At 36.7% G+C, this 57,671-nt stretch carries 53 protein-coding genes and 8 pseudogenes (2 of these 61 cut by a window edge); 19 read left to right on the plus strand and 42 right to left on the minus strand.

All coding sequences use genetic code 11. The features are described 5' to 3' along the window. From ORL93_RS10290 to ORL93_RS10305, 4 genes are all read right to left on the minus strand, one after another. Positions 1 to 562, minus strand: the 5' portion of a protein-coding gene (locus ORL93_RS10290; RefSeq protein WP_098018104.1) for a MerR family transcriptional regulator. Its footprint begins 161 nt before the window's first position; 562 of the gene's 723 nt are visible here — the first part of the coding sequence; the start codon lies at positions 560 to 562; its stop codon lies beyond the left edge, outside the window. A gap of 34 nt (positions 563 to 596) precedes the next feature. Further along, positions 597 to 875 carry a hypothetical protein gene (locus ORL93_RS10295; protein WP_097795109.1) on the minus strand — a complete coding sequence of 93 codons (279 nt, stop codon included), beginning with the start codon at positions 873 to 875 and terminating at the stop codon, positions 597 to 599. A 3-nt stretch (positions 876 to 878) separates the two neighbouring features. After that, positions 879 to 1,217, minus strand: a complete 339-nt coding sequence (locus tag ORL93_RS10300; protein WP_097795110.1) for a magnetosome magnetite crystal formation protein family — start codon at positions 1,215 to 1,217, stop codon at positions 879 to 881. A gap of 551 nt (positions 1,218 to 1,768) precedes the next feature. After that, positions 1,769 to 1,993, minus strand: a complete 225-nt coding sequence (locus tag ORL93_RS10305) for a hypothetical protein (protein ID WP_142345134.1) — start codon at positions 1,991 to 1,993, stop codon at positions 1,769 to 1,771. A 174-nt stretch (positions 1,994 to 2,167) separates the two neighbouring features. On the opposite strand from ORL93_RS10305, the gene ORL93_RS10310 reads away from it, so the two are divergent. Then, on the plus strand, positions 2,168 to 3,514 hold the full coding sequence (locus ORL93_RS10310; RefSeq protein ID WP_265959016.1) for an MFS transporter: 1,347 nt from the start codon (positions 2,168 to 2,170) through the stop codon (positions 3,512 to 3,514). Positions 3,515 to 4,170: 656 nt separating this feature from the next. On the opposite strand, the gene ORL93_RS10315 is transcribed toward ORL93_RS10310, so the two are convergent. The 5 genes from ORL93_RS10315 to ORL93_RS10335 form a co-directional block, all read right to left on the minus strand. After that, positions 4,171 to 4,575 carry a hypothetical protein gene (locus ORL93_RS10315; RefSeq protein WP_255261536.1) on the minus strand — a complete coding sequence of 135 codons (405 nt, stop codon included), beginning with the start codon at positions 4,573 to 4,575 and terminating at the stop codon, positions 4,171 to 4,173. 100 nt (positions 4,576 to 4,675) lie between these two features. Next, the gene (locus ORL93_RS10320) at positions 4,676 to 5,167 is read right to left on the minus strand and encodes a hypothetical protein (RefSeq protein ID WP_033796872.1); all 492 of its coding nucleotides are present in this window, start codon (positions 5,165 to 5,167) and stop codon (positions 4,676 to 4,678) included. A gap of 427 nt (positions 5,168 to 5,594) precedes the next feature. Then, positions 5,595 to 6,926 carry a hypothetical protein gene (locus ORL93_RS10325; RefSeq protein WP_097795112.1) on the minus strand — a complete coding sequence of 444 codons (1,332 nt, stop codon included), beginning with the start codon at positions 6,924 to 6,926 and terminating at the stop codon, positions 5,595 to 5,597. A 4-nt stretch (positions 6,927 to 6,930) separates the two neighbouring features. Further along, a complete protein-coding gene (locus tag ORL93_RS10330; protein WP_098018100.1) occupies positions 6,931 to 7,680 on the minus strand; it encodes an IS1096 element passenger TnpR family protein in 750 nt (249 codons plus the stop codon). Positions 7,681 to 7,996: 316 nt separating this feature from the next. After that, the gene (locus tag ORL93_RS10335) at positions 7,997 to 9,001 is read right to left on the minus strand and encodes a proline racemase family protein (protein WP_265959018.1); all 1,005 of its coding nucleotides are present in this window, start codon (positions 8,999 to 9,001) and stop codon (positions 7,997 to 7,999) included. A 202-nt stretch (positions 9,002 to 9,203) separates the two neighbouring features. Here ORL93_RS10335 and ORL93_RS10340 point away from each other — a divergent pair, with 202 nt between their 5' ends. Then, complete coding sequence (locus ORL93_RS10340) at positions 9,204 to 10,601, plus strand: sigma-54 interaction domain-containing protein (protein WP_265959019.1); 1,398 nt, start codon at positions 9,204 to 9,206, stop codon at positions 10,599 to 10,601. A gap of 207 nt (positions 10,602 to 10,808) precedes the next feature. On the opposite strand, the pseudogene ORL93_RS10345 reads toward ORL93_RS10340, so the two are convergent. Together ORL93_RS10345 and ORL93_RS10350 are read right to left on the minus strand one after the other, a co-directional pair. Then, a pseudogene (locus ORL93_RS10345) lies at positions 10,809 to 10,949 on the minus strand (TerD family protein); the annotation flags it as partial. A 232-nt stretch (positions 10,950 to 11,181) separates the two neighbouring features. Next, entirely contained in the window at positions 11,182 to 11,967 is a 786-nt protein-coding gene (locus ORL93_RS10350; protein WP_265959021.1) for a GNAT family N-acetyltransferase, read from the minus strand. A 217-nt stretch (positions 11,968 to 12,184) separates the two neighbouring features. Here ORL93_RS10350 and ORL93_RS10355 point away from each other — a divergent pair, with 217 nt between their 5' ends. Next, positions 12,185 to 12,604 (plus strand): PH domain-containing protein, encoded by a 420-nt coding sequence (locus ORL93_RS10355; RefSeq protein ID WP_265959022.1) that lies wholly within the window; start codon positions 12,185 to 12,187, stop codon positions 12,602 to 12,604. Positions 12,605 to 12,639: 35 nt separating this feature from the next. Here the strand turns inward: ORL93_RS10355 and ORL93_RS10360 are convergent. Next, positions 12,640 to 12,762: pseudogene (locus ORL93_RS10360) on the minus strand (epimerase); the annotation flags it as partial. Here ORL93_RS10360 and ORL93_RS10365 point away from each other — a divergent pair. Further along, positions 12,756 to 12,893: pseudogene (locus ORL93_RS10365) on the plus strand (lactonase family protein); the annotation flags it as partial. The pseudogenes ORL93_RS10360 and ORL93_RS10365 overlap by 7 nt on opposite strands. A gap of 318 nt (positions 12,894 to 13,211) precedes the next feature. On the opposite strand, the gene ORL93_RS10370 reads toward ORL93_RS10365, so the two are convergent. Together ORL93_RS10370 and pgtP are read right to left on the minus strand one after the other, a co-directional pair. Then, complete coding sequence (locus ORL93_RS10370; protein WP_265959024.1) at positions 13,212 to 13,568, minus strand: hypothetical protein; 357 nt, start codon at positions 13,566 to 13,568, stop codon at positions 13,212 to 13,214. Positions 13,569 to 13,743: 175 nt separating this feature from the next. Then, positions 13,744 to 15,102 (minus strand): phosphoglycerate transporter PgtP, encoded by a 1,359-nt coding sequence (pgtP, locus tag ORL93_RS10375; RefSeq protein WP_003195572.1) that lies wholly within the window; start codon positions 15,100 to 15,102, stop codon positions 13,744 to 13,746. Positions 15,103 to 15,514: 412 nt separating this feature from the next. Here pgtP and ORL93_RS10380 point away from each other — a divergent pair, with 412 nt between their 5' ends. The 3 genes from ORL93_RS10380 to ORL93_RS10390 are packed head-to-tail and all read left to right on the plus strand — an operon-like array spanning position 15,515 to position 18,484. Further along, entirely contained in the window at positions 15,515 to 16,405 is an 891-nt protein-coding gene (locus tag ORL93_RS10380; protein WP_265959025.1) for a substrate-binding domain-containing protein, read from the plus strand. After that, on the plus strand, positions 16,402 to 17,865 hold the full coding sequence (locus tag ORL93_RS10385) for a HAMP domain-containing sensor histidine kinase (RefSeq protein ID WP_097795995.1): 1,464 nt from the start codon (positions 16,402 to 16,404) through the stop codon (positions 17,863 to 17,865). The genes ORL93_RS10380 and ORL93_RS10385 overlap by 4 nt, the downstream gene beginning before the upstream one ends. Further along, the gene (locus tag ORL93_RS10390) at positions 17,834 to 18,484 is read left to right on the plus strand and encodes a response regulator (RefSeq protein ID WP_097795996.1); all 651 of its coding nucleotides are present in this window, start codon (positions 17,834 to 17,836) and stop codon (positions 18,482 to 18,484) included. The genes ORL93_RS10385 and ORL93_RS10390 overlap by 32 nt, the downstream gene beginning before the upstream one ends. Positions 18,485 to 18,604: 120 nt before the next feature. Here ORL93_RS10390 and ORL93_RS10395 read toward each other — a convergent pair. Further along, a pseudogene (locus ORL93_RS10395) lies at positions 18,605 to 18,736 on the minus strand (IS6 family transposase); the annotation flags it as partial. On the opposite strand from ORL93_RS10395, the gene ORL93_RS31380 reads away from it, so the two are divergent. Beyond that, complete coding sequence (locus ORL93_RS31380; protein WP_123767163.1) at positions 18,721 to 18,873, plus strand: IS3 family transposase; 153 nt, start codon at positions 18,721 to 18,723, stop codon at positions 18,871 to 18,873. The pseudogene ORL93_RS10395 and the gene ORL93_RS31380 overlap by 16 nt on opposite strands. A gap of 1,175 nt (positions 18,874 to 20,048) precedes the next feature. On the opposite strand, the gene ORL93_RS10400 is transcribed toward ORL93_RS31380, so the two are convergent. From ORL93_RS10400 to ORL93_RS10440, 9 genes are all read right to left on the minus strand, one after another. Further along, positions 20,049 to 20,210 (minus strand): hypothetical protein, encoded by a 162-nt coding sequence (locus tag ORL93_RS10400; protein WP_176549044.1) that lies wholly within the window; start codon positions 20,208 to 20,210, stop codon positions 20,049 to 20,051. Positions 20,211 to 20,310: 100 nt separating this feature from the next. Next, positions 20,311 to 21,543 carry an L-2-hydroxyglutarate oxidase gene (lhgO, locus tag ORL93_RS10405; protein ID WP_265959026.1) on the minus strand — a complete coding sequence of 411 codons (1,233 nt, stop codon included), beginning with the start codon at positions 21,541 to 21,543 and terminating at the stop codon, positions 20,311 to 20,313. Positions 21,544 to 21,615: 72 nt separating this feature from the next. Next, a complete protein-coding gene (glaH, locus tag ORL93_RS10410) occupies positions 21,616 to 22,554 on the minus strand; it encodes a glutarate dioxygenase GlaH (RefSeq protein ID WP_097793718.1) in 939 nt (312 codons plus the stop codon). 289 nt (positions 22,555 to 22,843) lie between these two features. Next, the gene (locus tag ORL93_RS10415) at positions 22,844 to 23,101 is read right to left on the minus strand and encodes a hypothetical protein (RefSeq protein ID WP_006093699.1); all 258 of its coding nucleotides are present in this window, start codon (positions 23,099 to 23,101) and stop codon (positions 22,844 to 22,846) included. A 110-nt stretch (positions 23,102 to 23,211) separates the two neighbouring features. Then, a complete protein-coding gene (locus ORL93_RS10420; RefSeq protein ID WP_018782297.1) occupies positions 23,212 to 23,352 on the minus strand; it encodes a hypothetical protein in 141 nt (46 codons plus the stop codon). A gap of 130 nt (positions 23,353 to 23,482) precedes the next feature. After that, on the minus strand, positions 23,483 to 23,836 hold the full coding sequence (locus ORL93_RS10425) for a DUF3870 domain-containing protein (protein ID WP_097793717.1): 354 nt from the start codon (positions 23,834 to 23,836) through the stop codon (positions 23,483 to 23,485). A gap of 35 nt (positions 23,837 to 23,871) precedes the next feature. After that, positions 23,872 to 25,314 carry an aldehyde dehydrogenase family protein gene (locus ORL93_RS10430; RefSeq protein WP_265959028.1) on the minus strand — a complete coding sequence of 481 codons (1,443 nt, stop codon included), beginning with the start codon at positions 25,312 to 25,314 and terminating at the stop codon, positions 23,872 to 23,874. A gap of 23 nt (positions 25,315 to 25,337) precedes the next feature. Then, a complete protein-coding gene (gene gabT, locus ORL93_RS10435; protein ID WP_006093695.1) occupies positions 25,338 to 26,666 on the minus strand; it encodes a 4-aminobutyrate--2-oxoglutarate transaminase in 1,329 nt (442 codons plus the stop codon). 16 nt (positions 26,667 to 26,682) lie between these two features. Continuing rightward, positions 26,683 to 28,131: an amino acid permease gene (locus tag ORL93_RS10440; protein ID WP_033794534.1), complete on the minus strand. Its 1,449-nt coding sequence runs from the start codon at positions 28,129 to 28,131 to the stop codon at positions 26,683 to 26,685. A 388-nt stretch (positions 28,132 to 28,519) separates the two neighbouring features. Between ORL93_RS10440 and ORL93_RS10445 the strand changes: the two genes are divergently transcribed. Further along, positions 28,520 to 28,666: a YflJ family protein gene (locus ORL93_RS10445; RefSeq protein WP_006093693.1), complete on the plus strand. Its 147-nt coding sequence runs from the start codon at positions 28,520 to 28,522 to the stop codon at positions 28,664 to 28,666. Between the two features lie 87 nt (positions 28,667 to 28,753). Beyond that, positions 28,754 to 28,966 (plus strand): annotated as a pseudogene (locus ORL93_RS10450) (hypothetical protein); the annotation flags it as partial. A 160-nt stretch (positions 28,967 to 29,126) separates the two neighbouring features. Here the strand turns inward: ORL93_RS10450 and ORL93_RS10455 are convergent. After that, positions 29,127 to 30,080, minus strand: a complete 954-nt coding sequence (locus tag ORL93_RS10455) for a TRM11 family SAM-dependent methyltransferase (protein ID WP_029427461.1) — start codon at positions 30,078 to 30,080, stop codon at positions 29,127 to 29,129. 715 nt (positions 30,081 to 30,795) lie between these two features. Between ORL93_RS10455 and ORL93_RS10460 the strand changes: the two genes are divergently transcribed. From ORL93_RS10460 to ORL93_RS10470, 3 genes are read left to right on the plus strand one after another with little or no spacing between them, the layout of a single operon-like run. After that, positions 30,796 to 32,343: a spore germination protein gene (locus ORL93_RS10460; RefSeq protein ID WP_033798671.1), complete on the plus strand. Its 1,548-nt coding sequence runs from the start codon at positions 30,796 to 30,798 to the stop codon at positions 32,341 to 32,343. 4 nt (positions 32,344 to 32,347) lie between these two features. Further along, positions 32,348 to 33,451, plus strand: coding sequence for a GerAB/ArcD/ProY family transporter (locus tag ORL93_RS10465; protein ID WP_006093689.1), 1,104 nt, complete (start codon positions 32,348 to 32,350; stop codon positions 33,449 to 33,451). Beyond that, complete coding sequence (locus tag ORL93_RS10470; protein WP_265959030.1) at positions 33,448 to 34,551, plus strand: Ger(x)C family spore germination protein; 1,104 nt, start codon at positions 33,448 to 33,450, stop codon at positions 34,549 to 34,551. The genes ORL93_RS10465 and ORL93_RS10470 overlap by 4 nt, the downstream gene beginning before the upstream one ends. A gap of 264 nt (positions 34,552 to 34,815) precedes the next feature. Here the strand turns inward: ORL93_RS10470 and ORL93_RS10475 are convergent, their stop codons facing one another. After that, positions 34,816 to 35,865 (minus strand): M42 family metallopeptidase, encoded by a 1,050-nt coding sequence (locus ORL93_RS10475; protein ID WP_097793712.1) that lies wholly within the window; start codon positions 35,863 to 35,865, stop codon positions 34,816 to 34,818. A gap of 92 nt (positions 35,866 to 35,957) precedes the next feature. Further along, positions 35,958 to 36,011, minus strand: a pseudogene (locus ORL93_RS31385) (SEC-C metal-binding domain-containing protein); the annotation flags it as partial. Between the two features lie 583 nt (positions 36,012 to 36,594). Here ORL93_RS31385 and ORL93_RS10480 point away from each other — a divergent pair. Beyond that, positions 36,595 to 36,792, plus strand: a complete 198-nt coding sequence (locus tag ORL93_RS10480; protein ID WP_033798668.1) for a hypothetical protein — start codon at positions 36,595 to 36,597, stop codon at positions 36,790 to 36,792. A 302-nt stretch (positions 36,793 to 37,094) separates the two neighbouring features. Here ORL93_RS10480 and ORL93_RS10485 read toward each other — a convergent pair whose 3' ends face one another. The 3 genes and pseudogenes from ORL93_RS10485 to ORL93_RS10495 all read right to left on the minus strand — a co-directional run bounded on the left by ORL93_RS10485 (position 37,095) and on the right by ORL93_RS10495 (position 38,655). Next, positions 37,095 to 37,421, minus strand: a complete 327-nt coding sequence (locus tag ORL93_RS10485) for a nucleoside triphosphate pyrophosphohydrolase (RefSeq protein ID WP_003195533.1) — start codon at positions 37,419 to 37,421, stop codon at positions 37,095 to 37,097. A gap of 56 nt (positions 37,422 to 37,477) precedes the next feature. Beyond that, positions 37,478 to 37,805, minus strand: a pseudogene (locus ORL93_RS10490) (hypothetical protein). Positions 37,806 to 37,866: 61 nt separating this feature from the next. Then, positions 37,867 to 38,655: an enoyl-CoA hydratase gene (locus ORL93_RS10495; RefSeq protein ID WP_006093684.1), complete on the minus strand. Its 789-nt coding sequence runs from the start codon at positions 38,653 to 38,655 to the stop codon at positions 37,867 to 37,869. 275 nt (positions 38,656 to 38,930) lie between these two features. Between ORL93_RS10495 and ORL93_RS10500 the strand changes: the two genes are divergently transcribed. After that, positions 38,931 to 40,331 carry an O-antigen ligase family protein gene (locus ORL93_RS10500; RefSeq protein WP_018782307.1) on the plus strand — a complete coding sequence of 467 codons (1,401 nt, stop codon included), beginning with the start codon at positions 38,931 to 38,933 and terminating at the stop codon, positions 40,329 to 40,331. 56 nt (positions 40,332 to 40,387) lie between these two features. Here the strand turns inward: ORL93_RS10500 and ORL93_RS10505 are convergent, their stop codons facing one another. Continuing rightward, positions 40,388 to 41,866: a SulP family inorganic anion transporter gene (locus ORL93_RS10505; protein WP_265959031.1), complete on the minus strand. Its 1,479-nt coding sequence runs from the start codon at positions 41,864 to 41,866 to the stop codon at positions 40,388 to 40,390. Between the two features lie 345 nt (positions 41,867 to 42,211). Here ORL93_RS10505 and ORL93_RS10510 point away from each other — a divergent pair, with 345 nt between their 5' ends. Continuing rightward, positions 42,212 to 42,682 (plus strand): hypothetical protein, encoded by a 471-nt coding sequence (locus tag ORL93_RS10510; RefSeq protein ID WP_003195524.1) that lies wholly within the window; start codon positions 42,212 to 42,214, stop codon positions 42,680 to 42,682. Positions 42,683 to 42,717: 35 nt separating this feature from the next. Here the strand turns inward: ORL93_RS10510 and ORL93_RS10515 are convergent, their stop codons facing one another. The 5 genes and pseudogenes from ORL93_RS10515 to ORL93_RS10535 all read right to left on the minus strand — a co-directional run bounded on the left by ORL93_RS10515 (position 42,718) and on the right by ORL93_RS10535 (position 48,349). Next, positions 42,718 to 44,274, minus strand: a complete 1,557-nt coding sequence (locus ORL93_RS10515; RefSeq protein ID WP_265959032.1) for a fatty acid--CoA ligase — start codon at positions 44,272 to 44,274, stop codon at positions 42,718 to 42,720. Between the two features lie 572 nt (positions 44,275 to 44,846). Further along, positions 44,847 to 45,236 (minus strand): Imm50 family immunity protein, encoded by a 390-nt coding sequence (locus ORL93_RS10520; RefSeq protein ID WP_006093671.1) that lies wholly within the window; start codon positions 45,234 to 45,236, stop codon positions 44,847 to 44,849. Positions 45,237 to 45,253: 17 nt separating this feature from the next. Continuing rightward, a pseudogene (locus tag ORL93_RS10525) lies at positions 45,254 to 45,406 on the minus strand (HNH/endonuclease VII fold putative polymorphic toxin); the annotation flags it as partial. Between the two features lie 440 nt (positions 45,407 to 45,846). Continuing rightward, positions 45,847 to 47,337, minus strand: coding sequence for a coproporphyrinogen III oxidase (locus ORL93_RS10530; protein WP_003195520.1), 1,491 nt, complete (start codon positions 47,335 to 47,337; stop codon positions 45,847 to 45,849). Between the two features lie 139 nt (positions 47,338 to 47,476). Beyond that, entirely contained in the window at positions 47,477 to 48,349 is an 873-nt protein-coding gene (locus ORL93_RS10535) for a Cof-type HAD-IIB family hydrolase (RefSeq protein ID WP_097793709.1), read from the minus strand. A 134-nt stretch (positions 48,350 to 48,483) separates the two neighbouring features. On the opposite strand from ORL93_RS10535, the gene ORL93_RS10540 reads away from it, so the two are divergent. Then, the gene (locus ORL93_RS10540) at positions 48,484 to 49,098 is read left to right on the plus strand and encodes a DNA-3-methyladenine glycosylase (RefSeq protein ID WP_098641351.1); all 615 of its coding nucleotides are present in this window, start codon (positions 48,484 to 48,486) and stop codon (positions 49,096 to 49,098) included. 26 nt (positions 49,099 to 49,124) lie between these two features. Here ORL93_RS10540 and budA read toward each other — a convergent pair whose 3' ends face one another. The 4 genes from budA to ORL93_RS10560 form a co-directional block, all read right to left on the minus strand. Next, positions 49,125 to 49,883, minus strand: a complete 759-nt coding sequence (gene budA, locus ORL93_RS10545; RefSeq protein WP_040119177.1) for an acetolactate decarboxylase — start codon at positions 49,881 to 49,883, stop codon at positions 49,125 to 49,127. A 21-nt stretch (positions 49,884 to 49,904) separates the two neighbouring features. Further along, positions 49,905 to 51,593: an acetolactate synthase AlsS gene (gene alsS, locus ORL93_RS10550; protein ID WP_018782312.1), complete on the minus strand. Its 1,689-nt coding sequence runs from the start codon at positions 51,591 to 51,593 to the stop codon at positions 49,905 to 49,907. A 390-nt stretch (positions 51,594 to 51,983) separates the two neighbouring features. Then, the gene (locus tag ORL93_RS10555; RefSeq protein WP_006093678.1) at positions 51,984 to 52,337 is read right to left on the minus strand and encodes a YlbF/YmcA family competence regulator; all 354 of its coding nucleotides are present in this window, start codon (positions 52,335 to 52,337) and stop codon (positions 51,984 to 51,986) included. 383 nt (positions 52,338 to 52,720) lie between these two features. Beyond that, complete coding sequence (locus ORL93_RS10560; protein ID WP_265959061.1) at positions 52,721 to 53,878, minus strand: DUF445 domain-containing protein; 1,158 nt, start codon at positions 53,876 to 53,878, stop codon at positions 52,721 to 52,723. Between the two features lie 767 nt (positions 53,879 to 54,645). Here ORL93_RS10560 and ORL93_RS10565 point away from each other — a divergent pair. Further along, the gene (locus ORL93_RS10565; RefSeq protein ID WP_265959033.1) at positions 54,646 to 56,034 is read left to right on the plus strand and encodes a YheC/YheD family endospore coat-associated protein; all 1,389 of its coding nucleotides are present in this window, start codon (positions 54,646 to 54,648) and stop codon (positions 56,032 to 56,034) included. A gap of 18 nt (positions 56,035 to 56,052) precedes the next feature. On the opposite strand, the gene ORL93_RS10570 is transcribed toward ORL93_RS10565, so the two are convergent. Beyond that, positions 56,053 to 56,298, minus strand: coding sequence for a hypothetical protein (locus ORL93_RS10570; protein ID WP_018782315.1), 246 nt, complete (start codon positions 56,296 to 56,298; stop codon positions 56,053 to 56,055). Positions 56,299 to 56,717: 419 nt separating this feature from the next. On the opposite strand from ORL93_RS10570, the gene ORL93_RS10575 reads away from it, so the two are divergent. Further along, entirely contained in the window at positions 56,718 to 56,915 is a 198-nt protein-coding gene (locus ORL93_RS10575; RefSeq protein WP_003195499.1) for an alpha/beta-type small acid-soluble spore protein, read from the plus strand. Between the two features lie 48 nt (positions 56,916 to 56,963). Here the strand turns inward: ORL93_RS10575 and ORL93_RS10580 are convergent, their stop codons facing one another. Further along, positions 56,964 to 57,671, minus strand: partial view of an amino acid ABC transporter ATP-binding protein gene (locus ORL93_RS10580; RefSeq protein ID WP_018782316.1) — the 3' portion only. Its footprint extends 27 nt past the window's final position; only the last 708 of its 735 coding nucleotides appear in the window; its start codon lies off the right edge, out of view; the stop codon is at positions 56,964 to 56,966.

Below are 57,671 nucleotides of genomic sequence, written 5' to 3' on the forward strand. Positions count from 1 at the left end.
CTTTCACAACCGCTTGAACATCGGTATGTGCTGGATCCTTCTTCTCTTCCCTATATCTCTTTATCTGCTTGATTAAACTCATAAATTGCTGATTGAAATTCAATTTTAATTCTTTATTATGAATATCTTGTATCCCTCGTTCTTCTAACCACTCTCTATTTTCCTTTTCCCATATGAATGTTTGCAAAATAGAACAAAATAAAGGTACATCGATTCTTTCCTCTTTCTGTACTACCTCTACCATTTCATCCATATGTTTGAGCACCTTCGCAATTCGTTCTTGTTCTACCAAAAGTAACTCTCGTTGAAAATGGATCAGCTCCATAAAGTTCTCCTTAGGAATATCATTTTGAAAAATGATATTTTGAATCTCCCCTAGTGAAAAACCAAAATGCTTCAACGCTTGAATTTGTTGCAATATATATAAATCATCTTTCACATACAAACGATGCCCACCTTCTGTATAATCGCTTGGCTTTAATAGATTGATTTTGTCATAATAACGCAGCGTTCGTACTGTTACATCCCCTATACTGGCAAACTCGCTAATGTTCCAGGACATGGTTTCACCTGCTTTTCAATTTTGGATTTATAACTCAATATTTCGTTTTCCTAATTACATGCTGAATCATATTGGAAACATTTGTTGATACACTTGTACTGTCCTTCATTTGCATACCTAACTGGAACAGACATACTACAAGCAATAAAAAGATGTAATTTTTTCGAGTTGAATTTCCATAGCCATCATATTCCTCATCGCCATAATACAGATCATTTTGTTTTCTCTGTCTCACAACCAAATAGAAAGCAATAAGAAAGGCCAATATCGCAATAACAACTTTCTTTTTCTTTATTTCCACTTCTGTGTTCATCACTTATTCTCCTTCCATAGCATATTTGTCTTCTTTAAATAACGGAATGCGAATGAGATAGCGGTATGGCTCATTACGGATTACCTTCCACGCAACGATTACTACTTGAATTACTTCAAAAACAAACACAATCCAGAATAAAACTGTGCTTATACGTGAGCCAATATTAAATAGAAGGAATATCAACAAATGAAAATTGAATGCTTTTCGGCAGTGATATTTGCATATTTCATTTTTACGTGCCAGGGTGAAGTACATAAATAGTGGTGAGAAAATACCTACAACGGCTGAGAGTAGTAACATGATGATAGTATTTGTTTTTTCTTTTGTAGTGTTTTTCATGGACTCCCCCTTTCGTTTTGTCTTCTTTTTTATCGTAGAGGGTGACGTTGGGAGAGGTTCAAGGGGGATTTTAAAATTTCTTTTTGGATAAGTAGAAGTTGCCATTTTTGAAATACATACTGTCTACAGGCGAAAAAGGAATTACTGTCCATGTATTACGGAACAAAGGAATACTATGTAGAAGAACTCAAAATTGAGTATTCATTATTATGAGAAGCGGAAGTTGCAAAGTTATTGAGGGGGTTGATTTAAGAGAATGCTGTGAGAGCAATTAGGGGAGAAAAAACAAGACTCACACATTATCGAGATAGTAATCACTCGTTCGAAGCCAGTCAGAATCATAGCGTCCCCCTTGAAAGGCAAGTACTTTTCTTTATATAGAAAACCAATTTACGCTATATAAACTCGGCTGCTATACCATAAAACAATTAACATTGTTCAATAATTTTATCAGACCGACAATTATTTCAACAAAGAAAACCAGTGAGTTTTCACATTCTTAAATAATCAAAAACGCACGCGTTAGAATAGTGTTTACAGCATAGCATCTCTTAAACGTAATATAAACTTGAAATATAACTGTTATTCATCCAAAAACTTTGCTTTTGCCCCCATCGCCCATCTGGTAATTCCTCTAGATTAGAAAAAGACTCATCACCTATCCTTTCTCTATCTTCCAAAATATAAAATCTTTTCTCACTATGCGGTTTAACATGAATAACGGTATCTATCACAAACTGGATACCTAGAAAAACAAAGGTTAATCGTCTTTTCAAAAATAGAAATGTTCACATACATAAAGAACAAAAAGAACAAAATTTTAATTATATTGCGATTAATTTGACAGAATATTATAATTATTTTTATATTGAATCCGCTTTCGTTTTTTTAGTTCATGATGATGTTTTTCAAATGTAGAAAAGAAATTTGTTCAAAGGAGGGTTTTAATCATGTCTCAATCCACCAATCGCACAAATACAAGGCGCATTACAGGAAACATCTTCAAAGGTTCAGTTGGAAATCTGATTGAATGGTACGACTGGTACGTCTATTCTGCTTTCGCCGTGTATTTCTCGGCAGAGTTCTTTCCCAAGGGAGACTCGACCGGTCAACTGCTCAACACGGCAGCAATCTTCGCCGTAGGCTTCTTAATGCGACCACTAGGAAGCCTGCTGATGGGCCGTTATGCTGATCGTCATGGCCGACGCGCCGCATTAACGCTTTCCATCACCATTATGGCCGGTGGTTCTCTCATTATCGCCTGTACCCCAGGTTATAGCACCATTGGTATCATGGCCCCTATTATTCTAGTTCTCGCACGTCTGCTTCAAGGGTTGTCATTAGGCGGAGAATATGGAACTTCGGCTACTTACTTGTCCGAGATGGCAAGCAGCGGCCGACGTGGTTTCTACTCGAGCTTCCAGTATGTAACACTCGTTGCTGGACAGCTGGTAGCACTTGGTGTTCAGATCATCCTCCAGCAAATACTCAGCGAACCGGATATGAAATCTTGGGGCTGGCGTATTCCTTTCATTATCGGAGCAATGGGAGCCGTTGTTGTATTGTGGCTGCGTCGCACGATGGATGAATCGGAGCAGTTCTCAAAAATGGGTTCTGAAAGCCGCGAGAGCGCTGGAACTATTCGGACTCTGATGAAACATCCTAAGGCAGTATTAACAGTGGTCGGGCTAACACTCGGTGGAACTGTTGCCTTCTATACTTACACGACGTATTTACAAAAGTTTATGGTGAATACTGTAGGTCTTCCTAAAGAAGTCGTTAGCTGGATTAACTTTATCGCCCTATTGGTATTCGTCGTACTTCAACCACTCGCTGGTATGTTATCCGATCGGATTGGACGGCGTCCGCTATTGATTGGTTTCGGCATCCTCGGAACTTTGCTGACAGTGCCACTGTTCCTAATCATGGAGCAAACGAAGTACCCTATCGTTGCTTTCTTGCTTATGATGGTAGGTCTCATTATTGTCACCGGTTATACTTCCATCAATGCAATCGTGAAAGCTGAGCTCTTCCCGACTGAAATCCGTGCCCTTGGCGTAGGATTCCCTTACGCAATCACTGTTGCAGTGTTCGGCGGAACGGCGGAGTTCATCGCATTATGGCTGAAAAGTATTGGGCTCGAGTCGCTCTTCTACTTCTACGTAGCTGGCTGCATTGCCATAAGCTTCATCACTTATTGGCGTATGGCTGAGTCTTCGAAAACCTCTCACATCGAGGCCGAACTGACCGATGAAAATACGTTAGCTGCTCACAAGTCTGGTTCACGACACTCTTAAATGTCATAAATAGCTATTTTAAAACGATAATTCAGCTTAAAAATCCCTTGTTTATCAAGGGATTTTTAAGTTGAGAAATCTTTCTTGATTGTTTACATTTTCTAGCAGTAATGTAGAAGTAATAAACATCAGTATATTGAATAAAAAAACTCCAACTTTCGGCTGAAAAGTTGGAATTTCGCTTATCTTTCTATCATTAAGAGGTACTCTCTTCTCACTTCACAAAACACTCTAAACCCTACCTATAATAACTCATCTTCCAAAAAACTACGAATCCACTCTTTAAATTTTCCAAAATTAAAAAATCCTAAAAATCATAATGCTACAAAGGGATTGTAAAACAGAACAGACCACGAAATAAATAATCATGGCCTGTCTGGTTTTATGAAAACATCGTATATGAGGCCCTAATACAGTTAAAGGAATCTCCTTCTACTTGTTTCCTATTTCTATAGTAATGCTCCAATCTCCATCCATATGTACTCAAAAACTGTATGTGCCTGTGTTTTTGAATACTTGAAATATAGAACCTTCATAGCTTCCAATTTTATTTACTAATAAGTTTTGATCATTTACTTTAACAATGAAGTTTTTGGAGCTATTATTAGATAAAGATATAAGCAAAAGGGGCCTATTTCATACAGTTACAATATATTTTAAAACGCACCTTGATCCCTTTTTAAATAGTTACCATTATCATCATAACATTCAATAGCAGTACCTATAAAGCCTCTCAGGAGCAGTTTTAACATCTCTAAATCGTTTATAAAAACACTCATCCAAATAGAAAAATACCCTCTCGCTATCGCCGTTTCAACTATTTGTTCTCTAAAGTCTATAGAATCATTTCGTTTCAAACGATCTAGAGCTCTCTCTGCTACTTGCCATGCATCTCTTCTTTCTCTCCATCTTCTATCCTTTTGCTCTGCATTGACATTTGGATTATCCGACGGTTCTTTATCTAAACCTACTAACTTAATCATCTTTAATGCCATATGGCGATGGCCTTGTTCTAAATTCGGATTTACTTCTATTCTCCCTGCACGAAGCAAGGGCAACAAAATAGTTAGTTACACTCATTCTTGTAAAACTGCACACAAACCTACCCGTCGTATATAATGAATGGTACCAAAGAGCTATTGCCAGGCTTTCAACATATAATCATTCCATTTTTTTCAACAACTTAGCTAAATAAATTTCATGAGAAGTATCCCGTAAAAAGGAAAAAAACAAATCATCTAGCTCTTCTGCTAACTCTTCGTTTATTTCCTCACCTTCTTCATCAGACAATTCAAAGTTAGCATGCTTCCATTCATTATACTTTTCCTCAACTAAATCTCTAAAACTAATCCAATGTTTTCCGAAGTTTGATGTATAAGTGGCAGTCCAGCTATTAATATGAATTGTACCTAACAGCTCGTCCAATTTAGAATCAAAATTAACGGAAACATTATTTTCCCCCAATGTCTTTTCAATCTCTTTTAGATCCTCTTTTGTCATTTTCTTGACTTCCCCAGAATAATCATAGCTTACTCTTCCCGTATACGAATTGATAAACGGTTCTTTTATAGGTTCCCATTTAAAAGCGACATGCTCGTCTATAACATCCATAATCATATGAGAAAGAAGCAAATCGATTTCTTTTTCTCCCATTACAATCATCCTCTTTCATTTTTTGGAATTGTAAACATTATATTTTTGTTCCTTACTTATGATCGGGATTCAATCTACATGGAGGCATGTTCTATATGAAGTTATGGTAAACCTGGCTGTAATCATTTATGTTTGCGGAGTAGACGTATCATTTATGACTACGCCTACTCCAATTTTAATAGATTATATATTTTTCTTGCAGTAAGATTTTCTTCCCTATCATCTGTCTTCAATTGTACTACAGAGCGCCTCGAAAAGAACATATATTCGCATAACCATCATAATCAATAAAACGATATCGATCATTCCTTCAAATATATCAGCGCTTTTCCAAATATATCGACCATTTCTCACCATATATCGGCGATTTGACAAAATTCACGACTCTAAACACAAAAAAGAGCTATTTCAAACTGAAATAGCTCCTTCATTCAATTACCCTCAGCTCATCTAACAATGCTCGCTTCGTTTTATGCTGTATTTTTAGTGTTTCTAGACGTTTTTCCCATACATCTTGTTCTTGTAGTTTCGTTTCGTAAATATCTTTTACTTTTTTGAAGTGTTTTATAGCTTGCCTGTAGCGTTTACGATTGCCGTTTTGGATAAGAAGACAGCCTTTGATCCAATAGTATTCAATAATTTCCCTCGGGTACTTGTCTATGAGTTTATCTGCCAAGTCATCAAAGTTTGTATAGGGAGATTCAACCGCTATTCTTCTAGGATCTAAAATGACTTCTAATATCTCCTCATACATTTCACTTTCATAACAAATTTCCAAGTAATCCTTTGTACTTTCTTTTTGAACAATTCCTATCATCTCGTCTTGTACTTCTGTCCAATCTTCAGCTGCGAGGTGCTCTTTCATGAAATGAAAATCTTCATAATGGCTTTTATCGCGATAATCCGTGCGAAATGCTCGTATTAAAATGTTTTTTCCCTCTTCATAATCATTCTTCTGTTTAAAGTATATAAATGCGCGGTCACGTATTAGGTCAATATCTGATTGCTTCTGGAAAGCACGGTCTATTAAAGCTTGCAATTGATTCAGTTTCTCTTGCTCCGCATAGTAATCAAATAGAAATGCGAATAGTTCTGTTTGTCTACCTTGTCCGTTCTCTACTCCTGCTTCTGCTACCTCAACTGCTTGATTGATTTGACTTTGTGACAGGTAATATGTTACTAAATCCCAATAGTCCATCCCATATTTTAAAGATTGTAAGCGCAACTCTAAATACGCTTCTCCATCTTGTAATTGATCTTTATAAATGCGCATAATAAGCGTTCGATTCCAATCACTAGGGTGTTTTTGAAGTAACTGAACCACATGTCTCCAATCCGAATCAGACTCACATATTTCATAGATTTTGTCCATTAGCACATCATCAAATCCAGAATTACCGATCGCATATTGCATAAACACTCTATTAATGAGTAACTTTTTCTCTTCAGTAGAAATCGAATACTGAGATAATACGTCCGTCATTTTCTCCAAATATTCATAAACATCATATTCAAGATGTTCAGGTCCACCGCCGTAATCGTTAAAGTCACTAATAATTGCTTCTGCTCTGTCCCAATATTCCCAAAGCAGCTTATTTGATGCAGGTGCTTTCTTTTCAGTCCCCTTCTGTAATGCATACCATTCCATTACAGCCATATCAATATCCATATACTGATATGCCAAATGCTTCACTAATGCAATCAATTCTTCTTTCTCTAATTCCTTACATAAATCTTGTAATGAGACAGCTTGCGCCATACCCTCACTCTCCCTCATCATTTTCACCATATATAAATTTCCCAGCTGCATACATCTCCAAAACCCCATTAACAAACGCCAAATCAAATTCCTCTGGATCAAATTCTCCGAGCCATTCTTCCATTCCTTCGTCTAGCTCACCTTCACCTTTTAATGCGGTTTGGATTTCGTTATACATATAAACGCCTCCGCAATCTTCAGGTGGACACGCGCGCTTTCCTTTTTGACATGTAGGAACAGTAATCTTCTCACCCATTGGTAATATTTTTTCTAGTATTAGCTGATGATCCCAATCATCACCGAAGTCATATGTATATACACATTTTTGTTTTTCTTCTGTTATTAATTCTCCTACCTGTGTTTCTTGTGCATCGTATGTTTCAACAGAAGATGGGAAGAAATCAAATGAATCGTCTTGGATTTCAACATACGCATCTCCAGTGTCAAAACGATATAAATGAGAATTTTGCCATCCCATTACAATTTGAATAATGTCATGTAACTCTACAAATGTCATTTGATTATCGATCAGAAATCTTCTCCAAATCGGTGGACGAACCCCCTTTAATGTAACTTTAAATTGATAGATAGCAGGTTTCACAGGCTTTCGTTCTCTTATCTCTTCTACATCTTTCCCACCAACAAATTTTACAATTTCGGCCAAACGTTCCTTTTCTTGAGGGGGCATTACGTTCCAAAGATCAGTTTTTTTAATTTCTCCAATAAGATCTAATACGATTTTATTTATTAACATATTGAAACACCTTCTTTTTTTCATAGCTTATAAAAATCATTATAAACACTACACAAAATAGATAATCATTTCGAACCTTCACACGGTATCTTTTTTGTACACCTTTATAAGAATAATAGCACATTTCACTCTGTTTATTTTGTGTCATATACCACTCTACTTTTCCCTCTAAATAAATTTTTAGATTTAAATTTATATTCATATAGATAATACAATATCAACCGTCCCTTCAAATATATCGACCAGCCGACAAATTCCGCCCCCCAGCCCCAAATAAAAAAGAGGCCACCCCAACAGGCAACCTCTTCATCAAACATTAAGCCAACAAAAACCCCCACTTCAACGGATCTCTCGGATCCATTACAAATTGATGAAACCCTGTAATGAATGCCTGCCCAGTAACTTTTGGAATAATTGCCTCGTATTCATCTACTTTTGTCACTGACAATACTTCTCCGTTAAATTGTCCGTCAGTGATACATTCATGGATGAAACTTTCTCCCTTCTGCAAGGCACCCTTTTCAAAAAGAGTTGCAAGTCTTGCGGAAGTGCCTGTGCCGCACGGAGATCGATCTACTTGCCCGTCAGCAAAAATGGTTACATTTCGTAAAGTAGCATCTTTTTCATTTGGTTCATCTGAAAAGATAACGCCGTATATTCCCTTTAAAGCTTCTTCGAGAGGATGTTTTACATCCATTTGACTTTCAATGTAGTGTTTAATTTTTCCGCCCCACGTTTGAATAGCTGATAAATCTTTAAAATTCACTTTCAAACCAAATTCTTTACTGTCTACAACAGCATAGAAAGCTCCTCCAAAAGCAATATCTACTTGAAATTCATAGCTATCAATCTTTATCGGAATATCTTTCTTGTAAACAAAAGAAGGAACATTTTCAAATGACACGGATTCTACTTGGTTTCCACTATATGTTGCGTACGCAATAACCTCTCCTGCAGGGCTATCAATAATGAACTTTTGTTTTTCACCCGTCACTTCGAACATGCCCGTTTCAATTCCTACTGTGACGACAGCGACAATTCCATGACCGCACATTGTACTCCAGCCTTCATTATGCATAAACAATACTCCAAAATCAGCATGAGGACTTGCCGGCGGCGTAATGATACAACCATACATCCCATTATGCCCTCTCGGTTCATACATTAAAACTTCGCGAAGATGGTCCAAGTGCTCCATACAATAAGCTCTTCTTTCTAATTGCGTTTCCCCTTTTATCTCCGGCACTCCGCCTGTAATAATACGTAATGGTTCCCCCGCTACGTGTGCATCAATTGTTGTGTATATTTTACTAATCTTCATTTCTATCTCCTCCGTATTTGTATTTTAAAAGTGTCCTACTTTTTTATTAGCAAGTATCGTGCCAAATGAAAATTAACCTAATATTATTAATATTCAATCAATTCTGTTTACATTGTTTCAAAAAAGTTGTATCCTTTTAGCAACAAATCTGTCTACGAGTGTCTACTTTTGTATACGATTTAAAATCATTGGGGGATATTTTATGAAACAATCTGATACCTTTGCGATTCCTACATTGCATACACTTCTCTCTTCTGTAGAAGAAGCGATTTCTATTGTAAATACGAGAGGAATCATGCTTTATTGGAATGAAGCAGCAGAAAGAATGTATGACATAAAGAAGGAAAAGATTATCGGAAGGAATGTCCAAGAATTTTTCTTAAAAGAAGATATTATGAATTTAAAAGTTCTTGAGAATCAGCAACCAGTTCGGGATATTTATCACCTCCCGCGGCCAGATAAGCATGTATTGATTAGCACAACTCCCATTTATAATGAAAACAATGAACTAATTGGTTCTATGTCCGTAGAAAAAGATATTACCACGACTATTAAATTGAATGAAAAGTTATCCTCTACATCTGAAGAACTCCAGCAATTAAAACAACAAATGATTCAAAATAATAGAGACGATCCTTTCAGCAATATAAAAGGAAACAACTTAGCAATTCAGCACATCATTCATGACATGAAAAAAGTAGCGAAGACAGATGCGACGATTTTGATTACTGGGGAAAGCGGTGTTGGAAAAGAGCTTTTTGCGCAAGCAATCCACCAGGCAAGTTTAAGAAGTAAAAAAGCATTTATTCCTATTAATTGCGGTGCTATCCCAAATGCTTTATTTGAAAGTGAATTATTTGGTTATGAATCTGGTGCATATACCGGAGCTGCTAAGGGAGGAAAGCCTGGAAAAATAGAATTAGCAGACGGAGGTACTTTATTTCTAGATGAGGTAGGAGAGCTCCCACTTGATATGCAAGTGAAACTACTTAGAGCGTTACAAGAAAAAGAGATTTATCGAATCGGAGGACAAACACCGAAAAAAATTAACGTCAGAATTATCGCCGCAACGAATCGTATATTAGAAGATATGGTATCAAACGGAACCTTCCGATCTGATTTATTTTATCGGCTCAACGTATTTACTGCCTGCATCCCGCCACTTCGAGAACGAACGGACGATATTTCCTACTTAACTCATCATTTCTTCAGAGAATTTTCTTTCAAATATAACAAACCAACCCCTTTCGTTCATCAAAAGGCAACCGAACGATTAAATAAATATTCTTGGCCAGGTAACATCCGCGAGTTACGTAATATTATAGAAAGGTTGATTGTCCTTCACGAAGGCCACGAAATATACGAATCAGACATTCTCAAGCTACTGCCGCAAGCAAAATCTTTTTCACCACCTGTTAACCAAGCTATGCCCTCACTCACTGATGAAAGAGAAAGTCTAGAGAAAACACGCATTCTTCAAACTTTGCAAAAGACTTATGGGAATAAAAGCGTTGCGGCGAAAAAATTAGGAATGTCGCGAGCTAATTTGTATAAGAAAATCAAAAAATATGGGATTACTTTTGATAAAACGGATATTTAATACATCAAAACCCCGAATTATGGACTTTATTAAAGAGGCCATAATTCGGGGTCATTCAAGTTTCTATTTAATAAAAACCAGAATTTTTATAAATATTATTCAGCAACCTTCACCATCCATATAAGTAAACTTTCTATCTTGTTAGTAACAATGTGTTGTCTAAACTACTGCCTATAAATAGATTCAGCAATTACTTATCTCTTTGTATTATTTAAAATACTTCTCATAATCATCTTCATTCTTAAACTCAATCGGCCCAACATCCATGCGGAATTTCCCATCCTCATACAGTAATGGTGAAGCTTCTGAATGATCTCTAGAATAGCTTTCTACTTGGGGTATCGTCAGGAAAATACGGATTTAAAACGTTAAGGAAATTTCAATATTAAAAAGCCCACCGTTGTTCAATAAGATTAAAAAGAGATTTAGTTACCAGTTCTATTTATAACAACTTCAGGAGTGCTTTGTAAGTTTTTTACTTCCATAAACATTTTTAAGTTATATACAAAAACCATGCTTTGACATCGTCTAAAGCATGGTAATTATTTAAACTAATATAAAACTGCTAAATTGATTTTTTCTATCCCTCGTGAATTTCTTTAATACTTTTTCCTTCTAAAAACGCATGTCCCGTTTTAATTTTTTCTACTGTTTCAAATCCATACTTTTCATACACTTTTTCTACTGTTTCGTTAATTGGGATCACCCAAAGATTATCTAGTCCTCTATTCATTACTTCACTTTGAATAAAGTGAATGAGTTCACCTATTAATCCTTTACCTCTAAACTTTTCAATTGTAGCTACACTTTCCATTCGAGCCTGTTGTTCATGTTCAAAAATACAAGCGATGGAGCATGCTACTCCATTGTATCTAAGTAGATAGTGAGTGAATGCTGGATGTTGGAATTCATCTTGAAAAGCTTTTTTTCTAACTTCGCCTCCTAACTCTTTTATACTACATTCAATATCTAAAGCTTCTTCAAAATTTAATTCAGATACCTTTTCAATAGTAACTTTTTCATTTTTATCTTTTTTAGTTAATTTCTTATTCCATAATTGGATTGGACTTATTAATTCTTCAAACCCAAAGTTCTTTATTTGTAATTCAGAAATCAGTTTTTCTTGCATATCTAAGTTGTATATATAAAATCTAGGTACTATATTTTTAGTCTTATAGAAATGAACTACTTCATCTACTATCATTTGTGGATTCAAACTTACTACACTTACATGTGCATGATTTGCATCATAATAATATGGGTTATTTTCATTACAAAATATAGAACCCCATGATTTCTCTATTCGGCTAGTAAAGGTTTCAAGGTATGCAAAATCAAGCTCAAGAACATTTTTTAAACTAGTCATACGATATTCCCTCTTCTCTATTTATTTCTTCAATATCTTCTATACTTTATTATACATTTAAATATTTTAATTTTTAGTTTTTTAGTCGAAATATATTTCATACCCTTCAAAAAATATTTTCAAGAAAAAATGAGTGTAAATCAATTAATAATTATATATAAAGTTATAGATATAATAGTCGTTTTTCCCTATACTTACTATAAAGAGGTGAACATGAATGAAATTTAAGATTAAACAAAATCCTATTCATATGATTATATTTCTATTAACTATTTTCATTTTTATTGCTATGCTGTTCATACAAGGTACTAATAATATTTACCTAAGTTGTATGATTCTGTTAAACATAATCAATTTTTTATTTATTTACAGATCCACTTATAAAATTACTGACAAATCATTAATTATCAAATATTATTTTACAAATACTGAAATACCTTTTGAAGATATCCAGCATATCAAATACCATGGAAAGTCATTGAATTCACAAGACTGGTCAAGACAACGATTAGAAATTATGTATGGATTATTTAATACTTTGACAGTTTGTGTACCAAAAAAAGAAGAAGAATTCATTAATTTATTAAAAAATAAATGTCCTAACATACAAATAATAGACAAGCCCATTAAACAATGAGAACAATGGGCTTATTTTTATTTAAAATCTAGAAAACTACCAATGAAAATAGAGATTTTATTTCCTGCTAGTCTAGTCAATGTTGGTTGTAAATACGAGTTCTGCGAAGTTATACCATAGTAGTCCGGTAACCTAACAATTAATGCTTTTGCATTTTCACACCCTTAACGGAAATCAGGGTACAGTCTCAGTATTTAATATCCAAGATGATGGTAGTCTGGTTAGATTGCAGGTTGCTGCTTCGACTAACTTTCCTTATTATGGATCACAAGGGTTAGCTGTTCTTTGATTCTATTTGGTCCATCACATTTGCTGGAGTATAAAAGTCTCTCTTAATGTATGAGTCATCTTCAACTAACGAGGACTTGAGTTGAAGATAAAAATAAAAAACGAATCATCAAATAACTTCCAACAAAACTAATTATCAATAGCAAAGTAGAGGTCTCGCCACATGCCCATCAAGCTAATATTTTGAAGTACCCCCAAAACAAAAATTCCATCTCACTTTTTTGTTTTATAGATTATTAATTTCTTTTAACACATGAAGATTTCGTTCAAACTCAAATAAAAATAGAGTCTCAAGATTCTTTTCTTGAGACTCTATTTTTTATTTCAAAAAGGAAATCATGATTTTCTCTAATTCAGCCTTATTTAAAATATCATCAATGATTACAATTTGATAGGAACTGTCCTTTCCTTTTTCCATAATCGCTGATTGATAAATCGTATAACTGAACTCCCCTTTTTTATATCTTGAATTAATAATTGGTTCTGATTTTCTAAGTGTAATATCTGTATCAACTTTTTCCTTCTTTAGCTCATAGCCTTTTGCTGTATAAGTTGGTTTTTTAATTGGAAAACCAACCAATTTCTGCGCTTCCTTAACTGTATATCTGAAATGTGAATAGATTTTTTCCCAATAATAGGCCAAGAGCGTTGCCAATTTCCTCTGATTTTTTTTCATCTTCTGGTTCTAAATGCTCAAGGCTACCTAGGGCTATTGTCTTTTTATCTATGATATACGCCTCTGTTTGCAATTTGACCACCTTTATATCTGCATCGACACCAAATTGGTTACGTTGAGCAGCACACTGACTTTGAGTATTGTATAATGGAAATATCCTCAGAATATAGTTGTTTCAGGATTGAAGTACCTGTTTTTTGTTGAATTCTTTTGCTCCTCGATGGGTCAATATGCAGCATATGATGCAACATACAGTTGCCGCTAGTAATACATAGAAACCACCATTCCATCCTACCTTGTCAACCATTACACCAAAGAGTGTAGTACCTAAAGATGCACCTAGAATGTAACTCATAAAACCTCTCAAACCAACCGCCGAACCAACGGCGAAAGGTGGAACCACCTCCATAGTTTGTACTGAAGCCAGAAACTGCGGAATGTAAATCAAGCATCCAATAATAGCAGCGAAAATAGTGACCCAATGTAACGATGTACTTTGCCAGTAACCAATGATACAGATGAATATCAATGTCATAGCAATGATTGCTGGCGGCATGCGGTGCCCTTTGAATAACTTGTCTGATAGATAACCGGCCAGAAGAGTAGAAGGAATGGCTGCCCATTCAAAGAATAAAAAGGCAACACTCATCTCTTCTTTAGTGAAATGTTTTACATTCAACAAATAAATGGGCAACCAGCTTATAATGCCGAAACGAACCATGTAAACAAAAACATCTACCAAGGAAACGAACCATGCATTTTTGTTAAATAAAACATAATTCCTAAAAATCTGCCAAGCATTCATGTCTACTGGCGGTTTGGAATCAGCCCTTTGTTGCATTTTCGAATCGGGTTCATCCTTGATGATTTCGCTTAACGGAGGCAAGCCCTCGCTTACCGGTGAGCCTTTAATAAGGGTTAGTATCACCATTGCCATAACAATAGCTATTGCAGCCGGAACCTGGTAGTTTGCCGCTTGCCAGTGATTGGAGCCTAACATAGCAAAACTGACACCAACGATAGGCGCTACGATGCCTCCACCTATATTGTGCGAAATATTCCATATGGCACCGACAGTTCCTCTTTCCTTACGCGGGAACCAGTTTGCAATAGTAATAAAGCTAGGTCCAACTCCCATTCCCTGAAAAAATCCATTGAGAACAACGAGAACTGCAAACATCCAGAATGCGGTGCTGAAGCCCATCATAATATTGACCATAGCGCACAGAAGCAAACCAAGCGCCATATACCTTTTAGGATTAGCTTTGTCTGCTATACTACTCATTAAACCCTTACTAATTCCATAAGCGATAAGCATGGAACTGCTTAATAATCCTACTTCTGTAGCACTAAGATTGAGTTGTTCCTTCAGATAAGGAGTAGATAAGGCAAAATTATTACGTACTATATAGTAAGCTATATAACCGAAGAACACGCCTAATAAAGATTGTAGCCGGAAAAGCCTATAGGTTTTTTGAACCTGGTCTGATGCTATTTTTGTAGTAGCGATTTTAGGTTTCAAAAATGAGAACATACTATCTACCTCGATTTCTTTACTTTGATTTACGAAAAAAACTTAGATTGGCATGAAATTTAGTATTTCAATAGAGGCCAACTTGTCGGAAACGTTTTCAAAAATACTTGTGTTATATCATCCCTCCTTTGTTAAATTATCTTATATGTCAAGTCGTTAAACTATCAGCAAATATCTGATTTTATGTAAGATAATATCCTACATAAAACCATTTATGGCTATTTGCTGTCACACCTTCGACATAAATAGTAGTTTTGTATACAATCTTCCATAGATTTCGTGGATCGTTCTGAAGTAATATATAAATATAAATTTTGAAAACCCTGAATCGAGTAGGATTCGGTAAATCGGATTCAATTAGGGTATTTTCACATATTACATAAATCCCTCGCCTGCAAGAATGGAGGAAAGTATGATAAATTGGTTGAGGCTTTTTTTTATATTGCTTATTACTTTACTTTCAATAGGATGTCAGCATGAGCGTTCAAGCCCTCAAATTATTTTCTCCGAATCTGACACCATGCCTGTTGGTTCACAAGGTGACAAGCCCTCTCCTGTACGGATCGCAATTTCAAGTGTGTTATCACCGACTGATACAATTATGTACTATAGGAAAATAGCTAACTATATTGGAGAGAAGCTTCATAGACCTGCAATTCTAATTCAGCGCAAGAGTTATAATGAAATTAGTATGTTGATGATGAATGGAGGTGCTGATATAGCCATACTTTCAACAGGAGCATATATTACCTACAGACATGTTGAAGGACTTGAAGCAATTGCCATGCAAGAGCGAATGGGAGTTCCATATTATTATGGTTATGTCGTCGTAAACCGCAAAAATGAACTATCCAGTATACATGATTTAAGAGGGAAAAACGTCGCTTTTAGCGATCCAACCAGTTATTCCGGATATATTTTTGTGAGGGGAAAATTAGCTGAATTAAGTGAAACGCCCGAGCATTTCTTTGGTCGTTATGTTTTCACATATAATCATGAAAGCTCCCTAAGCGCTGTGATAAATGGTGTTGTTGACGCTGCAGCTGTTGATAGCTTAGTCTTTGAGCGTACCAAACTTAAAAATCCAGAACTGATTAAGAATTTGAAAATTATTACAAAAACGGAACCGATTGGTACCGGTCCTGTTGTCATCAGCAGTAATTTACCTGATGAAGAGAAGCGAATTATCAAGGAAAGTTTCATTTCTATGCACGAACAAAAAATAATAAAACCAGCGTTTCAGGGACTGTTCATTGATCGTTTTGTTCCATTTGAACCCCAATTATATGAGGGTCACCTATGAAATGGATGAATAAATTACAAATAAACCAAAAGATATTTGGAGCTATATTCGTTTCGCTACTCTTCCTCGCTCTAGTATTGGGATGTATCATTTGGGAATCACTCACAAAAATCATGACAGAGGACCTTAAAAAACGTGGTGTAAATATTGCTGAAAATATTGCGGCATTGTCTTCGGATTACATTCTGACTGATGACTACTATTCGATTCATCTTCTCATTACCCGGGCACAGGAAGCTAACAAAGACGTTCGTTATATACTGGTCATTAACAATAATAATGTTCTTGTCGGAAATACATTCTCCAAACACTTACCGAAAGGAATATTAAACGCACATAAGCCTGATGATATCAATAATGGAAATTACGCTATACTAACTTCAGATGAAGGAAATATCCATGACATACTGGTTCCAATCGAAGAGGGAGATGTAGGATTTGTTAGAGTTGGAATGGCAGAAAAACAGGCGAAAAGCTATATTTTTACTAAAATAATAGAATTGGTTGTTGCTACATTTTTGGTCTGTATGGGGGCTGCAGGTATAGCTTATTATGTGACTCGTATCATTACTCGACCAATCAATAGTTTAGTTGATACAGCAACAGGCATATCAGCCGGTAATTTATCCTTAAGGGCTAAAGCAGAGAGTGACGATGAAGTTGGAAAATTAGCACGGGCTTTTAATGAAATGGCTGACAACCTAATTAGTTCCAGCACTGCAGTAGAAAAATTATTGAAGGAACTTCAAGAAAAAGATGCCCTTCGAGATACGTTGATTTTGAAACTATTATCCGCTCATGAGGAGGAGAGAAAAAGAATTTCTCGTGAACTTCATGATGAAACAAGCCAAGCCCTTACTTTTCTAATGGTTACAATGCGGATTTTAGCTAATGAAGTTAAAGATATCGAGCAACAGGAGCTACTTAATGTAAGCCGAGAAACTGCGGCAAGTATTTTGCGAGAAATTAGAGATTTAGCGGTAGAATTAAGACCACCCATCCTTGATGATATAGGTTTAATTCCGGCATTAAGGAAACATGCAAGAAAGTTTGAAGAAAAATTCGCTCTTACTGTAATTCTACACGCTCCCGATGATGACATCGCTGCCATAGATAGTCATACTGCTGTAGCACTCTACCGAATTGTTCAAGAAAGTCTTACCAATGTAGTGAAACATACAGTAGCAACTGAGATTGTGATTAACATGGAAATCAAGGATTGTTCTATCGAGTTGAGCATCCATGATAACGGTCACGGTATACGTGAGACCGATTTTGAAAAAGCTCGCCAGCAAAATCGGATCGGAATATATGGAATGAAGGAAAGAGCCGAATTACTGGATGGTTCATTTTTTATCAAAACTCACAATATCGGTGGGACCGAAGTTAGGGTGTCTATCCCATTAAAACAGAGAGAAGGGTGTCATGATGAAAAAGACAATCAACATAATGCTAGTTGATGACCATGCCTTGATGAGATCAGGTTTAAAACTACTATTGCAAAAAAGACCGTCCTTAAAAGTTGTAGGTGAAGCCTCTGATGGACTTGAAGCACTCCGGCTTTACGACATTTTAAGGCCCGATATTCTGATATTGGATATATCTTTGCCGCGCTTAGATGGAATCCAAGTTCTCACAGAGATTAAATTACGTTATGAACAAGCGAAAGTCATAGTGCTCACCATGCACGAGGACGAAGACTATGTAACATTAATCATGAACGCGGGAGCTTCAGGTTACGTCCCTAAAGCAGCCGTAGATGAAGAATTATACACTGCTATTGATTCCGTTATGGATGGATACCTATACCTTCGCCCAAAGGAAATTTCAACGATGCTAAAAAGATTGCAAAACGAAACAGAGTCCCGAAATCCTTATGTAATTCTAAGCCCACGTGAACGAGAGGTATTGCAGTTTCTTGTTAAAGGATTTTCATTGTCTGAAATTGCTCAAGAATTAACTATCAGTATAAAAACGGTTGATACTCATAAGACGAGAATGTTGAACAAACTTAATCTTTCTAAAAAAAGTGAACTTGTTCAATATGCCATAAAGTATAATTTAATAAACATGATATAACGGGGTAATGTATGTTATAAAAGATCTTATCTCTTCCGACATCCTTATCATATAGCTTTTTTAGGTTCTGTTGCAAAGTTTCCGAAGACATAAAGAGATGGGGAATATTGCGGACTAGTTTTATGAAACTATTAATAATTCATGTAATGTGTTATACGTCGAAAAAACGAAGTTCGGTTGAAGACTTCGCTTTTGTTTGTATATGGCATGAACAGTTTCTATACCTTTAATAGTACGTGAGGCATGGCGAAGCTTATCAAGAAGTAGCTATATATATTGAGTTTTACAACAACCGAAGGATTCATTCTAGTATTTTAGATTTATCACCAAATGAATTTTATCGACGAATACAAACAGAACCGTTACAAATCAAAGAAGTTAGAGTATGAGGCGAGATTTTTTTCTTGTCTCACATAAAAAGAAGTAATTTTATGAAATAAAGAGCAATTCTATGAAACAATGAGTTAAGGATAGTATGTGTCCAAAATTAGGGAGTTAATCCGCTTTGTTATAATATTAAATTCTTTATATATATTACATTATTTTCAAATAAAACCTTTCATTTCAATTATCATGAATATATATCTTATGCTAGTGAGGTTTACATAATCTATCATTATCTGTAGCAAAAATGTTAATGCCGTAATTACATAAAGAAAAAGAATCCCTTATGATTTCTGGGATTCTTTTTCTTGTTTAAAGTTTGCTCACACAAATGATCTGCACATCAATCCATTCTTGATATACAGATCATTTGTATGATGTTTTTACATATAATTGCAATTGCGGAATAATGAACTTACATTACTGCTTTTAAAAGCTCTCCTACTAATGGGATGATTCCACCTACAAATTTTAAAACTGCCATTGCGATTGCCATATTATTTCCTCCTCTTATTTTGTATAGTAAGGTAATGAACTTACATTACTGCTTTTAAAAGCTCTCCTACTAATGGGATGATTCCACCTAAGAATGATAAAACTGCCATTGCGATTGCCATATTATTTCCTCCTTTTATTTTTTATAGTAAGGTAATGAACTTACATTACTGCTTTTAAAAGCTCTCCTACTAATGGGATGATTCCACCTACAAATTTTAAAACTGCCATTGCGATTGCCATTTTATTTCCTCCTTTTATTTTTTATAGTAATGTAATGAACCTACATTACTGCTTTTAAAAGTTCTGCTACGAATGGGATGATTCCACCTACAAATTTTAAAACTGCCATTGCGATTGCCATATTATTTCCTCCTCTTATTTTGTATAGTAAGGTAATGAACTTACATTACTGCTTTTAAAAGTTCTGCTACGAATGGGATGATTCCACCTACAAATTTTAAAACTGCCATTGCGATTGCCATATTATTTCCTCCTCTTATTTTGTATAGTAAGGTAATGAACTTACATTACTGCTTTTAAAAGTTCTGCTACGAATGGGATGATTCCACCTACAAATTTTAAAACTGCCATTGCGATTGCCATATTATTTCCTCCTCTTATTTTGTATAGTAAGATGTTGTAAATCTTTATACTCTTATTATAGTAAGCGCTTACATATATATCAATACATTTTAATATGCAATATTACATAAGCTATTTGGCTGCCCTCACCATTTAAATAACTTTTTACAACTTGTATCTTTAATTCATCTGAATAAGTTTGAAATTTATCCCCTTTTTTAACCATAATAAAATCCCCTCCAAGTAAAAGTGTAACATCCATGTTTATTCATGGTCTTTTTACACTGTCTACCTTAAGGGGATAATATCACCCTCACCTCAAACAAAAAAAGAGACCACCCCAAAAGGCAGCCTCCCCCTATCTAAGCCTTCACTCGAAACACCCCATCCGTACTCACCCGATCCACAACCACATCCGGCACCTTCCCCACAATCTCCTCCCCAATTTTCAAGCTAGCTGTTGCCGCCGGAGACGGGGCATTACAAATATGCATAGAGTTTATACCCGGGATAATACAGAAGTCATCTACCATATTCCCATTAGATAGAATCGCCTGTGCCCTTACACCAGCGTGGGTCGGAACGATATCTTTCTCTGTGAGCTCTGGTATTAAGCGCTGCAAGCTTTTGAGAAAGGATTGTTTACTGAAAGAACGAATCATTTCCTTCATGCCTTCTTTCATGTTTGGCATTGCCATTTTCCAAAAGCCGGCGTATGTCATTGTTTCCATGAAGTCTTTTATGTTAAAGTCTTTTTTTGTGTAGCCTTCGCGCTTGAAACTTAGTACTGCATTTGGCCCTGCATGTACGTCCCCATTTATCATTCTTGTAAAGTGAACACCTAAGAATGGGAAGTCTGGGTTTGGAACAGGATAAATTAAGTGTTTTACAAGGTGGCGCTTTTCTGGAACGAATTCATAATATTCGCCTCGGAACGGGACGATTTTCATGTCTGTTAGTATGCCTGTTTTTTTGGCGATTCGGTCGCTATGTAGTCCAGCGCAATTAATGAGAAATTTTGTTTCGAATGTGCCTTTGTTTGTTTCGATTGTAACGAAATCTTTGTGTTCAAAAATTTGTTCTGCTTTTGTGCCTAAATGCACTTCTCCCCCATTTTCCTCTATGAACCGTGCAAATGTATGACTGACTCCTTTATAATCGGCGATGCCGCAGGAAGGAACGCGAATAGCTCCTAATCCTTTTACGTAAGGCTCGATTTCCGCTAATTCTCCTTTGTCGATTTTCGAAATATGTAACCCATTTTGCAGGCCTCTTTCATACAGGTTATGTAAAAGAGGAAGTTCTTCTTGTTCTGTTGCGACAATCACCTTTCCGCACATGTCATAGGCAATGCCATTTTCTTTGCAGAACTCCACCATCGCTGCGTTTCCTTCTTTCGCAAATTTCGCTTTATAGCTGCCTGGTTTATAATAAATACCGGAATGAATGACACCGCTATTATGTCCTGTTTGATGATGCGCAAGTTCGTCCTCTTTTTCGATGACTGCGATTTTGGCATGAGGAAATTTTTTCGTTAAGGCCATTCCAGTTGAAAGACCGACAATTCCTCCGCCGATAATTAGAAAATCATACATTTAACTTCCCCCTTATGTCTGTATCCCCTATATTAGGAAAGGCAGGCCTTGTTGAAAGGCCCGCCAAATCTATTATTTAGAAAAACAACCGCGCTGGCGCATGAGCTCTCGATATAAATCTTTGTTTTTCTCAAAAGGAGCGCGCCCATGCATCCAAAAGAGATTGTTTAATAGAACGAGATCTCCAACTGGTAATTTTAATGCGTGCGTTGCTGGAGAGTTCTCCACAGAGTGTGATAATTCCTTCAAATATGTTGCCTGTTCAATATTATCTGGATAAGCGAATTGATCAATAAAGCAAATACACGGTGCGTTGTTTACATCAAAAAATGTTTCACGGTATACGATTTCTTGTGCGTTTTTACTTGGAGGTGCTTTGTACGTAACTTTTACCGATGCGAGTGGATGCTTGCGAAATTTATCAAGCTCTTCCCAATCATCTAAATGAAGTAAACGTGATTCGCCCCCTACCGCATTCTTTTCCTCAAATTTCATCATAAGGAGCCAATCTGTCGGTTCGTCAACAAATGTCCCGTCTGTATGAAGCGTAAATAATCGATATGCTTGGCGAAGGTAAGAATCACTGCCATCTGTATCTTTCACATTAAATCTCGCGTAGTACGTTCCTGTCATTGCATCAAAGTTAGGTGTACCAATTAAATGTGTTAATGCCGTTGCAAATTTCACATAGTCTCCTGCATCTATCGTTTCGCCTTGTACACCAATTGTAAACCCGCCCGTTTCCCGGTCGTGAATAATACCGCGAACATTTTCCATAAACGACTCACCAAAGAATTTTTTCATTTGATCAGCAAGGATAAAGCGAGAATACGGAATATATTGTAAGGATTGCTCCGAATGTTCTTTTACCTCTGCGAAAAATTGCTGAAGCAATTGCTGATCTAACACAATATGATACAAACGTTTATGTTCTGGATGAGGAACAATTTCATACCCCTCATATTTCTTTGCAAACTTCATCTTCACTACTTGCTCTGTAATCACTGACATGTTATTTCCTCCTTTAGTTTAAATAAAACGAAAAAGCCAGTCATACGCATCTACAATACAAATCGTAGAAAACGTACAACTGGCTTTAAATTACGAGTGTTCTTTAATCTCTTAAAGTACAGTAATAATAGACAGTTTTTTTATGAAAATATGTGCAAAACAGAAAATGAAGATCGGATATAGAGAAGGCTAATTTCTCATATGGATCTTATCACTTTATAATTAAATGATAATTCAAAATATTTACACTGTCAATATGTTTTTATTATTTATTTCCATGCAGTTAGAGTTAGCCATAATACTTAATTTCAGCATTTTCTTTTTTTGCTCGAATCGTAATTCTTCCAGTGAATTGTGGTGGATTTTCATAATTTTTTTCAACTTCATCGAACATAGCTTTTAACATGGATTCTAATTCGCCTAATGTAGTATCTTTTGATAAACCGTTTACTCTTGCAATTTCAATACTTTTAAAAGCGTCATCAACATTTAATACTTTTTCTTCACCGAATCCTTTCACTTCGAATTCTACTTTCATTTTCTCCATATCATTCCCTCCTTCTAAAAACTGCTCTTTAGTAGAAGAGCAATCCTACTTTTATTGTATATGAAGCGGCAAGAGCTGACACTATATTTATCTATTATAATTTCTGAATTTCAAAGAACTTTCTTATCCTTTGACATGTACTTTTCATTTTCCTTCTTCCGCCCACATACTTTACACATATTACAAGTTTTCACTGCATCATTTTTCGCGCACCCTCTTTTTTGTTTTACATCTTCGTTTGATTTTGACATATTCTTTCCTCCTCATTAGATAAAAATAAAAAAGCCAGTTATATTTCGCTCATCAAATAAGCTGAAATATAACTGGCTCTTGTTTATGAATGCTCTTTAGAAAGTAAAGCGTAATAAACTAGGCAGTTTGTTATAGATTTGTTTCTTCATATTCTTCTTGTGGCTTTTCGCCGTTTACATAGCTTATATATTGGCGATACAAATCTTTTACCGCACTAATAATCGCATTTTGCGCTTTTCCTTGATAGTGATAAGAGATTTCTTGAATGATATCTTCAATGCCATCTTGTAAACTATGCCCTCTTAATATTTGAGCAATAAAGTCTCTCCCATGTTCAGTAGCAAGGGTACATGACGCTTCAATAATAACGTGATATTTGTGATCTGCCTCTATTGTAATTGTTAATGTTTCATAGACACTGCGCACAGCCATCCCTTTCGGAAGTCTTGAGTGTCCTGCCATGAAAAAAGTACCTTTACGCATGTTCATCCCCCATTATTATGTGTTTATTCTATAACTCATACTTGATCGATATATACCGTTTTTACTCTTGTATAAAATTCTGCAGCTGTTTTTCCTTGTTCACGCGGTCCTGCACTCGAATTTTTCATACCACCAAACGGAACTTGCGGCTCTGCTCCTGCCGTTTCTGAGTTGACATGGACCATCCCAACCTCCATATCATCAATAAACTGCTGGGCTAGGCTGAGATTATTTGTACAAACAGATGCACTCAGTCCGTATTCTGTATCGTTCGCTACATGAATCGCTTCTTGATAATTGTTCACCTTAAACAAACAGATAACAGGACCGAAGATTTCTTCTTTCGCAATTCGTGCATCTTGCGGTACGTCTTCAAAAATAGTCGGCAGGACATAATATCCTTGTTTTAACTCATCTTCTTCTGGTGCGCTACCTCCGCAAAGTAAAGAAGCTTCTTTCTTTCCTACTTCAATCATCGCTAAAACAGATTGCTGTTGATTTTCAGATACACATGGACCCATAAATGTATCCTGTTTTAATGGATTTCCAACTTTTAGAGCCTTTGTACGTAACAGGAGCTCATTTCGAAATTCCTCATAAATGTCATCTTCAATAATCACTCTGCTTGTCGCTGTGCATTTTTGTCCTGTTGACATGAATGCACCTCTTATCGCAATATCGACTGCCTTCTGGGTATCAGCATCCTTTAATACGACTAATGGGTTTTTTCCTCCCATTTCTAGTTGCACCTTTTTCCCGCTTGCAATCGCCGTTTGCTGAATGGTCTTTCCGACGCTATTCGAACCAGTAAAGGATATCGCTTTTATATCAGGATTTTCTGTTAATTCTGCTCCAACGACTGAACCTTTCCCAAATACACAATTGATAACCCCAGCAGGAATTCCCGCCTCGTGAAAAGCATTCACAAGATGATACACGGATTTTGGTGTAATTTCAGCAGGCTTTATCACAACTGTATTCCCATAAATAAGCGCTGGCGCCATTTTCCATGCTGGAATCGCAATTGGGAAATTCCATGGTGTAATGAGTCCGACTGGTCCAACTGCGACGCGCTTATTATAGAGCATTGTTTTCGGATTTGCAGAAGGGATCATTTCTCCTACCGGCTGATTTGCTTCCCCCGCATAGTATTCCAAAATACTGATTGCCCGCTTCGTCTCACCGATTCCTTCAGCGAGCGTCTTTCCTTCTTCACTCGTTAAATCTTGACCGATTTCCGTCACTCGTTCTTTTAAAATTGCGGCTGCTTTCCATAAATAACTTGCCCGTTCTTGAAACGATAGCCCTTGCCAATTTTGAAAAGCTTCTTTTGCGGATGCGATGGCTGCCCCAGTATCATCTGCCGAACTTAGTGGAAATTCACCTAATACTTCTCCATTATGCGGATTGTAATTTTTCGAATATTGATTGGTAGATGGCTCTTTCCACTGGCCGTTTATATAATTTAAAAACCTCATTTCTCTGCCTCCATCACCGTTTCCTATTTTGATAGTTTCGCAATTGCCGTTTCAAGAATATGAAGACCTTCCTCCAGCTGTTCATCTGTAATAACAAGCGGCGGTAAGAAACGAAGGACATTTCCATAAATTCCAGCGCTTATTGTAATTACACCTTTGTTATGTGTTTCTTGCATAATCGCTTTTACTTCTTCTGTTGCTGGCTCTTTCGTATTTCGGTCCTTTACAAGCTCGATCGCCGTCATAGCTCCAAGGCCTCTCACATCTCCAATTAATTCGTATTTCTCCTTCCAGCTATGGAATACTTCCATCATACGGCTACCGATTACCTCGGCACGTTTTACTAACTGCTCTTCTTCTATTACATCTAAAACAGCGAGTGCAGCTGCGCAAGCAACCGGGCTTCCCGAAAAAGTGCCACCAAGTTGTCCTGGTCCAGGTGCATCCATCAATTCCGCTCTTCCTGTCACTGCGCTAAGCGGCATCCCTGCAGCAATGGATTTTGAAAATGTCATTAAATCAGGAGCTACTCCAAAATGATCCATTGCGAACAAACTTCCAGTACGAGCAAAGCCCGTTTGAATTTCATCAGCAATCATGATAATTCCATATTTATCACAAAGGTTTCTTACTCCTTGTATAAACGTTGCACTTGGAACAATAAATCCCCCTTCACCTTGAAGTGGTTCCAAAATAATGGCAGCGATATTATCACTCGCCACTTCCTCTAACATAAAGCGTTCGAAATACGCTAAAATTTGCCCATCTACTTCTTCTTTCGTCATGCCGTCTTCCGCGCGGTAATAATACGGATAAGGCAGCTTGTATACATCTGATGCAAATGGACCAAATCCATGCTTATAAGGTTTTACCTTACTCGTAAGAGACATTGTCAGAAGTGTCCGCCCATGATATGCACGCTCAAATGAGACGATGGCACTGCGCCCAGTCGCTTTCCTAGCGATTTTCACAGCGTTCTCTACCGCTTCAGCCCCGCTATTTGCAAACATTGTTTTTTTCTTAAAATCTCCTGGCGTTAATTTATTCAATCTCTCAGCCAACTCAATATAGCTTTCATACGGCGCTACATGAAAACAACTATGAATAGAAGATTCCACTTGGCTTTGAATGGCTTGTACTACTTTCGGATGACAATGCCCGACATTTTGCATACCAATCCCGCCTGCAAAATCTATTAATTCGTTACCATCTACATCCGTAATGATTGCCCCTTTTGCCGACCCGACATATAACTGCGTAATATTATAAGGACCCCCAGGCACCGCATTGTTTCTTCTCTCATGTAGACTATTTGATTTTGACGTTACAATATTTTGTTTTTCTTTTAGCATGGAACATACCCCTTTCTTACTCCTTCTCTAAACTAACTTTCGAATCTTGTATAATCGTAAAATCTTCTTTTATTGGCACTCGCTTATTTCTATCTCTTAGGAAATAGATTGCGATTACTACGGCAGTTGCTAACATCGTCATATAAAATTGCATACGCATATCCGCTATAAACGCTTGTGCAACAAATATCGTAATGATCATCGCAAGCGTTGCATATGTGAGATAAGGGAATAACCACATTTTCACCTTTAGTTTCCCTGGGTCTTCTCTTTCAGCTTTTCTTCTCAACCTGATATGAGAAACGGCAACGAACATATACATCAGCATCGTAACACCGCCTGAGCTATTCGCTAAAAAAGCAAATAGTTTATCAGGAGATATAAACTTTAGCATGGCGCAAATGAATGCGAAGATGATACTTGCATATATCGCCCAAACTGGTGTCCCTCTACTGTTTAACTTTGAAAAAATAAAAGGAGCGTCTCCCTTTTTCGCAAGTGAAAATAACATACGAGAACTCGTGTATATTCCGGAATTCATAACCGAAAGGAGCGACAGAAATACAACCCCATTCATGATTTCCGCAGCCGCAGGGATTCCTGCCATCTGAAATAAACTTGCATAAGGCAATTTCAATAATTCTGCATTGTTCCACGGCATAAAAATGACCAAAATCGATACAGACCCTACAAAGAAAATCATAAGACGCCATACAACACTGTTAATCGCTCTTATTACATTCTTCTCTGGATTATCAGACTCTCCGGCCGCAATCGCCGCTACTTCACTCCCCGATAAAGAGAAAGAAATAAACACAACGCTAAGTAATACTGGCATAATTCCTTTTGGAAAAAAGCCCCCGTTTTCAGAGATCATTGAAAGATCCGGTCTATCTACATTAGGCACAAGTCCAAAAATCATAGAAACTCCTAAAACTAAAAATGCTAGAATCGCTACAACTTTAATAAACGCTAACCAATATTCAAACTCCCCATATAACTTCACTGAATAAACATTTGTCATTGTCATCATGATAATCACGAACAAACTCGCTATCCATGTTGGTATAGAAGGAAACCAATTATTGATCATCACTCCTAACAATACCGCTTCGATCGCGATAATGATGAGCCAATTGAACCAGTATAACCAACCGATTGTGTACCCTGCCCAAGGTCCAATTGCCTTATGTGCATATGTTGAGAATGAACCACTATCAGGGTTTACCGCAGCCATCTCCCCGAGCATCCGCATCACAAGTACAACCATTAAAGCACCAATGATATAGGACAAAATGGCAGCTGGACCGGTTGATTGAATAATTGTCCCACTTCCTACAAATAATCCGCCCCCGATTACCCCACCAATTGAAATCATCGTGATATGTCTGGTTTTTAAGTCTTTTTGCAATTCTTGTTTTTCTTTCGCCAAAAAGATCACCAACCTATAAGTATTTATTTTCATAAACCCTTCGAGCTAGCATATATAAGATTGAAATATCACTATTATTGATAACGCTTTCTTAAAATCCTCCTATAAATAGGAACAATAAAAAGAGCCAGAAAAACAATGTACAAAGTTACATTGGATTTTACTGTCTCTATCCTTATGGCTCGTCTTCCTGCTAAGGAAGTTCAAGTGGAAAGAAGCCAATCATCCTCGATTAAATTGAACGAAATCATATCCGGGCATGCAGAGAGGCTAATCACTGTCATCCGATGATAAACTAATAATAATACAAATAGACTGAATATTCAACATTTATTTTAAATTCAGTTATATAGTATTAAAAACGAAATTTATCAATTCTAAAACATATACTGTTTAAAAGCAAAAAAAGGAAGTGATCTCCATGTATTTTGGAACAAAAGGATGGTACGTAGCTGAACTGAAAAAATTAGGAGTTCGTTATTTTGAAGGACGGAAGTTAGAGAGCTATCGTGGGCATGTTTTACGCAATTTATTAGCTGCAAAGCAAGAAGAACTCAAAGAAAAGTAACCTATTATGATTCATCGATAAAACGATATCGACTGTTCTTTCGAATATATCGGCGATTTTTCAAATATATCGACCGTTTCTCACCATATTCGGAATGCGTTTGTCCCGTTTGGCAACAATCAAGCAGAGCGTGACTTGCGAATGGCCAAGGTAAAGGCAAATATCTCTGGTACCTTTCGAAACGAACAGGATGGCGTTGTATTTTGTCGCATTCGCAGTGTAGTTTCTACAATTAAAAAAACAGAAACAATCCGTACAAGGCAACAAAAGAAGGCATGCCTCCTTTTGTTGCCTTCCTAGTAAACTATCTAACACTAGGCTAAGCAGTTACTACAAAGCTTAACAAGTAAATACCCTTAATCCTAGAATAGAAGATTAAACAATTCCTTTAAGTGATAAAGAAAAAAGTGATTGGCATATATACCAATCACTTTCCTTTTTTCATTACAAAAGACTTCCCCTATTCACAAACAAGAATTTCCCTAGAAAATGTCCCTTTTTTAGCTATACAGCGGTCTGTAATTTCAAATCCAGCTTCTTTAATCATGTGATCCATTGTCTCAATGGTTACAACAATTACTTTTTTCGCAAAACGACGCGCATGTGTAAGAATTGAGAATTGATCTTCTGGTGTCGCATGTGTAAATAAATTGTACGGCATATCGATAATTGCTACATCGTAATTAGTTGTGACATCCGCAATCGGCCCTACCGTTACGTCTCCTTCAAATCCAAAATGCGCAATATTCTCTCTAGATCCAATTACAACAAGAGGATTTATATCCCGGCCCACGATGTCAATTCCCATGGACAGTGCCTCTACCAGTACCGTTCCTATACCACAACACGGGTCAATCGCTTTGACTCCATCAGGATTTGGCACAGCGATATTCGCAACAGCTCTCGCAACACGTGTGCTAAGTGACGTAGAATAGCTGCGTGGTTTTTTCACGTGATGATACCAAACAGCTTCACTTTCAATATATTCTCCAAAATACCAACGACCACCAAGAGGAACAATTCCAAATACACGCTCTGGATGATGCACGTCCGCTTCCCCTTCAATCTGCATGCCGATTTCTCTCTCAATTACACGCCTCTGTCCGTATTCTATCTTGTTTGCTTCATTGAGATCGTTAATTTTAACAAAAATAACTTTAAATGTAGCTCCTGCCAAATCAATTTGTTCTACTTGTTCTAAAATATTTGCCAAGTCGTCTCCTTCATACATCACTTCGATTCGTTCTTTCATAAACGGACTTCGGCTCGGCTCAATTTTAACATTACTTTTCAAAATGTTAACATGAGACTCAACTCCAAAAAGAGAGCGCATCTCCATATAACATAAAGATCGTTCATCCTCGCGGAATGCATACGTATATATAAATGCCGGTGTTGTGCTGTGATTATTCAATCTGTTCGCATCCTTTATCATTTTAAATTGTTCTTCCCTATCATTCTCAGTAGCACCATATAACATGAAATATATGAAAAAGGAAGGAATAAGCCGAGGCAAGTTTGTCTCTTTTTATTAGTCCTTTTCATCGGATTCTTTACTTATTAAAGAACATTTTATTTCTAGGAATTAGCTCGTATTCCTAACTCCTTACACTCGCTCACATACTCTTTTAATGAAATTAAATGATATCATATGATTCAAACAAAGTGAAACTTTAATCACACTCACCTATCCTCTTTGCTTTTGCTGAATTTCGAAGCGGGAGTCTTACTGCCCGCGAATAGCGGAATAAAAAAAGTGATTGGTATACAACTACCAATCACTCCTTCAGAAAAGCATTCCTCTTCTATTCTTCTATTAAATCCGATAACACGTAAGCAAGCACAAGCGCCTCTGTATGCACAATTAAAACAGACAAACTAGAAAATGCTACACACGTCATGTGCGGGACAGGTGGCAGTATGGTTCCTAAAGAAATTATAGAAGATTATTATAAAAAGCATTTCTTTCTACTAGTCATACAGAAGGAAATGCTTTTTTATTTTAGAAATTTGGTTAATGGCCATCTATAGTAATAATTCTGGCGTTGCCTCTCTAGTTATTAGGATATTTTTTCTTAATATATACATACTAAACATACTATAGAAGGCACGTAGAAAGTGAGGGAGTCATGGCTAAATTTCTGAAACGGTTAAAATATAGAGGTAATCCTAAGTCATTTTCAATACAAGACAATACTCATTTTCGGAAAAAAAATATAGAGGACTCCCTCTTAGACGCTGATTTATCAAAAAACATAGCTGATATTCAGAATATATTTCGTCAAGCACCTGATTTAGTGATTCGTCGGTTTCAAATGAAAGTAGATGGATTAGAAGCAGCTTTAGTGTATTTGTCTGGATTAACAGATAAACAATTGATTCAAAATCACGTTCTAAATCCTTTGATGAATAGTGTTTTTGATACGAATACGGAACTTCCAATTACATTAGGACATATTAAAATTATTAATACGTGGAGTCAGATTGAAGATGCTATTTTCCGAGGAGATAGTGTTTTATTAATCTACGGCCGAACAACAGCGCATCAATTGGATACAAAAGGATGGCCACAAAGAAATATCGAAGATGCTCATAACGAAATAGCTCTAAAAGGTGCGCATCAAGCATTTGTGGAAACTGGAAGCCAAAATATCGCAATGATTCGAAGATATATTCCTCATCGCGAATTAATGATAAAAGAAATAATAATTGGTATACGAAGCAACACGAGGATTTCTATTTTATATTTGAAAGATGTAGCTTCTGAAGATGTGCTGAAGGAATTAGAAACACGGATTCAAAATATTACGGTCGACGCTGTTGCTAGTACTGGTGAACTTATCGAATTCATTGAAGATAACCCGTACTCACCGTTTCCACAATTTATGTTAACTGAAAGACCCGATGTGGCTGTATCTCATATTCTTCAGGGAAGATTTGTGGTTGTTGTGGATCATTCCCCAAGTGTATTAATTGCTCCAACAAATTTTATCTCCTTTTTTCAAGGAATTGATGATTACGGGACACGTTGGTTAGTTGCCTCGTCTATTCGTATACTTCGTTTCGTCGCTTTTATGATTGCTCTATTTTTACCTGCGAGTTATGTTGCGTTTATTTCCTTTAATTTTGAAGTCATTCCTGTAGAGCTTTATTTATCTATTGCGGAATCAAGAACGCGCGTACCATTTTCTCCAGTTATGGAAGCACTGCTTATGGAAATGACATTGGAAATGATGAGGGAAGGGGCTTTGCGGCTGCCTACTCCGATCGGTCAGACGATTGGAATTGTAGGCGGAATTATTATTGGACAAGCGGCTGTTCAGGCAGGAATTGTAAGCAACATTATGATTATTGTTGTTGCTATTACAGCCATCGCTTCTTTTATTATCCCTAATTATGATATGGGGGCGGCAGTCAGACTTTTACGCTTTCCGATGATGCTATCAGCTGCCTTATTTGGAATTGTCGGACTTGTTATCGGATGGATGACATTAATTGCGCATCTTATCAGTCTTGAATCGCTAGGAACTCCTTATGGAACTCCGTTAGCACCGTTTCGCTTTGCAGATATGAAGGATGCTTTTGTACGCTTTCCTCTATGGGCCATGAGAAGTCGTTCTAAAGGTACGGGAGCCATTCAATCTATTCGACAAGGAAAGAACCATAATAAAAGGTGAAACTATGAAAAAATATGCCTATAATGACATTACTCTTCTGCAGTATATTTTTTTAATTAATGGAATGCAGGTAGGAACTGGAGTTTTATCTCTCCCACGATTGCTTGCAGAAAAAGCTGGAACAGATGGATGGATAGCTATACTTATCGGCTGGGTATTCTCCACAATATCAGGTGTTTTCATCGTGAAAACAGCTGCAAGATATCCCGAGGATACGCTTTACGACATTCTTATACGATTATTTGGAAAAATAGTAGGGAAAGCACTCGTTGTTATTTACATGATATATTTTGCCTTTTATTCCGGTACTATTCTTGTGAACGCTATGCTTTATCTTAAGGGATGGCTTCTTCCGAAAACGCCTGACTATATCATTATCTTTTTGTTTTCGATTCCTACCTTTCTTGTTGTACGCAACGGCCTTCGTATTATAGGGCGGTACTGTGAACTTAATTTTTATATGATGCTTTGGATTCCGCTGTTTTTTTTGATACCGCTAAAAGAGGGCGGGAGTTGGCTGCCTTTCTTTCCGCTCTTAAAAGAAGGGTGGAAACCGGTATTAACGGCTGTACCGACCACTATTTTTGCTTATTTAGGGTTTGATATTGCGTTCTTTTTATATCCCTTTTTACAAAAAAAACAGTATGCAGTCCATGGAATCGTTATTGCAAACACTTTAACGATGTTATTTTATTTATTTGCTACTATTGTTTGCTTTGCCTATTTTAGCCCTGATAGCATTACACAATTTAACCAGCCGGTACTAAATTTACTTAAAGTAATTGAATTTCGTTTTTTAGAACGTTTTGACATGATTTTATTAGCTGTTTACTTAACCGTTGTTTCCACAGCCTGGATTCCTTGCATATACTGCGCTGTATTTTGTTCTAGCCAATTACTTGGGAAACAAGATCACACCTCTCATGTTCTTGTTCTATTATTACTCATTATCGGCTTCATATTTTGGACTCATCCTAGTTGGAATCAAGCCGAAACTTGGCAACAGGTAGTATCGAATGCTGGATTAGGATTAACTTATATATCACCTATCATTTTATGGATGTATAGCTGGGTATATGAGAAGTCTCGCCAGGGGGGGATACATTGAAAAGAAAGGTGCTATGTTGTATTTTGTTATCAGTGTTCATGATGACTGGATGCTTTGATCAAACAAATGTTGAAGATGTTTCCCTTACTCTTGTCCTTGGTATCGATTTAGATCGTAATAATAATTTATTGGTGTACATGTCAAGTCCTGTTTTTAATAAAGAAGCAAAGGTAAAAGAAGAAACTACTGGTGTGAAATCTGTTACGACTCGAAATTCTAGAGACAAATTTGACGCTACGGTTATGGCGCTTACCTCGGGAAGTAAAACACAGGTTATTTTAGTTGGAAAACGGCTAATGAAACAAAAAAACTGGGAAAATTACCTCGACCCATTTTACCGAGACCCCAAAAACACAGTTACCACACGAGTTGTTGCTGTAGATGGACCTGTTTCGGACGTCATCTTTTATCACCCAAAAGATAAACCGCGGCTTCCTTTATATTTAACAAAACTAGTTGATACCGCCTATTTAAGAAATATCGCAGTAAAAACAACTCTTCAAAAATTACATGAACAAGTAGCAGACAAAGGGATAACAGCAAGTATTACTGAGATGAAAAAAAAGAATAGAATATGGGTGACAGGTACGGCTTTGTTGGATGAAAAAGGAAGGTATAAATTAGCGCTAAAATCCGATGAAAACAAACTATTACGCATTTTGCAGCAAGAAACGAAAGGTGAGTTTCCATTTACAATTGCACTTAAACTAAAGTCAGATAGCCAGGATAAAGATTGGATAAGCTTTAGTGCCCAAAATATTAAAGTAAAGACAAAGGTAAAGTATGATAATCATTTTATATTTAATATAGATGTAAAGATGAGAATCAGTATTACAGAACGGCTTTTTTCGTTCAATACAAGAAAGGACGCAGCAAAATTACAAAAAGCTATTGAAACTAAGCTGGAAGCTGATTTCAAGCAATTAATAAAGAAAATACAAGCTGCCAAAATCGACCCTATTGGGCTTGGGGTATATGCAAGAACTTACACATATCCAGAATGGAAAAAAGTCCAAAATAAATGGAATAAGGCATTAGCAAAGGGCGATGTAAACGTCAAGGTAAATGTAGAAATTGGTGGGATGGGAACGATTAAGTAACATGAGTTCAACTGAGATTCATACTAAAATTACAAGCTCCTTCAGTTTTAGGAAAGTTAATTTCTTTAATAGCTGTTTTTTCATAAAAAAATCTTCACATGTAGTATGTAAGGAGATTACAGATTTTGCGATACGAGAAAGCACCTGTACGAGTTTACTCCGCCTTTGGTAGCAAGAATTTCACTGGCTTTAGCCGTGGGAGTGTCAATCCGACAACATTCGCCATACAAAGGAGGTTACCCAGTGCCAGGTAACCTCTTTTCGCTATTCTCCAATCAACTCTGACATCACATAAGCAAACACAAGCGCCTCCGTATGTACAATCGAACTCTCATGTGTACGCTCAAATGCATGAGAAGAATCAATTCCTGCTCCAATTAGCGCGTGTTTCACATCAAATCCTGCGTGGATTGCTGCGGATGCATCTGATCCGTAGTATGGGTAAATATCTACTTTATATTCAATGTTGTTTGCTTTCGCAAGTTCCACTAAATGTTTACGTAAACCGTAGTGGTATGGACCGCTAGAGTCTTTCGCACAGATGGATACTGTGTATTCATCTGATGCTTGACCATCCCCTAATGCTCCCATGTCGACAGCTAAGTATTCTACTGTTTCTTCTGGGATGTTGGAATTACCACCATACCCGATTTCTTCATTATTAGAGATTAAAAAATGTGTTGTGTATGGCAATGTAATGTTTTCATCTTGTAATCTTTTAATTAATTTTAGTAGAATTGCCACGCTTACTTTGTCGTCTAGGTGACGTGATTTTATGTAGCCGCTCTCTGTAATTTGGACACGTGGGTCGAATGAGACAAAGTCCCCTACTTCGATTCCTAGTTCACGAACTTCATCTGCTGAAGATACGCGCTCATCGATACGAACTTCAATATTTTTTTCATCACGTTTTGCTTCACCTGCGTCTTTGTATACATGGACAGATGTTTGGTGCATTAAAATTGTACCCGTATATGTTTTTCCGCTCGCTGTTTCGATTTCGCAATATTCTCCTTCAACAGAGTTCCAGCGAAACCCGCCAATCATCGATAAGCGAAGGCGACCGTCAGATTTAATTTCTTTTACCATTGCACCTAAAGTATCAACGTGAGCAGTTAGTAAACGATGCTGATCATCGTTTTTCCCTTTTAACGTCAAAATAAGCGCACCTTTATTGTTACGCTTCGTTTCTACATTCCACTCTTTTACGTAGTTTTCAATAAAGTTAATGATTTTGCCTGTATTTCCAGATGGACTTGGAATAGAAACAAGCTGTTTAATTAATTCCATTGTTTCTTTTGCATGATGTGCCAATGTTGGTCCCTCCACTTCATTTTTCTAATATTCAGTATACAGTAATCATTAGAAAACCACCACTTATAGATGGCGTTTCTCCTATATAGCCTTTATTTTAAACAACATTTTTTATATTTCTTTCCACTTCCGCATATACATGGATCCTCTCTCCCACAAAAAAAAGAAAGGGTTTATATCGATTTTTCACTATATATTGATTTCCCAATATCTCAGTCACTGCTATGAAAACAAAAAGAGACCTCCTCTCATTCTCTCCCTTTGTTTTAAACCCGGCATGGGGCAGAAAAAGGCACTGACCGCCTCTACGCATGGACGGACTCTCTCCACCCTAAAATAAGAAAAAATAATAAAATTGTTTTAATATACATAAATTGATGTAATTACCAATTAAGTTTACCTTTCTTCTTATATATAATGTATAGTTATTATATACAAGAGACGTTTTTGAAGAGGATTCAGGAGAATAACAGTAGATGTTTTTCAGAAGCCCCTCGTTATTTACTTATATAGGGAGGGAATTCAATCATTCTTTATTAAAAACAATGCTCCCCCAAAAATGGCTCTGTTAAGAGCAAAAACTTTTGGTGCAATCCCACACCTCTCATTCAGATACAAAATTAAAGGCCTTTAAATTTAGATAGGCGATTTACATATAATTTAAATATTTTAATTTTATAATAAAACCTATATAATAGTTAAAATCCACAGAAAATAGGAGGTCATTTTATGAATAAAAAGTTTGAAATATTAATGAAAGTTACGCCTTTCCTAAGTGTACTTTTTATCTTAATTGGCTTAATTATGGGAGTATTAGGTGCATTGGACCATAATGTAAAAACATTGACTGCATCACTATTTCTAATAGTACAATCCGTACTTGGAATAACATATGCTATGTCGTTTAAAAAAATATGGGGAAAATAAGTCTCATTTTAACATGATAATTTACTTGCGTTTTCTTATGCGAATTGGCTTGCTAGAATGCCAAAAATACTTATATATCAATAAGCTAAATGGGTTACGAAATCATTTACGATTTCGTAACCCATTTAGCTTATTGTTTGTTGTTTTGTACGTCAAAAGAGAACGTTTTACTCTCATTCTCTCCCTTTGTTTCAAACCCAGAACGGGGCAGAAAAAAGCCGAGTCCGCTTCTACGCATGGACGAATCCTCTCTCCCACCCAAAAACAGAAAGGTTTTATATCTCTATATAATTCACAGTTAACTACTCCTCCGAAACATCCAGCAAGTAAATCCCTCTTTGGAACCCACCGCGTTCTTCTTCTTTTTGCTTACGAAGACGCTCAATATCTTCAAATGTTGCGCCTTCTGCACGCGCTAGTGAGATGATGACTTCTAGTGCATCAGCCAGTGAATCTAATGCGTGTTCACGTTCTTTCATTGAGGCGAATTCACGAATTTCCTCTGTTCCGATTTTCGCTAATGCTTGTATGTATGCTTGACCAGTTAATTTTTTTGAAGTATATGTTTTTCCAGACATTAAAATCTTTTCTGGAACGAGATCTCTAACTAGTTTATTATAAGTTGACATAGTTCTACCTCCACCAAAATATCATACTTATACTATAGCATATCTTCTTTCCATATTTAGTAGCATCCTAGCTCTGCTTTATAGAAAAACCATTTCTTTTTCACACACGCACTCATCATATCAATCCCTGTTCCATGAGCTTGTACATGCGGAAAGAAGTAATGATCTGGTTCATTATTTTCTGTTCCATACAATGTTTGATAAGCTGCAGGAAGTGCTTCTTTCTCTATATTTCTTTCCTTCGTAATTTCTCCCCCTGTAGCAACCTTAGTTAGGATGGCCCTCAAAAAATAACGCCGTGCGAACAGCAAGCGTTGGTGTGCTATGTAGAGCAAAATAGATTAGCATAAATAAACCGATAATAACTATAACTTTTCTTTTCATCTTTTCCCTCATTACTTAAAAAAGTGCTAACACTTAGGATGTGTTAACACTTTTTCTTTTTTTATTCCCCTTTAAACGCAGGCGGACGTTTTTCTAAAAATGCAGTAATTCCTTCTTTATGGTCAGCTGTTCTTCTCATTTCGTATTGTCCGCGCTTTTCAAGCTGAAGCGTTTGTTCTAAGCTTGAGCGATTGACTTCGCATAAAATTTGTTTCGTTTGAATCATAGATTTAATTGGTTTTTGAAGCCATTCATTTATTTTTTGTTTTACAGCACCTTGGAAGTTTTCTCCGATAACTTCGTCAATTAATCCAAGCTCTAACGCTTCTGTTGCTGGTAACTTTTTACCTTCCCAAATGATTTGTTTTGCCATATTTTCACCGAGACGTTTTTGTAAGAAGAAATGCCCCCCGCCGTCTGGTATTAAAGCGATTCCAATAAAATTCATCGCAATGATAGATGAAACGTCTGCCAATACATAATCAGCTGTTAACGCAATACTTAAACCAAGCCCCGCAGTTGGGCCATGAATTGCACTGATCACAAGTTTTGGCATTGTATATAACGTTACAACAATTTCTGAAATGGTATTCATGATACTTTCAAATTTGCTTTCATCATTACTAGAAAGCATAGATTTAATGTCTCCACCCGCAGAAAAACCACGTCCATTCCCGCATAATACGACAATATGAACGGAACTTTCAGCTACTTCTTTCAGCTTTGCTAACAATTCTTTGAGCGTAGGTTCATCTAATGCATTTAATACTTCTGGGCGATTCATCATAATCGTTGCTACTCGTCCTTCATATTTCACAACTACAGACTCGGCTTTACTTTTTACTTCCATTATATATCCCTCTTTCTTCCTTAAAGATTATACTTATATAATTAAAGAAAAGAGGTGTAAAATCCTTCTTTTTTCGTAATTTTCTGTCTAATATACTCGAAAATTTACATATTCCCTATTATGAATGAAAGAAAATAACCTCTTTTCAAGAGATTTGCCACATATCCTCGTCTATTTACCATTATAATAAAATGGTGTATTCTTATGTTGATGTATCAAATGGACATAGAAATTCGTTCATCCAATCATGCGAAAATGAAGAAATGGAGGAAAACATGGTTAACAAGTTGAAACAAACGAATAACTACTTCCCACATTTCCTGTTACTATTTATCGTGTTGCAACCAATTTTAGATTTATTAACATCTTTCTCTATCTACACATTACACATGAGTGCGACAGTCGGAATTGTAGTAAGATTTGCCTTTATGACTCTCGCTTTAGGATATCTACTTTTCAATTGGAAACAACCTGGTAATAAGAAATATATTTTCTATCTAGTCTTGCTTGGTATCGTACTTGCTGCTGGACTTGTAAACAATATGATCGTCAAGCACCCCGTTTCTTTTGGCGAGGAAATTAAATTCATTTTGAAAAGTACATATCCAATCGTTTTATTGTTTGGATATATTCTTGTATTTAAAGAACTAAAAGATAAACAGTATGCTTCTGATAAACTCATTACATATTTCTTATATGCATCGTTAATTGTAAGTATGGTTATGATTGTATCTATAGCATCCGGAACAGATTTCTCAAGTTATTCATACGAAAAAACCGGCTCTAGAGGATGGTTCTTCGCGGGAAATGAATTGAGTTCTATTTTAGCAATCACGTTCCCAATGATTGTACTCTACTCTGTACAGAAAACAACTTCTTTTTCTAAAGTATACTACTGGATTCCAACAATTTTAGCGATGTATGCCAGTATTATGGTCGGAACAAAAGTGGGCTATGGAGCAATTATCCTTACACTAGGCGTTGCACTTCTCTTTTCTATTATTGAATATATGATGCAACGTAAAAAAGTAGGTAAAGGAATTACACATCTTGTTAATACCTTTGTTGCTCTTGTTGTACTAGGTGGTTTATTGGCAGTCACACCACTTACTCCTATTGCAAAAAATATGGGCATTCATTTACAAATATATGAAGATAAAAAATTAGCAAGCGAAGAACAAGCAAGAAAAGAAGGGAAAGTAATTACAGAGGATCCTGAAGAAGCAAAAAGACGTGCAGAAGGAAAATTAACAAGTGGAGAAATGAATAGTTTAATTTATAGTGACCGTGATAAATTCTTACAAGTGTATAAACAATACTATAAAGAAGCCCCTACATCACAAAAGTTATTCGGTATGGGATACGCAGGAAACTATAAAGATAAAGATGCAGTTAAACTAATTGAAATGGACTTTCATGATTTATTCTTTTCATTTGGAATCATTGGTTTTCTGCTTTATCTGTTACCATTTGTTTATTTTAGCATTCGATTATTCATTCGCGTCATTACAAATTTCAAATCCATTATAACTGTAAGATATATGCTCCTTGCCAGTGTGCTAGTATTAGCACTAGGTATTGCCTTTACGGCTGGACATGTATTAACCGCACCAGCTGTTAGTATTTTCTTTGTCGTAATATTAGCCTATGTCATTGTTGATTTGAAAGCAGATTAAGAAAACGCTACAAGCAGCATCCAATTATGTGGATGCTGCTTTTCATCATTTCAATTCTACTTTTCGTTCACCATTTGTAACTTTTTTCTTTGTTCATCATTTGCCAAACTTAGCAGCGTCTGTTCAACATGCGGCTGTAATTGCTCAAGCGTTACACTTGCACCCATTTTCTCCGTATGATCCACAAAGTTTAATAGCGCCATCGCTCCTGAAGTATCCATATAATGCACATCATTCAAACGTAATGTCAAATGAGATTTGACTTCTTGCAAAGAAGAGAAAATACGGTCAACAGATAGAAAGGAAAGCGGCCCCCGAATCATATACAATGCATCTTCCCCTTCTTCTTTTACAATAGAAGCTTTTCGTTCTTTACATTGCACTATATATAAAATGAAGGAAAGCACTATGCCAAACGCAACCGCAATCATTAAATCAAATTTCACTGTAATCACCATTGTTAAAAGCATAACGACAGTATCACCTTTTGGGGCTACATGCATCTTTTTCATGCTATCCCAATCAAACATTCCGATACCTGTTAAAATTAAAATACCCGATAGTACTGCAAGTGGAATATATTGTACAACCGCACCAAGTCCAATAATGAAAATAAATAAAATGATGCTATGCATACAAGCTGACAATGCTGTTTTCCCGCCACTTCTTATATTCACAATCGATCTTACAGTTGCTCCTGCTCCTACTAATCCGCCAAACAATCCACTCATGATATTCCCTAACCCTTGGCCAATCAATTCTTTATTACTTTTATGGCGCGTACCTGTTACGTTATCCATCACAACAGATGTTAATAAAGAGTCAATTGATCCTAATAATGCGATACTAAGTGCTGGAAAAATAAGTTCAAGCACTACTGATCCACTAAAAGATGGTACATGAAGAGAAGGTATTGCTTCTGGAATTGCTCCAATTTTTTCAATCATCTTGTTTAGAGGAATCGTTCCCACAAAAGGTAATTGAATCGTAAGTCCTTGTAATACATGAGAAAATAATGGCAATGTTGCCGTAACTCCAACTAACGCAATTAGACTCGCCGGAATCGCTTTAATCCACTTCCCTGCAACAAGCATAACGAGAATTGTTAACAGAACAAGTAAAAAGCTATTCTTTACATGCTTCATTTCACCTAAAATAATGATAAGTGCAATTCCATTCATAAACCCTGAAACAACAGAATATGGAATATAACGTATATAAGCTCCAAGCTTACATACACCAAATAAAATTTGAAACAACCCGGCCATCATAAATGCGATAAAACTTGCTTCGAGTCCATGAGTTGCGATAACTCCTGTCGCAATCACCGTAATTGGACCTGTAGGACCTGTTACTTGCCCTGCTGTGCCACCAAACAGCGCTGCAAATAATCCCGCAAAAATCGCACCATACAATCCGACTAACGCCCCTTCAGATGTCCCCGTTGCGGCAATCCCAAATGCAATTGCGAGCGGCAGTGCAACAATCGCCACGGTAAAACCCGCTAAACATTCTTTTGCTATTTTTTGAACCATAAAAAAATCACCTCTACATAAAATGAAACTTTAATCAGTGGGGGGTCTTCAGCCCCACTGATTATTATCCCTTACCAATCGGGCTTTTACTGACAGTTCTTCTCTCACTAACTTCCTTGCTTTCGCTAAATTTTGAGGTGGAAGTGTTACATGCAGGATAATGCCCACGTTCCATTGTAACGTGAGAAAGGCGCGTTCGTCAGCGCCTTTTAGAAGAAACTCTTTACAGTATCGTGAAGTAACCGTCTTCATTTTTCACATTCCCTTCTCGCTAACGCTTTAGAAAAAAATCCCCCTATGCTATAATGAACGGATTAAATCTTTTACTATATATTTGGAGGCAATATGCTAACTTTTGAAGAAAAATTATCGATTATCGAATCTTTCCCGCAATTAGAAAGAAAGAACGTGTCATTAAAACGTGTAAACTTTCACTTTGAAGAAAGTCGCTTAGACAAAAAGAACGTTGTTTATCATTTACATCCAAATGGAAATGGCTTTGTATACGCTAGCGGCATTAACGGTTATAAAACAGACGATAAAGGCATGGTTAACATCCGTGAATTTTCAGCAGACGAACTACGCTCATTAATTCAAAAATCAATTGAACTTCTATCCCAAGAACCCGAAGAAGTAGTCGCACAGGCTGCACCTACTAAAGAAGAAGAATGGCATAATGAAGACGGCCATATTCTTACTCTTATCCAAGAAGACGATATGTGGAATGTGTACGCAGGTAGTAACTTAGACGGAACATTCAATTCTTATCCAGAAGCTGCAGAATACCTTGATGAAGAAGGTTTCTCACGCAAATAAAAAAAATGCCTTTCCAAATTGGAAAGGCATTTTTTTTATTGTTTAGCACCTTTTAATGACTCTCTAAGTACAAATTTCTGCAATTTCCCACTCGCATTACGAGGAAGTTCATCTGAAAATACGTAGTGGCGTGGTCGTTTATAGTCTGCTAATTCATCACTTTCTTTACAATACTTTTCTAAATCTTCCGCCGTAATATGTTCATCCTTTTTGACCACTACCGCAACAACACGTTCACCCCATAATTCATCTGGTTCACCAAGTACAGCAACATCTAGTATCCCAGGATGACTATGCAGGAAATCTTCAATTTCACGCGGATAAATATTTACCCCGCCGCTAATGACCATATCATCCAAACGATCGGCAACGTATAAATAACCATCTTTATCTAAATAACCTAAATCACCTGAGTGATACCATCCTTTATACATAGACTTTGCTGTTGCTTCTTCACGATTATGATATCCTGCCATCATAGTTGGTCCACGTGAAATAATTTCTCCCACTTCATAAGGTGGTAACACGTCATCTGGTTCTGCCGGCCCCTCTTCGTTCGGTTTTACAATTCGAATTTCATGACTAAAACAAGGCGTTCCGGCTGAACCAGCTTTCGTAATTTGATCTTCTTCTACTAAGAATGCAATAACGGGACCCATCTCTGTCATTCCATAAATTTGAACAAGATCGATATGCAGACGCTCTTTACATTCTTTTACGAGCGCTGGTGCCATCGCAGCTCCGCCATATACTCCAATTTTCATCGACCGTAATTCATATTGTGATAAATCCTCTTGTAACAGCATATTCCACATCGTTGGCGCCGCAAAGAATGTTGTAATCTTTTCCTTCTGAATTGTATGTAACACCGTCTTTGTATCAAAGTGATGTAAAATGATATTTTTTCCGCCAACTTGAATTCTTGGTATAATACCAGCATTTAATTCACCGCAATGATATAACGGTGCTACTGCAAGGCCAATACTATCACGGTTATATTTTAAGAAATACGTGCAAATCATACTATGTTCAGCCATATCACGATGACGATGTAGCACCCCTTTTGGATGACCCGTTGTACCACTTGTATAGAGCATCGAACAATAATCTGTTTCCTCAACAACAATATCCACTGCCTCAGATGAAGCTGCATTTACCTTTTCATGATAAGAAGCAGCGTATGAAGGTGCATGATCTTCTATGTACCAAAAAGAACTATTTGGGAAATCTCGTTCAATGGTAGCAACCGTCTGTTCAACGGCTTTTTCAAATACAACGACTTTTGAGGATGCATCCATGAGGATATAAGCTACTTCTTTTGCTTTTAAACGGAAATTAATCGGATTGAAAATCGCACCGATTTTCGCACAAGCGAGGTAAACGTTTACAAATTCATGACAGTTATATAAATAAACAGATACAGTATCTCCTTTTTTCACACCTTCTGCTAATAATGCTTGCGCCGTTTTATTGATCTGTTCATCCCATTCTTTATATGTCCAACGAATGTTCTTTTCTGGTTCTACTAACGCTTCTTTATTTGCATATTTCCCTACCGTTAAATCAAAAATCCTCCCAATCGTCATATACATGTCAAAATATGCCCCCTTTTAACTTTCATAATTCTATCATTTCGTCTATAAGTAGACATTTCCTCCACATTTTTACCTTCTTTTTCTGATCATTCTCGACATCGTTTTACAAATATATATTCATTTTGATTTGTAGGCATACACGTATCTGCTATGAAAACAAAAGGAGTTCTCCACTCATTTTCTCCCTTTGTTTTTACTTGGCCTGGGGCTAAAAAAGCAATCTATGCATGGACGGACTCTCTCTCCCATCCAAAGAATGGTTTTTATTTATAAAGCTATCCGTTCTAAGCTCTCACCCTCCAAAGTCTTTTGTATGAATGCTTGGAGGGCATTTATAACCTACACCAAAGAAAAAGGACTGAGCATTACAGGATTAAATCAGATGGAATAAGGGAACTCCTTAAATAGGTGTTCCCTTGTTTTATAGCTAAGCAAAGGTAAAACATACTATATTACTTCAAACGAAGCTTTTGTATACTATGTTCTTTACAGCTTGCTCATTGATTCTATTTAAGTTGCTATACTCATCTACTAAAAATTTTGAAAGACGTTGAGTCAATTAAGGATAACTATTTTATTGTATCAATATAGCCACTGACAGATTGTATGATACCATAGTCAGCTTTAAGATTCATACATACAGAACCTGATATGTTAATGTTAAAATTCCCATCTTTGTCTAATTCAATATTAATATCTCCTCTGTATTTATCATTGGAAGATTTCAATGTTAATTCCTGTATATCAAAAAAGTCTAGTTGGACAAATACAGTATTATAGTTTAAATCTTTCCATTTTTTTGGAGGATTATCTGCGAATTTAGGCATATTAAAATTTATAGAAATTTTTTTACCTTCATCTTCAATTTTAACTGCTACAATACGTACATCTAACAATGAAGGAGCTTCGTTATATAAATTTGATATAAATCTATTTCCTTCTAAATTACTGTACCACATATAATCACCTCTATATATTATTTATTAAATGGATAATGCTCTTGTGTACCTTCAAATTTACCTGTTCGCGGTTTATCTGCAGGTCTCACATTAAAATGCGGTCCCTGTCCACCTTTAGAGTGGCCTGCACTATGGTCCTGAATTATTACTTTTTTTCCATCTTTATTAGTAAAATGATATCTTTCTTAAACTGTTTTCCTTTAAAATATCTCCTCTTGTCGTGCTCCTACTCATTTTTTCTAAAATGTAACGTGGTTTAGAGAACTTTGCAACAGAACCAAACCTCCACATGTAGTATGTAAGGAGATTATCTCATGGGTTATTTACAAATAGTAGGTAGGGAATATTTGACGCTTACATAGCTAAAATCAACAATATTATTTAAACAATAGCTCATTTATATAAAAAAGAGACTGAAACCTAAAAACTCGCAATATGCGAACCTTTAGGCCAGCCTCTTACCCCGCTTTAACGGGCAGTAATACTCCCACCTTAAATTTTAGCAGAAGCCAAGAAGTTAGGTGTGAGATAAACTGCCCGTAAAAGCCCGATTGGTTCAATTAATAATCCGTGTGGGATGAGAAAAACCCCCACGGATTAAAGTTTCACTTTAAGAGAATAGCTCTTTTAAAATTTCAAGCTTATCTTCTGTATATTTGATATAACCATCATTATATGATTTCGGATCTTTCGGGTTTGCAAAATGTGTAATTGCCCCTGTCTCTGGATGCACAAATTTACTTGATGCACCGCAGCCAAGACCGATAATAGACTGTACTTCTTCCATAATCACGATATTATAAATACTTTCTTGCGATGGCATCGCATAACCAACATTTTCTAAGTTACCTAAAATGTTCTTTTGGCGGTATAAATAATAAGGTACGTAATTATGATTTTTCGTCCACTCTTCAGCCTCATGCATCATCGCTGTAATTTCTTCGCGACCTGCCACTTTATATTTACGCTTATTTTGCGTCATTTCAGAAGCACGCTTAAATGATAATGTGTGAACTGTTAATGATTCCGGCATTAACTTTTCCGTTTCATCTAACGTATGTTTAAATATATCTAGTCCTTCACCTGGAAGACCAATAATTAAGTCCATATTGATATTGTTCATTCCCATTTGACGTGCTAAATGATACTTTTCAATCGTTTCTTCCACTGTATGATGGCGCCCGATTGCTTTTAACGTTTCTTGATGGTACGACTGCGGATTAATACTAATGCGGTCGATGTTCCATTTATTTAATACTTCTAGTTTTTCTGGCGTAATCGTATCAGGACGACCTGCCTCAACTGTTACTTCGCGTACTTCTTTCACATCCGGGAACGATTGGTACATTTCTTCATACAACATGTCCATCTCTTCTGCTGTAATACTTGTTGGCGTACCGCCTCCGTAATAAATCGTTGTAACCTTAACACCTTTTTCTTTTAGGAACTTACCAATTTCACGAACTTCGTAGTGTAAGCCTCCTAAGAAAGAATCAACCGATCCTTGACGTCCATTAATCGCATACGCCGGGAATGTACAATATGCACATTTTGTCGGACAGAACGGAATACCGATATAAATACTTACTTCTTCTTTCAAACGATATAAATCTGGAACAACTGCTAATTGACAGTCCACGATGCGCTGCAGAAGTTCAATTTTTTCTTCATGAATTAAATAGCTTTCACGAAGTTCTTTATGCGCTTCTTCTTTTGACATGCCATTTTGAAGCATTTTATGAAGAAGTTTCGTTGGACGTACTCCTGTTAAAATCCCCCAACTTTGCTCAATTCCAGTTAGCTGTTGCAAGACAGAAAGATACACATATGAAACAACATGTTTTACTTGTTTCATACGTTCTTTTTCTACTGTGAAGGAAGATAAATCTTTTTCAAACGTTTCTTCATATACATTTCCAGTTGCAACGTCTGTTAAACGTGCTGAAGCTGTCACGTTTCCTTCTATCTTTATTTCAACAATAAGATTCGCATCTTCTTTCTCAAATCCTATCGTGCTTTCTTCAAAAAATAAGCCGCTAATATTTTGTAGCGGACGTAAAAAACGATCATCTTGTAACGTTTTTATTGAAATTAACAACACTTATCACCTTTTCATTTGTAAACTCTCTTTAGTTTACTTGAAGGGTGACTAGAGGTCAATATAGAAGCTTTTCCTCATTTTCCCGGAAAGACAAACACTAAGAAACGCAGCTTTCAGGCTGCGTTCTTTCGTCATCTTGTCACCATTTATGAACCTGCGAGTGATTTTTTAAAAATGGAAGTGGAAATTGCTTTCGAAAATGTTCCTTAATCATATATTCCACTCCGTTTTCACTATTGGAACGTGTAATCCAATCTGCTGCTTGCTTCAATGGAATAGGTGCATCTCCCATTGCAACTCCTAATCCAACACCCGCGATGACATCTAAATCTTCCAAACTATCTCCAATTGCCACCATTTCATTCAATTCGATCCCAAGGTGTTCTCCTAATAATTGTAATCCTCTTAATTTCGATACATGAAGCGGAAGAATTTCTACCCTTCCCCCATCGGATTCTATATACTCGACATTTTCAAATGCTTTTTTCAACGTTTTAAGCGCGCGTTCTCTTTCTCCTCTACTTGCAAAGACAACATCAATTTTCGGAGCTGCAACAGGGTGATCACGCAGTGCGTCACCTAATGAATCTACAAATTGAACAGGATAAAATAACGGATCCGAACTTGATAATACAGTGCGTGCAATTAAGTTTGGTGTATTTCGCTCACGGTTACCGATAGAAAAACGTTCATGTGAAATACGGACATTACATTCAAAATGTTCGAGCACTTGCACGATATTAAACGTTTTTTCTTCTGATAATCGTTTTTGAACAAGCGGCTTATCTAATGAAGCAGAAATAAAAGCACCGCTATGCGTAATTAATATAGAATCTAGTTTTAATGACTTTGCTATTTTATGAGCCGATTGAAAGTGCCGACTTGTAAACAGCGTAACATATACACCTTTTCGTTTGACAAAATCAATAGCTTCTCGTGTTCCTTTTGGTATCTTCCCATTTTTCTGCAGGAGCGTCCCATCTATATTAAGAGCCAACAAGCGATAAATCACGTCGCATTCCTCCTCTTAGCTGCTTTACTCTATCCATAATTTATGAACTAAATTTGTTAATTAGAACGAGTTAGAATTTCGTACGCAAATTTGGTTTAATATATACGTATATCATCAGTAAAGGGGATACCAATATGAAAGCACCTCCTTCTTTTTATGAGGGTGATACATTAGAAATTGCTAAAAATTTACTTGGTCATAAACTTGTACATATAGTAGATAGAATAAAACGAAGTGGATTCATTGTAGAAGTAGAAGCGTATAAAGGACCAGATGATAAAGCTGCACATAGCTATGGGGGAAGACGAACCGAGCGCACGGAAGTTATGTTTGGCGCACCAGGACACGCTTATGTATATCTCATCTATGGTATGTATCATTGTTTTAATGTCATTACAGCTCCAGTTGGTACCCCGCAAGGCGTTCTTATTCGGGCATTAGAGCCAGTCGATGGAATAGAAGACATAAAAATGGCACGTTACGGTAAAACAGATCTTACGAAATCACAATACAAAAATTTAACGAACGGACCTGGAAAGCTATGCCGCGCACTTGGCATTACTTTAGAAGAACGTGGCTTATCCTTACAAGGTGATGAATTATATATTGAATTGGTGCCAGAAGCAGAGCAGCTATCTTCTCAATATGAGATTGTAACAGGCCCACGCATCAATATTGACTATGCTGAAGAAGCTGTTCATTATCCTTGGCGTTTTTATTTTAAGAACCATCCATTTGTCTCTAAATGAAAAAGAAGCCAAATCGGCTTCTTTTTTTACTCCGCACCTTCCGCAGTCGCAATATCATTTTCAAGATTTTCTCTAGATAAATCCGCTGCCATAAAATCAGCTGTTTCTGGAAGTGCTAAATGCATATGTGCTTTTTGACAAATTTCGATCGTACAGTTTTCTACAGTAAAATCAAAAACATGTCCGCCTCCGCTTCGTTCATCATCAATATAATGTAGATGGAAACCGGCTACTCCAATACCTTGCGCATAATCTGGTGTCCAAAATCCTGCCATTGTTCCTTTCGTATGAGAGAAAGAAAAAATCGGCTGTGATTTTGTCACTTCTACGAGTGGTGTATATGGTTTTTCTTGACGCGGAACGGTTCTTGTTCTTACTTCACGGAATGTTCCATCCATACGAATCGCATAAAATAAGTTTTTACTTGGCATTAATTCATGTAATAAAGATTCTACTTCTTCACGATTCATTGGACGATCAATTGTATAACTCATTTCTTTTTCAAAAAATGTTACAGTGGCAAACGGTGTTGTTTCTTCCGGTGCTACCATTTCTGCAGAACCGTCGGAACGCAAATGATAAAATTCTCCATCAAAAGCAATCATTTCACCATCTAATTGATCAAACGTACCGATGCCAAAATCGCCGTGCTCTTTTAATTTATCAAAGTTGATAATGCCATCATATATACCATCCAATAAAGCTAGCATTGTTGACGTTTGATATACTTCATTATTCGTTTTCATCTTTTTCGCATCAATATCTAATAATTGTGCAATACTCATGTCTATTCTACTCCTTTACCACTAGTTCAATTGGTTTGGTAGTAATTTTTCACTTAATTTAATGTTATCGCGATAATCAATTGGAATATCTACAACTACAGGACCTTCTGCTTTCAGTGCTTCTTGTAATACCCCTTCTAACTCTTCTGGAGAATTCACACGAAGTCCAATAGCACCGAAGCTTTCTGCATATTTTACAATATCAACATCACCAAATTCTGTCGCTGATGTTCTGCCGTATTTCATCATTTGTTGGAAGGCAACCATATCATATGTACCATCTCTCCAAACAAGATGAACAATCGGAGCTTTGAGACGTACTGCTGTTTCTAGTTCCATTGCAGAGAATAAGAAACCACCATCTCCAGAAACAGAAACCACTTTTTTACCTGGTTCCACCAATGTCGCTGCAATTGCCCAAGGAAGTGCGACACCTAATGTCTGCATACCATTACTAAATAATAAACGGCGTGGTTCATAAGAGCGGAAGCATCTTGCCATCCAAATGTAATGTGAACCGATGTCACATGCAACAGTTGTTTCATCATCAATTAACGAACGAAGTGTACGAATGACTTGCAGTGGATGTGTAAGCCCTTGTGAATCGCGAACTGGCACTTCGGCTTGCTCTGATAATTTCGCACGTAATTGATCTAAAATAGCTTCTGATTTTGTTGACAAGATAAATCTTGGTAATTGCTCTGCAATGCTATCTACCGTTAATGCAATATCACCAATTAATTCGCAATTTGGTTGATAGTCATGGTCAATATCAGCTTGATGATCGTCAAGATGAATAATCGTTCTATCCCCTAACTTATTCCAAAACTTCGGATCATACTCAATTGGGTCATAACCGATAGATAGAACAAGATCGGCCTGTTCTAATAAAATATCGCCTGGTTGATTACGGAATAACCCAACGCGTCCAAAGAAATGATCTTCTAATTCACGTGAAATTGCTCCAGCTGCTTGATACGTTTCAACAACCGGCAATTGTGTATCAGCAATTAACTCACGAACTGCTTTCGTTACTTCATTTGTGCTCGCTCTCATACCAAGTAAAATAACTGGTAATTTTGCAGATTTAATTTGTTCTACAACTGCTGCAATTTTATGTGTGGGAGCGATACCAAGTTGCGGCTGAGAAAGCGTGCCAATAGATGAAACGGACGTTTCAGCAGTCATAACATCTTGTGGAAGACTAACAAGCGTTGCTCCCGGATGAGTAGAAGTTGCACTGCGGAATGCATTTGTAAGTGCTTCTGGCACATTATCAGGATGCTCTACTTCTACGCTATATTTTGTGATTGGTTCGAATAGTGCAGCATTATCCATAGATTGATGCGTACGTTTTAAACGATCTGTACGCGGCACTGCACCCGCTAAAGCAACAACGGGATCACTCTCTGCCGTAGCAGTAACAAGACCTGTCGCTAAATTTGATGTCCCTGGTCCCGATGTAACAAGACATACACCTGGTTTCCCTGTCAATCTCCCAACAGCCGCTGCCATAAATGCTGCGTTTTGTTCATGACGACAAACGATTAACTCAGGTCCACGCTCTTGCAACACATCAAACACAGAATCAATTTTTGCACCTGGAATACCGAAAACATGTGTAACTCCTTGTTCGATTAAACAATCGACAACAAGATCGGCTCCTTTTGTTGTTGTTTTCACGTTGTTTGCTTTTACTTCTGTACTCAAACTAATCATCCCTTTATGTCAAAATCGTGTACAATAAAGCTAGTTATTATGTAAATCAGCCATATATTACACCTGATTAATTAATGTGGTGTAATATATCTTGTTGATTATTATATTATAAATGTATTACTTTTCCAACAATATGAATTCGAAATTATTTTGACAATAAAAAATGAAAACCCTTACATGTATTTTGTTATATCGAAATAATATTTTTTATAAATTTTTACATTTGTATCACATATTTTTAAAGGTTTTCTCAACAAATATTCCTTGCCTATCTTTACTTTATTTCCTGTAAAACTTTCCTTTTATGCAATTGATTGAGAAAAGGAACTTCTGCGAACTCCATAAAAAAAGACGCTTCCCTCTCAGGAAACGCCTTTCTCATTAAGCCTGATATGCAGTATATAATTCTTCAAGTGGCTTCATAATAATTTTGTTAATATCGCCGATTACAACATTTAAGCGTTGCTCTGCTTCCATTAACTTTACGATTTTTGGATCTTGTTGAATAAGCGCTACAACTTCTTGTGCTTTTTGGTTATCTTCTTCTGTAATTTCTTGTCCTTGCATCATCTTTTGTTGTAAGCCCATTTGCATTGTACGGAATTGATCAAACAGTTGTTTTGATGCCGCATCCCCTTGTACTTCTGCATAACTTGCTTTTAAAGCTTGGAAATCTGTATTTTCTGCAATTGCTTTTTGTAATTCATATGCAACATCATGAATGTTTTTTGTCATTGTATTTTTCCTCCTTTAACGGGCTTGGTCTATTGTCCCCGCCCTTTGAGTACCTTTTGATACGCACCTTCTTACAATAACAAACTATGCACGAGATGTGAAGAAATTTCACTTTATTTATCGAGAGGAACTGTTTTGTGAGGACAGAGACAGGAGAATCCTCCACCTCAAGCTCTTGTAGAGGTAGGTGGGGGTAGTAGTACAAATTGAGCTACCGATATAAAACCTTTCTTTTTAGGAGTGAGGGTGTCCGTTCATGCATAAAAGCGGTCGGCCCCATGCTATGTGAAAACAACAGGAGAACATAAGTGGATGTCTCCTGTTGTTTTCATGGCCGTGATTTGTATGTTGAAAAAGCAATATGGATTTATATAGACAAAGCGTTACATTAGAAAAAGCAACACTATACCTTGAATCAAACCTATTGTCCCCCCTAACAACGCTCCCAAATATGTAATCATCTTCAATTCACTCTTCGTAATTGATAACACAAGATCTTCTAATCTCTCTGTTGAGAATGTAGATACTTCTTGTTGTACAATTTCAGCAAGATGTAAATTTTTCAAAATCTGTTCGGTATTGTTTGTCCCCCATGCTAAACCTTTTTTCACTAAACTTGGAATCATTGTTTGTACAACTTTTTCCCGAACTGGTTCACACACTTTTTGAACAGACTGATTGAAAAATCCTCTTACAGTTTCCTCTATTTTAACTGTTGATAGGATTGACTTTACAATCGTTTCTTTCTCTATAAAGGAATCTAGTTCCTTCACTTCTCTTCCCTTTAATTTCTCCCACTCTTTTTGCAGTACATCACTTAAAAGCTGCTTCGTTCCTTCTTGTCCTAAAAACTTAATCACTTCTGGCTGCAGACGATCCACTAAACTTACATTCCCTAAAAACATACCTACTAAATTTAATAATGTACCTCGCGAAGCAAAAAAGTCATCAATCATTTTGGCAAGCCGCTCTTTTCCCTCTTCACTTTCAAAAAAGCTTTTACCTCTTTCTAAAATAAATGATGCTACATTCGGAATCATTTGCTCCACTTTTTCATGAACAGAACTAGGCAAAGCTTGTTCCCACGTATATGTATAATATTGTGATAAAAACGTATCAATTTTTTCCACAATCATACTTTCAATTTTTTGGATGGTCTTCCCTTCCACATGCTCCAAGCCCCATTTTTCTAAAACCTCTCGTAATGATTGCTCGTTCACCAAAATTTTATCTATCTCTACTTGTCCCCACTGAATAAGCTCTTTCTGAAAGTTTTCATCTGTTAATTTCTTGCCGATTCCTTCTGGTGTTAACAAATGATCCACAACCATTTTCCCTAATTGAACAGCAAGTTCATCACGACGCTTCGGAATCAATCCGGGCGTAAAAGGTACTCGAAACTTTCCAATATAAATAGGGCGATGCGGGCGAAATAACATTTTTATCGCTAAATGATTCGTATACCCACCAATTATTGCTCCTAACCCTGTCGTTGTTAACATATTTAACCACATATTCATTACACAATACCAGCCTTCCATTTCTCCAAATATATATATCTTACTACAACCTGTTACAAAAACAATACACAACCAGCCATTTATCTTGAGATACACTGACTTTCTCCATCCATCAGCTACCTTTTGCGATTTCTCACGGCTTAAGATGCGAAATAACTACCATATTTCCCCGAAATGCAACCACTGCCATGACGAACAAAAGATGATCTCCACTCGTTTTCACTTGGCATGGGACCGAAAAAGAATCCGACCGCTTCTATCCATGGACGGATCCTCTTTCCTCTCTAAAAAGAAAGGTTTTTCCACTTGTATGTACATAAATCCATTTCGATCTTTCCATACATCAGTCACTGCTATGAAAACAAAAAGTGACCTCCACTTATTTTCTCCTTTTGGTTTCACTTAGCGTGGGGTGAAAAAAGGACCTGACCGTTTCTATGCATAATCGGATCCTCTCTTACCTCTAAAAAGGAATGTCTTTCAATTTGGCTTCTCTCGCCCTAAAACATAGATCATCCAAAAATAGAATATCGTTATACGGACAACAGTATAATGATATGGGAGCATGTTTGCAATGTACTGAAGCCATTCGCGCAATTGCACAATAGAAATAAAAAACAATTGAGCAGTTCTCTCTTCTCTTTTTACATAATGGATAAAATAGAGCACTTAGGATTATATATGCGAATGCGAAAACAGCATGATTATTCACTGGCCGAAGAAGCTTCCCGCGGCCCATTACGGTTTAATCGATTTACACCGTAACTGAAAAAGGAGTGACTATTACATTGAAAGATCATATTTACACATTACAAATTTCTATCGATCATCCAAGATCGCTAACATTGCCCTATATATTTTCTAGTACTTCTCCCCTTACATTTCTTTCCTTCGGCACACGAAATACGACATGTGAAAATATTGAAATTCATTATACTTATGCTCACGAAATTATAATTGGCGAACAAATTGCGAAAGAACTTTATCTTCCATTTCCAACTACCGTGCATGCTTTCATTCAAAATCAAACACTTGTATTTGGGCCATTGATCGGTATTTTCACAACAGGTTTTACAGAATCAGCTGCTAATCCAATTGGCAATCGTTCCATCAGTTTCAAGGAGTTACTGACCCCACCCCACTCTTTACATCCATTTGTTTTCTTATTTGGTGCACAACATATGAACTGGGATGAGGAAACAATTGATGGATACTTTTTTAAAGAGGAAAACTGGATACAATGTAAAGTTCCTTTTCCAAACGTTATTTATGATCGGCTACCTAATCGAGAAGCAGAACTTTACAAACCTATTCTCAGAACAAAAAAACGATTACAAACGAAGTACACCATTCCATGGTTTAACCCAGGTTTTTTTAACAAATGGAATATACACCAGCTGCTTACAAATGAAAAAACAGTCGCTTCTCTGTTACCTCAAACAGAAACATTTCAGCACTTCGAGCAAGTAGAAAATTTCTTATCATCATATAAACACATTTATATGAAACCTGTGCATGGTAGTCTTGGACGAAATATTTATCAAATTCTTTATTCCACTTCAGAAAACAGTTATTATTGTCGTTACCGCGAGGCAGGGCAGAATAAATTACGAAAGTATCACTCTTTAGAAACACTTATCAATCATGTTATGCAAGGCCATGATTTAAAAACATTTATTGTTCAACAAGGAATTGTATTATTACGTATAGGTGGGCAGCCAGTAGACTTTCGCATTCATACAAATAAAAATCGTTTTGGGAATTGGAGAGTCAGTGCCATCGTTGCAAAAATCGCCGGGAAAGGCAGTATGACAACTCATATAAATAGCGGCGGAGAAGTAAAACTACTCCAAGATATTTTTTCTGATGCAACGGAGCGTGTTCGAATCACGAATAAATTGACAGATGCAGCCTTGCAACTAAGTTCTATTTTAGATCAGCAAACGGAAGGAAATATTGGAGAAATTGGTTTTGATTTAGGTTTAGATAAAGATGAGAAGATTTGGCTATTTGAAGCCAATTCCAAACCTGGAAGAACTATATTTCAATCCGAAACATTACAAGAATATAGTGAACTGACGAGACAGCTATTTTACGAGTACGCCATGCATTTAACAGAACATCATCTTTCTCGTCCGAAAAGGCTATTACCAGAAGATAAAACTTCCACCCTATAATAGGTGGAAGTTTTTTTATTACACCAGTTTCACCGTTAATTCAGTTTGTGTACCACACGTCCCGCAATAGAAAACATGAACACAATATTGCTGAGAATTCTCCCCTGTTAAACCGTCTACCTCTATTAATAAATCTTGATCCATATATGCGCTATAAGCATCTGTATAATCTACAACTTTCCCATAATCTTGGAGTACATTCAGGCAACTTTGACAAGAATATACTTGAGCTTCTAGTGCATTGCAAAGTGGACATATTCCCATTTATAACTCCTCCAATCATAGAGGTTTCATATTTACAATTAGTGTGACCTTCTTTTAGAAAAATACAAATTAAAAAAACGAAATAAACTCCTTCTTTTTAGGTGGGAGGGAGCATCCGGCCATGCATGGAAGCATTCAGATCCTTTTCCTGCCCCATGCCAAGTGAAAACACAGAGAGAAAAAGAGTGCAGGTCACTTTTCGTTATCCATAGCTGTAACTTATATGCTGAAAAATTAAAATCGGTATATATTTTTACAAAATTTACAAATTATTAACTCGCATATCTTTCTACGTAACATCCATACTATGAGTAGATTCACTTCAAACGATGGATTAGCGCCAAACGAGGCGATAATCTGGTTCAACTCCAGCTAATCCAACCAAAAAAATTTCTATACTTTAAGGAGGATATATTCCTATGGCAAACCAAAACAATCCATTAGTAGTACCAGGCGCAACAGCTGCAATCGATCAAATGAAATATGAAATCGCTCAAGAATTTGGTGTACAATTAGGAGCAGATTCTACAGCTCGTGCAAACGGTTCTGTTGGTGGCGAAATTACAAAACGTTTAGTAGCAATGGCTGAGCAAAGCCTTGGCGGATACCAAAAATAAATATATATGGCAAAAAAGGTCTCAAGCATTCGCTTGAGACCTTTCTTTCTACCCTAGCATTTGTAAAAATCGCTTCGTTCGTTCTTCTTTTGGATTTGTAAATACTTCTTCTGGTGTACCTTGTTCCACAACAACGCCGCCATCCATAAAGATAACACGATTCGCAATTTGATGAGCAAAGCGCATTTCGTGCGTTACAATCACCATCGTCATTCCTTCTTGTGCAAGTTCCTTCATTACCTTTAGGACCTCTTGTACAAGTTCTGGGTCTAACGCTGACGTTGGTTCATCAAATAATAAAACTTCTGGTTCCATCGCGAGCGCACGAGCAATTCCAACGCGTTGTTGCTGGCCACCAGATAGTTGGAATGGATATAACTCCATTTTGTCACCAAGTCCAACCTTCTCAAGGAAATATGTCGCTTTTTTCTTCGCTTCTTCTTTCCCTACTTTTTTCACTGTAACAAGCCCTTCCATTACATTTTGGATTGCTGTTAAATGAGGAAATAAATTATGATGCTGGAACACCATACCTGTTTGTGTACGAAGATTTACAATATCTTTCTTCGTTACTTTTTTAGAGAAATCCAGCTCTTTGTCACCAATGCGAACAATACCTGCATTTGGTGTTTCTAATACATTCAGGCAACGTAAAAATGTTGTCTTACCAGATCCAGATGGCCCAATAATGACAACAACTTCACCTTTCTCCACTGATAAATCAATATGCTTTAGTACCGTGTTATCACCGAAACT

The sequence above is a fragment of the Bacillus sp. DHT2 genome (genome assembly GCF_026241455.1).
Lineage (GTDB): Bacteria > Bacillota > Bacilli > Bacillales > Bacillaceae_G > Bacillus_A > Bacillus_A pseudomycoides.

Excerpts from the sequence above, each read along its gene's own strand:
- ORL93_RS10295 (WP_097795109.1), bottom strand. The coding sequence starts at position 875 with ATGAACACAGAAGTGGAAATAAAGAAAAAGAAAGTTGTTATTGCGATA.
- ORL93_RS10300 (WP_097795110.1), bottom strand. The coding sequence starts at position 1,217 with ATGAAAAACACTACAAAAGAAAAAACAAATACTATCATCATGTTACTA.
- ORL93_RS10310 (WP_265959016.1), top strand. The coding sequence starts at position 2,168 with ATGTCTCAATCCACCAATCGCACAAATACAAGGCGCATTACAGGAAAC.
- ORL93_RS10320 (WP_033796872.1), bottom strand. The coding sequence starts at position 5,167 with ATGGGAGAAAAAGAAATCGATTTGCTTCTTTCTCATATGATTATGGAT.
- ORL93_RS10325 (WP_097795112.1), bottom strand. The coding sequence starts at position 6,926 with ATGGCGCAAGCTGTCTCATTACAAGATTTATGTAAGGAATTAGAGAAA.
- ORL93_RS10330 (WP_098018100.1), bottom strand. The coding sequence starts at position 7,680 with ATGTTAATAAATAAAATCGTATTAGATCTTATTGGAGAAATTAAAAAA.
- ORL93_RS10335 (WP_265959018.1), bottom strand. The coding sequence starts at position 9,001 with ATGAAGATTAGTAAAATATACACAACAATTGATGCACACGTAGCGGGG.
- ORL93_RS10340 (WP_265959019.1), top strand. The coding sequence starts at position 9,204 with ATGAAACAATCTGATACCTTTGCGATTCCTACATTGCATACACTTCTC.
- ORL93_RS10350 (WP_265959021.1), bottom strand. The coding sequence starts at position 11,967 with ATGACTAGTTTAAAAAATGTTCTTGAGCTTGATTTTGCATACCTTGAA.
- ORL93_RS10355 (WP_265959022.1), top strand. The coding sequence starts at position 12,185 with ATGAAATTTAAGATTAAACAAAATCCTATTCATATGATTATATTTCTA.
- ORL93_RS10370 (WP_265959024.1), bottom strand. The coding sequence starts at position 13,568 with ATGAAAAAAAATCAGAGGAAATTGGCAACGCTCTTGGCCTATTATTGG.
- pgtP (WP_003195572.1), bottom strand. The coding sequence starts at position 15,102 with ATGTTCTCATTTTTGAAACCTAAAATCGCTACTACAAAAATAGCATCA.
- ORL93_RS10380 (WP_265959025.1), top strand. The coding sequence starts at position 15,515 with ATGATAAATTGGTTGAGGCTTTTTTTTATATTGCTTATTACTTTACTT.
- ORL93_RS10385 (WP_097795995.1), top strand. The coding sequence starts at position 16,402 with ATGAAATGGATGAATAAATTACAAATAAACCAAAAGATATTTGGAGCT.
- ORL93_RS10390 (WP_097795996.1), top strand. The coding sequence starts at position 17,834 with ATGAAAAAGACAATCAACATAATGCTAGTTGATGACCATGCCTTGATG.
- ORL93_RS10400 (WP_176549044.1), bottom strand. The coding sequence starts at position 20,210 with ATGGATGTTACACTTTTACTTGGAGGGGATTTTATTATGGTTAAAAAA.
- lhgO (WP_265959026.1), bottom strand. The coding sequence starts at position 21,543 with ATGTATGATTTTCTAATTATCGGCGGAGGAATTGTCGGTCTTTCAACT.
- glaH (WP_097793718.1), bottom strand. The coding sequence starts at position 22,554 with ATGTCAGTGATTACAGAGCAAGTAGTGAAGATGAAGTTTGCAAAGAAA.
- ORL93_RS10415 (WP_006093699.1), bottom strand. The coding sequence starts at position 23,101 with ATGGAGAAAATGAAAGTAGAATTCGAAGTGAAAGGATTCGGTGAAGAA.
- ORL93_RS10420 (WP_018782297.1), bottom strand. The coding sequence starts at position 23,352 with ATGTCAAAATCAAACGAAGATGTAAAACAAAAAAGAGGGTGCGCGAAA.
- ORL93_RS10425 (WP_097793717.1), bottom strand. The coding sequence starts at position 23,836 with ATGCGTAAAGGTACTTTTTTCATGGCAGGACACTCAAGACTTCCGAAA.
- ORL93_RS10430 (WP_265959028.1), bottom strand. The coding sequence starts at position 25,314 with ATGAGGTTTTTAAATTATATAAACGGCCAGTGGAAAGAGCCATCTACC.
- gabT (WP_006093695.1), bottom strand. The coding sequence starts at position 26,666 with ATGCTAAAAGAAAAACAAAATATTGTAACGTCAAAATCAAATAGTCTA.
- ORL93_RS10440 (WP_033794534.1), bottom strand. The coding sequence starts at position 28,131 with ATGAAAATAAATACTTATAGGTTGGTGATCTTTTTGGCGAAAGAAAAA.
- ORL93_RS10445 (WP_006093693.1), top strand. The coding sequence starts at position 28,520 with ATGTATTTTGGAACAAAAGGATGGTACGTAGCTGAACTGAAAAAATTA.
- ORL93_RS10460 (WP_033798671.1), top strand. The coding sequence starts at position 30,796 with ATGGCTAAATTTCTGAAACGGTTAAAATATAGAGGTAATCCTAAGTCA.
- ORL93_RS10465 (WP_006093689.1), top strand. The coding sequence starts at position 32,348 with ATGAAAAAATATGCCTATAATGACATTACTCTTCTGCAGTATATTTTT.
- ORL93_RS10480 (WP_033798668.1), top strand. The coding sequence starts at position 36,595 with ATGAATAAAAAGTTTGAAATATTAATGAAAGTTACGCCTTTCCTAAGT.
- ORL93_RS10485 (WP_003195533.1), bottom strand. The coding sequence starts at position 37,421 with ATGTCAACTTATAATAAACTAGTTAGAGATCTCGTTCCAGAAAAGATT.
- ORL93_RS10495 (WP_006093684.1), bottom strand. The coding sequence starts at position 38,655 with ATGGAAGTAAAAAGTAAAGCCGAGTCTGTAGTTGTGAAATATGAAGGA.
- ORL93_RS10500 (WP_018782307.1), top strand. The coding sequence starts at position 38,931 with ATGGTTAACAAGTTGAAACAAACGAATAACTACTTCCCACATTTCCTG.
- ORL93_RS10505 (WP_265959031.1), bottom strand. The coding sequence starts at position 41,866 with ATGGTTCAAAAAATAGCAAAAGAATGTTTAGCGGGTTTTACCGTGGCG.
- ORL93_RS10510 (WP_003195524.1), top strand. The coding sequence starts at position 42,212 with ATGCTAACTTTTGAAGAAAAATTATCGATTATCGAATCTTTCCCGCAA.
- ORL93_RS10515 (WP_265959032.1), bottom strand. The coding sequence starts at position 44,274 with ATGTATATGACGATTGGGAGGATTTTTGATTTAACGGTAGGGAAATAT.
- ORL93_RS10520 (WP_006093671.1), bottom strand. The coding sequence starts at position 45,236 with ATGTGGTACAGTAATTTAGAAGGAAATAGATTTATATCAAATTTATAT.
- ORL93_RS10540 (WP_098641351.1), top strand. The coding sequence starts at position 48,484 with ATGAAAGCACCTCCTTCTTTTTATGAGGGTGATACATTAGAAATTGCT.
- budA (WP_040119177.1), bottom strand. The coding sequence starts at position 49,883 with ATGAGTATTGCACAATTATTAGATATTGATGCGAAAAAGATGAAAACG.
- ORL93_RS10555 (WP_006093678.1), bottom strand. The coding sequence starts at position 52,337 with ATGACAAAAAACATTCATGATGTTGCATATGAATTACAAAAAGCAATT.
- ORL93_RS10560 (WP_265959061.1), bottom strand. The coding sequence starts at position 53,878 with ATGGAAGGCTGGTATTGTGTAATGAATATGTGGTTAAATATGTTAACA.
- ORL93_RS10570 (WP_018782315.1), bottom strand. The coding sequence starts at position 56,298 with ATGGGAATATGTCCACTTTGCAATGCACTAGAAGCTCAAGTATATTCT.
- ORL93_RS10575 (WP_003195499.1), top strand. The coding sequence starts at position 56,718 with ATGGCAAACCAAAACAATCCATTAGTAGTACCAGGCGCAACAGCTGCA.